The sequence below is a fragment of the Endozoicomonas sp. ALB091 genome (assembly GCF_049310265.1).
In the GTDB taxonomy this organism is placed as follows: domain Bacteria; phylum Pseudomonadota; class Gammaproteobacteria; order Pseudomonadales; family Endozoicomonadaceae; genus Endozoicomonas.
This window is the reverse complement of the sequence record NZ_JBLYNQ010000006.1, coordinates 461,372-519,042: the sequence shown is the minus strand read 5'-3', so window position 1 is coordinate 519,042 and position 57,671 is coordinate 461,372. Positions and strand designations below refer to the sequence as shown.

49 protein-coding genes (2 of these 49 running past the window's edge) are annotated in these 57,671 nt (G+C 50.3%); 16 read left to right on the top strand and 33 right to left on the bottom strand.

Going from position 1 to position 57,671, the window contains the following annotated elements:
- Nucleotides 1-912, bottom strand: partial view of a substrate-binding domain-containing protein gene (locus ACO6UX_RS09295; RefSeq protein WP_422446956.1) — the 5' portion only. The gene continues 90 nt to the left of window position 1, outside the view; only the first 912 of its 1,002 coding nucleotides appear in the window; it begins with the start codon at nt 910-912; the stop codon falls past the left edge of the window.
- A gap of 17 nt (nt 913-929) precedes the next feature.
- Here ACO6UX_RS09295 and ACO6UX_RS09290 point away from each other — a divergent pair, with 17 nt between their 5' ends.
- On the top strand, nt 930-1,082 hold the full coding sequence (locus ACO6UX_RS09290; protein WP_422446954.1) for a hypothetical protein: 153 nt from the start codon (nt 930-932) through the stop codon (nt 1,080-1,082).
- Between the two features lie 357 nt (nt 1,083-1,439).
- On the top strand, nt 1,440-2,720 hold the full coding sequence (locus tag ACO6UX_RS09285; RefSeq protein WP_422446952.1) for an NAD(P)/FAD-dependent oxidoreductase: 1,281 nt from the start codon (nt 1,440-1,442) through the stop codon (nt 2,718-2,720).
- Nucleotides 2,721-3,005: 285 nt separating this feature from the next.
- On the opposite strand, the gene ACO6UX_RS09280 is transcribed toward ACO6UX_RS09285, so the two are convergent.
- Nucleotides 3,006-4,124: a polyamine ABC transporter substrate-binding protein gene (locus ACO6UX_RS09280; RefSeq protein ID WP_422446950.1), complete on the bottom strand. Its 1,119-nt coding sequence runs from the start codon at nt 4,122-4,124 to the stop codon at nt 3,006-3,008.
- Nucleotides 4,125-4,450: 326 nt separating this feature from the next.
- Between ACO6UX_RS09280 and ACO6UX_RS09275 the strand changes: the two genes are divergently transcribed.
- A complete protein-coding gene (locus ACO6UX_RS09275) occupies nt 4,451-5,230 on the top strand; it encodes a class I SAM-dependent methyltransferase (protein ID WP_422446948.1) in 780 nt (259 codons plus the stop codon).
- 62 nt (nt 5,231-5,292) lie between these two features.
- Here the strand turns inward: ACO6UX_RS09275 and plsB are convergent, their stop codons facing one another.
- The 6 genes from plsB to ACO6UX_RS09245 form a co-directional block, all read right to left on the bottom strand.
- Nucleotides 5,293-7,791, bottom strand: coding sequence for a glycerol-3-phosphate 1-O-acyltransferase PlsB (gene plsB, locus ACO6UX_RS09270; protein ID WP_422446946.1), 2,499 nt, complete (start codon nt 7,789-7,791; stop codon nt 5,293-5,295).
- A 434-nt stretch (nt 7,792-8,225) separates the two neighbouring features.
- Entirely contained in the window at nt 8,226-8,642 is a 417-nt protein-coding gene (locus ACO6UX_RS09265; protein WP_422446944.1) for a hypothetical protein, read from the bottom strand.
- A 10-nt stretch (nt 8,643-8,652) separates the two neighbouring features.
- Entirely contained in the window at nt 8,653-9,807 is a 1,155-nt protein-coding gene (dapE, locus tag ACO6UX_RS09260; protein ID WP_422446942.1) for a succinyl-diaminopimelate desuccinylase, read from the bottom strand.
- Between the two features lie 49 nt (nt 9,808-9,856).
- The gene (locus tag ACO6UX_RS09255; RefSeq protein WP_422446940.1) at nt 9,857-10,915 is read right to left on the bottom strand and encodes a beta-N-acetylglucosaminidase domain-containing protein; all 1,059 of its coding nucleotides are present in this window, start codon (nt 10,913-10,915) and stop codon (nt 9,857-9,859) included.
- Nucleotides 10,916-10,948: 33 nt separating this feature from the next.
- Complete coding sequence (gene nth, locus ACO6UX_RS09250; RefSeq protein WP_422446938.1) at nt 10,949-11,581, bottom strand: endonuclease III; 633 nt, start codon at nt 11,579-11,581, stop codon at nt 10,949-10,951.
- 89 nt (nt 11,582-11,670) lie between these two features.
- Nucleotides 11,671-12,483 (bottom strand): DUF3943 domain-containing protein, encoded by an 813-nt coding sequence (locus ACO6UX_RS09245; protein WP_422446936.1) that lies wholly within the window; start codon nt 12,481-12,483, stop codon nt 11,671-11,673.
- Nucleotides 12,484-12,819: 336 nt separating this feature from the next.
- On the opposite strand from ACO6UX_RS09245, the gene ACO6UX_RS09240 reads away from it, so the two are divergent.
- Nucleotides 12,820-13,548 (top strand): hypothetical protein, encoded by a 729-nt coding sequence (locus ACO6UX_RS09240; protein ID WP_422446934.1) that lies wholly within the window; start codon nt 12,820-12,822, stop codon nt 13,546-13,548.
- A 362-nt stretch (nt 13,549-13,910) separates the two neighbouring features.
- Here the strand turns inward: ACO6UX_RS09240 and ACO6UX_RS09235 are convergent, their stop codons facing one another.
- From ACO6UX_RS09235 to rsxA, 7 genes are all read right to left on the bottom strand, one after another.
- Nucleotides 13,911-15,260 (bottom strand): hypothetical protein, encoded by a 1,350-nt coding sequence (locus tag ACO6UX_RS09235; protein WP_422446932.1) that lies wholly within the window; start codon nt 15,258-15,260, stop codon nt 13,911-13,913.
- Between the two features lie 117 nt (nt 15,261-15,377).
- Nucleotides 15,378-16,118, bottom strand: coding sequence for an electron transport complex subunit E (locus tag ACO6UX_RS09230; RefSeq protein WP_422446930.1), 741 nt, complete (start codon nt 16,116-16,118; stop codon nt 15,378-15,380).
- Nucleotides 16,108-16,818 carry an electron transport complex subunit RsxG gene (gene rsxG, locus ACO6UX_RS09225; RefSeq protein ID WP_422446928.1) on the bottom strand — a complete coding sequence of 237 codons (711 nt, stop codon included), beginning with the start codon at nt 16,816-16,818 and terminating at the stop codon, nt 16,108-16,110. Before rsxG ends, ACO6UX_RS09230 begins: the two co-directional genes overlap by 11 nt.
- 3 nt (nt 16,819-16,821) lie before the next feature.
- Complete coding sequence (gene rsxD, locus ACO6UX_RS09220; protein ID WP_422446926.1) at nt 16,822-17,898, bottom strand: electron transport complex subunit RsxD; 1,077 nt, start codon at nt 17,896-17,898, stop codon at nt 16,822-16,824.
- A gap of 88 nt (nt 17,899-17,986) precedes the next feature.
- Complete coding sequence (rsxC, locus tag ACO6UX_RS09215) at nt 17,987-20,335, bottom strand: electron transport complex subunit RsxC (protein WP_422446924.1); 2,349 nt, start codon at nt 20,333-20,335, stop codon at nt 17,987-17,989.
- Nucleotides 20,332-20,922: an electron transport complex subunit RsxB gene (gene rsxB / locus ACO6UX_RS09210; protein WP_163372540.1), complete on the bottom strand. Its 591-nt coding sequence runs from the start codon at nt 20,920-20,922 to the stop codon at nt 20,332-20,334. Before rsxB ends, rsxC begins: the two co-directional genes overlap by 4 nt.
- A 71-nt stretch (nt 20,923-20,993) precedes the next feature.
- Complete coding sequence (gene rsxA, locus ACO6UX_RS09205; RefSeq protein ID WP_020581588.1) at nt 20,994-21,578, bottom strand: electron transport complex subunit RsxA; 585 nt, start codon at nt 21,576-21,578, stop codon at nt 20,994-20,996.
- A gap of 429 nt (nt 21,579-22,007) precedes the next feature.
- Here rsxA and ACO6UX_RS09200 point away from each other — a divergent pair, with 429 nt between their 5' ends.
- Entirely contained in the window at nt 22,008-22,730 is a 723-nt protein-coding gene (locus ACO6UX_RS09200) for an SDR family oxidoreductase (protein ID WP_422446921.1), read from the top strand.
- 172 nt (nt 22,731-22,902) lie between these two features.
- Here the strand turns inward: ACO6UX_RS09200 and ACO6UX_RS09195 are convergent, their stop codons facing one another.
- Together ACO6UX_RS09195 and ACO6UX_RS09190 are read right to left on the bottom strand one after the other, a co-directional pair.
- Nucleotides 22,903-23,670 carry a baculoviral IAP repeat-containing protein gene (locus ACO6UX_RS09195; RefSeq protein WP_422446919.1) on the bottom strand — a complete coding sequence of 256 codons (768 nt, stop codon included), beginning with the start codon at nt 23,668-23,670 and terminating at the stop codon, nt 22,903-22,905.
- A 387-nt stretch (nt 23,671-24,057) separates the two neighbouring features.
- Nucleotides 24,058-24,423, bottom strand: coding sequence for a nitrous oxide-stimulated promoter family protein (locus ACO6UX_RS09190; RefSeq protein WP_422446917.1), 366 nt, complete (start codon nt 24,421-24,423; stop codon nt 24,058-24,060).
- A gap of 836 nt (nt 24,424-25,259) precedes the next feature.
- On the opposite strand from ACO6UX_RS09190, the gene ACO6UX_RS09185 reads away from it, so the two are divergent.
- From ACO6UX_RS09185 to ACO6UX_RS09165, 5 genes are all read left to right on the top strand, one after another.
- Entirely contained in the window at nt 25,260-26,123 is an 864-nt protein-coding gene (locus ACO6UX_RS09185) for a hypothetical protein (protein WP_422446915.1), read from the top strand.
- Between the two features lie 208 nt (nt 26,124-26,331).
- Nucleotides 26,332-26,652, top strand: coding sequence for a DUF2288 domain-containing protein (locus ACO6UX_RS09180; protein WP_422446913.1), 321 nt, complete (start codon nt 26,332-26,334; stop codon nt 26,650-26,652).
- A gap of 89 nt (nt 26,653-26,741) precedes the next feature.
- Entirely contained in the window at nt 26,742-27,113 is a 372-nt protein-coding gene (locus ACO6UX_RS09175) for a hypothetical protein (RefSeq protein ID WP_422446911.1), read from the top strand.
- Nucleotides 27,114-27,199: 86 nt separating this feature from the next.
- Nucleotides 27,200-28,162 carry a hypothetical protein gene (locus ACO6UX_RS09170; RefSeq protein WP_422446909.1) on the top strand — a complete coding sequence of 321 codons (963 nt, stop codon included), beginning with the start codon at nt 27,200-27,202 and terminating at the stop codon, nt 28,160-28,162.
- A gap of 155 nt (nt 28,163-28,317) precedes the next feature.
- Complete coding sequence (locus tag ACO6UX_RS09165; RefSeq protein ID WP_422446907.1) at nt 28,318-29,298, top strand: hypothetical protein; 981 nt, start codon at nt 28,318-28,320, stop codon at nt 29,296-29,298.
- On the opposite strand, the gene ACO6UX_RS09160 is transcribed toward ACO6UX_RS09165, so the two are convergent.
- Nucleotides 29,265-29,846 carry a DNA-3-methyladenine glycosylase I gene (locus tag ACO6UX_RS09160; protein ID WP_422446905.1) on the bottom strand — a complete coding sequence of 194 codons (582 nt, stop codon included), beginning with the start codon at nt 29,844-29,846 and terminating at the stop codon, nt 29,265-29,267. The genes ACO6UX_RS09165 and ACO6UX_RS09160 overlap by 34 nt on opposite strands.
- Nucleotides 29,847-29,988: 142 nt before the next feature.
- On the opposite strand from ACO6UX_RS09160, the gene ACO6UX_RS09155 reads away from it, so the two are divergent.
- Nucleotides 29,989-30,474: an FKBP-type peptidyl-prolyl cis-trans isomerase gene (locus ACO6UX_RS09155; protein ID WP_422446903.1), complete on the top strand. Its 486-nt coding sequence runs from the start codon at nt 29,989-29,991 to the stop codon at nt 30,472-30,474.
- Nucleotides 30,475-30,554: 80 nt separating this feature from the next.
- Here the strand turns inward: ACO6UX_RS09155 and ACO6UX_RS09150 are convergent, their stop codons facing one another.
- From ACO6UX_RS09150 to ACO6UX_RS09115, 8 genes are all read right to left on the bottom strand, one after another.
- On the bottom strand, nt 30,555-30,791 hold the full coding sequence (locus ACO6UX_RS09150; protein ID WP_101748311.1) for a hypothetical protein: 237 nt from the start codon (nt 30,789-30,791) through the stop codon (nt 30,555-30,557).
- A gap of 254 nt (nt 30,792-31,045) precedes the next feature.
- Nucleotides 31,046-32,227 (bottom strand): CD0519/CD1768 family membrane protein, encoded by a 1,182-nt coding sequence (locus ACO6UX_RS09145; RefSeq protein ID WP_422446900.1) that lies wholly within the window; start codon nt 32,225-32,227, stop codon nt 31,046-31,048.
- 188 nt (nt 32,228-32,415) lie between these two features.
- On the bottom strand, nt 32,416-34,008 hold the full coding sequence (locus ACO6UX_RS09140; protein ID WP_422446898.1) for a peptide chain release factor 3: 1,593 nt from the start codon (nt 34,006-34,008) through the stop codon (nt 32,416-32,418).
- Nucleotides 34,009-34,231: 223 nt separating this feature from the next.
- A complete protein-coding gene (locus tag ACO6UX_RS09135) occupies nt 34,232-35,140 on the bottom strand; it encodes a hypothetical protein (protein ID WP_422446896.1) in 909 nt (302 codons plus the stop codon).
- A gap of 243 nt (nt 35,141-35,383) precedes the next feature.
- Nucleotides 35,384-36,541 carry an ABC transporter permease gene (locus ACO6UX_RS09130; RefSeq protein WP_422446894.1) on the bottom strand — a complete coding sequence of 386 codons (1,158 nt, stop codon included), beginning with the start codon at nt 36,539-36,541 and terminating at the stop codon, nt 35,384-35,386.
- On the bottom strand, nt 36,535-37,236 hold the full coding sequence (locus tag ACO6UX_RS09125; RefSeq protein ID WP_422446892.1) for an ATP-binding cassette domain-containing protein: 702 nt from the start codon (nt 37,234-37,236) through the stop codon (nt 36,535-36,537). Before ACO6UX_RS09125 ends, ACO6UX_RS09130 begins: the two co-directional genes overlap by 7 nt.
- Nucleotides 37,237-37,266: 30 nt before the next feature.
- Nucleotides 37,267-37,848, bottom strand: coding sequence for a ZrgA family zinc uptake protein (locus tag ACO6UX_RS09120; RefSeq protein ID WP_422446890.1), 582 nt, complete (start codon nt 37,846-37,848; stop codon nt 37,267-37,269).
- Nucleotides 37,845-38,396 (bottom strand): RimK/LysX family protein, encoded by a 552-nt coding sequence (locus ACO6UX_RS09115; protein ID WP_422446888.1) that lies wholly within the window; start codon nt 38,394-38,396, stop codon nt 37,845-37,847. The genes ACO6UX_RS09120 and ACO6UX_RS09115 overlap by 4 nt, the downstream gene beginning before the upstream one ends.
- 213 nt (nt 38,397-38,609) lie before the next feature.
- Between ACO6UX_RS09115 and ACO6UX_RS09110 the strand changes: the two genes are divergently transcribed.
- Together ACO6UX_RS09110 and galU are read left to right on the top strand one after the other, a co-directional pair.
- Nucleotides 38,610-39,977, top strand: coding sequence for a phosphomannomutase CpsG (locus ACO6UX_RS09110; RefSeq protein ID WP_422446886.1), 1,368 nt, complete (start codon nt 38,610-38,612; stop codon nt 39,975-39,977).
- Nucleotides 39,978-40,044: 67 nt separating this feature from the next.
- Nucleotides 40,045-40,869 carry a UTP--glucose-1-phosphate uridylyltransferase GalU gene (gene galU / locus ACO6UX_RS09105; RefSeq protein WP_422446884.1) on the top strand — a complete coding sequence of 275 codons (825 nt, stop codon included), beginning with the start codon at nt 40,045-40,047 and terminating at the stop codon, nt 40,867-40,869.
- On the opposite strand, the gene ACO6UX_RS09100 is transcribed toward galU, so the two are convergent.
- The 7 genes from ACO6UX_RS09100 to ispB all read right to left on the bottom strand — a co-directional run bounded on the left by ACO6UX_RS09100 (nt 40,866) and on the right by ispB (nt 55,551).
- The gene (locus ACO6UX_RS09100) at nt 40,866-41,024 is read right to left on the bottom strand and encodes a phage minor head protein (protein ID WP_422446882.1); all 159 of its coding nucleotides are present in this window, start codon (nt 41,022-41,024) and stop codon (nt 40,866-40,868) included. The genes galU and ACO6UX_RS09100 overlap by 4 nt on opposite strands.
- 149 nt (nt 41,025-41,173) lie before the next feature.
- Nucleotides 41,174-42,058 (bottom strand): hypothetical protein, encoded by an 885-nt coding sequence (locus tag ACO6UX_RS09095; RefSeq protein ID WP_422446880.1) that lies wholly within the window; start codon nt 42,056-42,058, stop codon nt 41,174-41,176.
- A gap of 82 nt (nt 42,059-42,140) precedes the next feature.
- Nucleotides 42,141-45,245, bottom strand: a complete 3,105-nt coding sequence (locus ACO6UX_RS09090; RefSeq protein ID WP_422446878.1) for an ankyrin repeat domain-containing protein — start codon at nt 45,243-45,245, stop codon at nt 42,141-42,143.
- 228 nt (nt 45,246-45,473) lie between these two features.
- A complete protein-coding gene (locus tag ACO6UX_RS09085) occupies nt 45,474-48,284 on the bottom strand; it encodes an ankyrin repeat domain-containing protein (RefSeq protein ID WP_422446876.1) in 2,811 nt (936 codons plus the stop codon).
- Nucleotides 48,285-48,322: 38 nt separating this feature from the next.
- Nucleotides 48,323-51,220 carry an ankyrin repeat domain-containing protein gene (locus ACO6UX_RS09080; protein ID WP_422446874.1) on the bottom strand — a complete coding sequence of 966 codons (2,898 nt, stop codon included), beginning with the start codon at nt 51,218-51,220 and terminating at the stop codon, nt 48,323-48,325.
- Between the two features lie 257 nt (nt 51,221-51,477).
- Complete coding sequence (locus ACO6UX_RS09075; RefSeq protein ID WP_422446872.1) at nt 51,478-54,288, bottom strand: ankyrin repeat domain-containing protein; 2,811 nt, start codon at nt 54,286-54,288, stop codon at nt 51,478-51,480.
- Nucleotides 54,289-54,573: 285 nt separating this feature from the next.
- Nucleotides 54,574-55,551, bottom strand: coding sequence for an octaprenyl diphosphate synthase (gene ispB, locus ACO6UX_RS09070; RefSeq protein ID WP_422446870.1), 978 nt, complete (start codon nt 55,549-55,551; stop codon nt 54,574-54,576).
- A 504-nt stretch (nt 55,552-56,055) separates the two neighbouring features.
- Between ispB and rplU the strand changes: the two genes are divergently transcribed.
- The 3 genes from rplU to cgtA all read left to right on the top strand — a co-directional run.
- A complete protein-coding gene (gene rplU, locus ACO6UX_RS09065) occupies nt 56,056-56,367 on the top strand; it encodes a 50S ribosomal protein L21 (RefSeq protein WP_101748326.1) in 312 nt (103 codons plus the stop codon).
- Between the two features lie 95 nt (nt 56,368-56,462).
- Nucleotides 56,463-56,720, top strand: a complete 258-nt coding sequence (rpmA, locus tag ACO6UX_RS09060) for a 50S ribosomal protein L27 (protein ID WP_020581555.1) — start codon at nt 56,463-56,465, stop codon at nt 56,718-56,720.
- Nucleotides 56,721-56,914: 194 nt separating this feature from the next.
- On the top strand, nt 56,915-57,671 hold the 5' portion of the coding sequence (gene cgtA / locus ACO6UX_RS09055; protein ID WP_269672981.1) for an Obg family GTPase CgtA. It continues 443 nt past the right edge of the window; 757 of the gene's 1,200 nt are visible here — the first part of the coding sequence; the start codon lies at nt 56,915-56,917; its stop codon lies beyond the right edge, outside the window.

The window sequence follows — 57,671 nt, the reverse complement described above, 5'->3', positions numbered from 1 at the left end:
GTTCTTATCGCTCAGGCTGATGGCCAGTCGTGCCGCCTGTTCAGCCATAACGGCAATGGGGTAACGGACAGTGGACAGTTTCGGGTGCAGATAACGGGCAATGACCAGATCATCATAGCCAACGACAGAGATGTCCTGCGGACAGTGCAGGCCGTTTTCCTGCAGGCCAAACAGCGCGCCAGCGGCCATGATATCGTTGTAGGTGATAATGGCTGTCAGTGGTAAGTCTTTTGCCAGTAAGTCATAAACCCCCAGTCGCCCGCCATTTTCGGTGGGTGGGCAGGCGGCAATATAACGTTCATCAACAGGAATGTCCGCTTCTGCCATGGCTTTGTGGTGACCTTTAAGACGATCTTGCGCGTCATCGATAAATTGGTCTGAACATAAATAGCCAATCTGTTGATGACCTTTATTCAGAAGATGTCGGGTAGCAATGTAGCCTCCCTGAACATTGTCCAGAGCGATGCAGCGCTCAGCAATGGGCTCAATGTAACGATTAATCAGCACTAAACCGGGGATTTGGCTGGCAAAGTCTATCAGTGTTTCATCGGACAACCATTTGCTGTGTACAATGGCCGACTCGCAGTGACCGATCAGTCGCTCAATAGCCTGATGCTCGGTTGGTTCGCTGTAGTGGCCATTGTGGATCAACAGCTGTTTGTTGTGGTTTCTGGCAACCTGATCAATGCCTTTCAACATCTGGCCAAAGAAGGGTTCTGAAACATCAGACACCACCGCACCGATAGTGGTTGCCGACTGTCGTCCAATCACCGGACGATAACCCAGCTTCCGAATGGTTTGCCAGACCCGTTGCACCACTTCGTTACTGGTGTTGGGGGAGCGATTGACTACCCGTGAAACGGTTGCCGTAGAAACATTAGCTTCCCTGGCAACATCTTTTATTGAAACCATAAATAATTCATGTGTTTATGACCTTGGCTGGCGATATCGTAGCGGCAGAGGCCGGGGGGGGGGAAGTGGAAATTAAGGTCACGTATATTCGGGTTCGGTTATGGGCGGGACAAGCGCAGTTTCCGGGCGTTATTGCCAGTCAGATCGAGAGTGTCTCGTTCCATGCGTAGGATAATTACCGTTTTATGCAGTCGGGTACTTATTGCCAGCATCGTATATCCGCCTGATAATCCACGCCGCTTATGGTGATCAAGCCATACTGCCATAATCAGAGACTGACGATGAGTGTGTAATGGTTGGTTTGCATCGCTCAGGGCTCTGCGTTAAGTAGTTGGCCAAATGGAATCGTATATTTCTGGCTAAGTGGGCAGTTACTATGCAAGGCGCAACGTAGGGAGCATAGCAGTAGCTATGTGACCGGAGTTGCAACGCCGCAGAGTGATTGACAACTTAGTCAGAAATATATGATTTCATTTGGTTAACTACTTATTGACGTTCAGTTTTTTGACAATGAGTGGGCAACTGGAATGAGCCAAGCTGGCGAATATATCGATTCCTATTATCAGGTCACCGGGCATTCACTGGAACTTCAGCCGGTGCTGAGTGGAGACATCACCGCGGATGTGTGCATCATCGGTGGAGGCATGACCGGATTTAATGCGGCCATTGAACTGCGCAAGCGGGGCTTTGATGTGGTGCTGCTGGAATCTGGTCGTATTTCCTGGGCCGCTTCCGGGCGCAATGGCGGACAGTGTCTGGCGGGCTACTGTCTGGGGCTGCGTGAGGTGGATGAAACCTTTGGTCCGCAGTGGGGAAAGCAGTTGTGGGATCTCTCCTGTGAGTCGCTGGATATCGTTCGTGATCGTATCCGTGAGTTCAATATCGACTGTGATTTCCAGCAGAACTATATCGAATTGGCCATCAAGCCAAGTCAGGTAAAAGAGCTGAAGTCCTGGCTGGAGCTGAAGCAGACCCGTTATAACTACCCCAGCGTTACCTGGTGGGATCGGGACAAAATCCGGAAAGTGACCTCAACCGAGAAGTACCTCGGTGGACTGTTCGATACCAACAGTGGCCACATGCACCCCCTCAACTACACCCTGGGCCTGGCCCGCGCAGCGATCGAGCTGGGCACTCGCGTATTCGAGCAGAGCAAGGCGATCAAACTGGTCAAAGGCAGTCCAAACCGGATACTGACGGAGCAGGGCAGTGTCAAGGCGAAGCAGGTTCTGCTGGCCTGTAACGCTTACATCGACGGTCTTAACCGGAAAGCGGAAAGCAAAGTATTGCCGGTGGCCTCGTATATTGCCGTTACCGAACCGTTGGGTAAACGACAGCCTATTAGCAACAAAATGGCCATGTCTGACTTAAACAACAGTCTTGACTATTTCCGTCCTACTGCCGATGGCCGAATTCTGTTTGGTGGCGTTAATCATCCGTTCAATGGCGAATACAGTGACTCCAAAGAGCGCCTGCGTCAGCGGATGCTGAAGGTCTTTCCACAGCTTGATGATGTGAAAATGGAGTATCACTGGGGTGGTTTGTTTGCGGTTACCCGGGAATATATGCCGCATATTGAGCATCTTGGAAATGATATTTACACGGCACATGGCTATACGGGGCATGGTGTAGCACTGACCAATATTGCCGGGCGTGTGGTTGCGGAAGCAATGGCGGGGATGTCTGAGCGATTTGATGTGTTTTCCCGCATTCGCCACAAGTGGATACCAACGCCAAAAGTCCTTCGTGTACCGGCATTGGCCATGGCCATCTGGAAAGCAGAGCTTGAAGATTCTCTGGGAGGCTGATGGATTTACGTCAGTCAGCGTTTTTTGGTTGGCTGATGTGAAATAATTTTGATGATGAAGTGAACAAAATGGATGTTCCTTTGTCTATTAGCGGGCGACACCATGTTTTCATGTTTTTGTTTTCATAAACAGGAGGTCTTCCGTGACTGCAATTATTAACTGGGGCTTTGGCTTCTTTCTAACGGACTATGCTGGCCTCTCCGGGTCCGTGTTCCGATCCATCATATCGATGCTGTGATATGTCAAGGGCAAGGAAGAGTACACTCTTTCTTGCCCTTGCCGCTTTTATTGACCGGATGTCAGTTTGGTAAACAGGCGGTTGACCTGACGGTTAATTCTGGAAGGCAGAACCTTAAAGACAAATAACCGTTTTTTTGCCTCAGCGGTTGGATAGATGCCAGGGTTCTCACGAATATCGTCGTCCACTAATGTTGTGGCGGATTTATTCGGGTTGGCATAAGCCACATAGTCAGTGATGTTGGCGATCACATCCGGACGCAGCAGGTAGTTCAGAAAGATATGGGCCTCTTCAGGGTTTCTGGCATCCTGTGGAATGGCTACGGTGTCAAACCACAGGCCAGCACCTTCATCAGGGATCATATACTTTACGGTTACACCATTGTCCGCTTCATCAGCACGGTCTGCTGCCTGCAGAATATCCCCGGACCAGCCCATGGCGACACAGATATCACCATTGGCCAGGTCGGAAATTGAGCGGGAAGAGTGAAAGTAAGTGACGTAGGGACGAACTTTCATCAGCAGTGCTTCGGCTTTGGCGTAATCCGCTCTGTTGGTCGAGTTCGGGTCAAGCCCCAGATAACTCAGTGCCGCTGGAATCACATCGGTTGGTGCATTCAGGAACGCAACACCACACTGACTGAGCTTGCTGATATACTTTTCATCAAAGATCAGGCTCCAGCTGTTGATGGGAGCATCTTTCCCCAACTGCGCTTTCACCCGCTCCGGGTTATAACCGATGCCCGTGGTGCCCCACAGATAGGGAAACGAGTACCGGTTATCCGGGTCGTAGGTTTCCATCAAGGCCATCAACTCAGCATCCAGGTGCTTCCAGTTGGGCAGCTTCTCTTTATCCAGCGGTTGGTATACCCCGGCTTTGATCTGGTGAAGCAGAAAGTCTGCTGTTGGTGCGACAATGTCATAGCCGGTTTTTCCTGAAAGCAATTTGGCTTCCAGGACTTCATTGCTGTCAAAGACATCATATTGAACCTTAATGCCAGTCTCTTTCTCAAAGTTGGCTATGGTGTCTTCGGCGATATAATCCGACCAGTTGTAGATATTAAGCGTTCTCTGTCCTTCATTGGCCGTTGTGGCAAATGCAGGCGCTATGGTGAGAGAAGCAGCGATTACAAGAGTGGATACAGATTTCCCCAGATGTCTGATCATGGTGAATCCTTACAGCAAGCCATGGGTGAGCCTCCTGGTACTCCGGTCAGTTGGAGCCAGTTACTCTTTGATGGCATTTTTTTAATAATCAGTAGTGACTCAACGGAGTCGCTACACCCCCAGTCATCAGGTTGATGAAAATGAAGCTGCGGAAGATAGCAACAAGGTTATGGGAAATCCATCGTTGCTGTATGAAATAGCGGTAAAAACCTATGACTGAGTGAACCTGAACAGGCTCCCGGAACCTATCGCTGATGTGCGTAGATTGCAACGGCTGCTCTGGAGGTGTTAGATTCTGCCACCCATGGCTTATTTCTTTTGCACAGATGTCTACCCCGCTATTTCTTCTTGCTTCTGATCACCCTGCCATTCAGGCTTTGCTTGAAAGCCTTGCCGCACAGCTGAATACAGCCTTTAGTCACCGTCTTAAAGACGTTGATGAAGGCGCTTTGGTGGCTTTTGATGCATCCGGAGAGCTGGCGGTTCAGCGTGCCGGATCGAAAGAGAAGCCGATTGTCGTTGATTTTGTCGGTGGCAAGGCAGGGCATCGACGCAAGTTTGGTGGTGGCAAAGGGCAGGATATCGCCAAGGCCGTGGGTTTGAATAAAGGCGTCAAACCATCGGTGCTCGATGCAACCGGGGGATTGGGGCGGGATGCGTTTGTGCTGGCCAGCCTGGGGTGCAATGTCACCCTGATTGAACGGTCGCCGGTGGTGGCAGCCCTTTTGGCAGATGGGTTGCGCCGGGCACTTGGCGATAGTGATGTTGCGCCCATTGCACAACAAATGTCGCTTTTGCCTGGTAATGCCATTGAGCTGATGAGGGCTTCAGATAATAAATACGATGTTGTTTATCTGGATCCGATGTTTCCTCACCGGGAAAAGTCGGCCTTGGTCAAAAAAGAGATGCGGCTGTTTCAGGATCTGCTGGGGGATGATCCGGATGCGGATCAGTTGCTGCAACCGGCACTGGATCTTGCACGGTATCGCGTTGTTGTGAAAAGGCCAAGGCTGGCACCGGATCTTAATGGCCAGGCTCCCACCTACCGGCTGGAAGGGAAAGCCTGCCGCTATGATATCTATGCCCTGAAGGCATTTTCCGGGTAATCAGATCTAATGATAACCGTGGTCATGGTGTGACCACGGTTATCGTGCGTTTTACCCGCTGTTCAGGGTGTGGATTTTTCCCCCGGACCGTTACTGACTCCGTATCGACTGGTCTGGTTGATACTGTGTCGTATTTCAGTGGTTAACAAGGTGTGCGCCTGATCAGCCACTTTCTGAATATCATCGCCAAACACCAGTTTATTGGTTTGCGTGATCTCCAATACACCGTGATAGCGCATCTGGGCAATAAAGCCACGGAACAGTGATTTATCAAAAAACTCCGGCGCATTAAGACCATGAATGATCGACAGGCGCTGTGCCAGCACCCCACTCTGATGTTCCAGGGCTTCTGCTTCAATATTGCCACTGCCATTGCGCAGGAGCAGGCTGATCACCATATAGAAGCGTTCCAGTGTCTGGACAATGGAGCGTGAGAAAACATTCAACATGATGTATTCGGCGGTGGCAGGGTCCGGCTGGAAATAACACGCTTCGCCATCATCATCCTGACCATGGGTAATCAGTCCTTCTGCAACCAGACAATCCAGCCATTTTTGCACCACGGCCAGCGCTTCGTGTTGCGTCCATTGCAGGAACAGTTCTGCCTGCAGGTAAGGGTAGAGAACCGCACTGATGCGCAGAATCTCTTTTCTGGTGATGCTGGCACAGTTCACAAAGAAACAGCTGATCAGGGACGGGATGGCAAAAATATGCAGCACATTGTTGCGATAATAGGTCATGGCAATGGCTGTTTTCTCATCCATGCTGATGATATCGCCCAGCGCATCGGTCTTTCTCTGGATCAGCTGCAGGTTTTCCACATAGTGAATCATGCTGCGGGCATCCAGATCGGTCATTGCTGTCCGGTCACTGTAGGGAACCATGGACAGTAGACGTGTATAGCCATCCAGCTGGCGAATCAGCTCCTCTTCACCCAGTGCATGCCTGGGTGAGGAAAGCAGGGCAATGGCGACCAGGTTGACCGGATTGATGACCGCTGCCGCATTGATTCTGCCAGCCAGCGTATCGCCCAGGTTTGAGGTGGTTTTTTCCAGCCATGCCGGTTTGTCATTGGCACCTGAGCTTTCTTTCCAGTTGGGTACCTGTGAATTCAGGAAGGAGCCCAGGTCCAGTGGTTCCCCAAAAGTGATCCACGCCTTGCCAAACTCATTTCTCAGGGCCGCCAGTGTGCGAACTATATCCAGAGGTGACTCACTTTTCTTGGCTTTACCCCGGAGTTCGCCCAGGTAGCTGGCCATTTCCAACAGTTTTTCATAACCGATATAGACCGGAACAAACGCCAGCGGCTTGCGATGGTCACGCAGGAAACTGCGGACGGTAATGGAGAGCATGCCGGTTTTTGGTGTCAGGGTGCGGCCGGTTCTTGAGCGGCCGCCTTCAATGAAATACTCGGTAGCAAAGCCTTTACTGGTCAGTGTGTACATGTATTCATGGAAGACCATGCTGTAAAGCGGGTTGCCACGGAACGTTCTGCGCATGAAAAAGGCACCGCCCTTGCGCAGAATGGTGCCAACCAACGGCATATTCAGGTTAATGCCCGCAGCAATATGGGGCGGTGGCAGACCTTCATAGTACAGAACGTACGACAGTAGCAGGTAATCGATATGGCTTCGATGGCAGGGCACATAAACAATCGTATGGCTATGTGCCAGCGCCTTCAGGGGCTCGACATGATTGATTTTTACGCCGCTGTATAGCTTGTTCCAGAACCAGGTCAGGATAATATCCAGGAAGCGGATCACGGGCATGGAGAAGTCAGAAGCGATTTCATTGGCATACTTCCGGGCTTTTGCTTCGGCTTCTACCAGAGTGATTTCCTGAGCCGCAGCTTCTGCTGCAATGGCTTTCTGAATCCTGGGCGTATGAATCAGGCTGTTGACCAGCATACGACGGTGGGAGAGATCCGGCCCCAGAACCGATGCTTTTTTCTGGCGGAAATGCACCCGGAGAATCCGGTTGACCTTGCGCACACTGCGGGCATGGTTGTTACTGTCACCCATGATTTCCTGCAGTGATAAGGCAGGGCTGAAAGACACCATGGTCTGTCGGCCGTGCAGCAGGGTTGCCAGAAACTTCCGGAAACGTCCGCCAAGGCTGAAGTTCCAGTCAAACAGCAGTTTAAAGGCGGACTGTTCTTTTTCCGGTGAGCGTCCCCAGATAATGGTAACGGGAACGAGCTGGACATCCTGATGCTTTGCTTCAACCTGCCTGACCAGCGCTTCCAGCAGTTCCGGGGGCTCTGGCCGTTCTCTCTGGAGAATCAGGCCTTCGTGCTGGCTAAGAAAAAAATGCGCTTTGCTCTGTGGCTGGTCAGCGACAATGGGGTTGTAAGGGCGGGGCAGACCTGCTTTTATGCACTCACCTTCCAGCACCATCAGGTCCGTCAGGGAGCGCTGGTGCATAACATAGACCACCGGTTTTCCGGTCTGCAGGTGCAAAGCTTCAGGGTTGTTGTTTTCAACCGTGGTACGCACCCACGTGGAGAGGAGTTTTCTCAGGCTATGAAAAACATAGCGATTCAGGGTAATGGGCTTCAGCATGGAACTGGCTCTTGGCCTGCATCCGTCAGTAAAGGAGATAAGAAACGTCAGAAGACTGGTACCGGTAAACCGGTACAGGCCTCATGGCTTGAGATTCAATGGTAGCTCTCAAGTCGCTGATGAGTTAATCGGGCATTCTAGCCTGATTACGTGGTGTTGCGCAAAAGTTACGGAGCTTCGGTGTCAGGAACCACTCTCCGTTTGATAGTATGGCTCAGTAGACGGTTATCCTGTTTTCTCCCCTGAAAAAGCAGCTAGGAGCCTGTCCGAGAATAGCGCCCGTAGCGAGGATAGCAGTAAATTGAGGATAAAAATTTCGTTTTGTGAGGTGAATAGCGGGGCTATTTGCCGAACAAAACGGAATTTTTAGACCAATTTGCTGCCACCGCAGTAGGGCAGCCTATTCTCGGACAGGCTCCCAGGCTGCTTTCCGGTTATGAAGCGTTAGGCCACTTGATCAGCTTTTCCTGGCCGTGTTCATCCAGTTGCCACCATTCATCCATATCAGCTCCTTCCTGCCAGGGGCCGGAGTTACAGCGAACCCGGCATTGACCATAGGCCTGAAGGCTTCTTGCGCATTGGGTGTCATCCTGCCAGGGGGTGCCCGTGGTTTTAAACCAGATGCTGGTCCAGGCTTTGCCAACAGCGTTTTCAACAATCATCACCGGAATGGTGTTGTCCAGGCGGGTGACTTCCATATCATGCACCACTTTGCCGCTGTTCACTGTCACAACGGTATCAAAGGTATCGTTCAGCCAGTCGGTAATAGCCTCCAGGGAGAGACCGCTGGCATACACTTCAATGTCGTCGACTTCGGTTGCGTCAGCTTTTGATGGATCAAGACTGCTCATTGGAGAAACGTCACTTTTCAGCTAGCAAATGCTTAAGTATACCCGTATAGATTTCCTGCAGGGTATCAAGATCTTCCGCGTTAACGCACTCATTCACTTTATGGATGGTGGCATTAACCGGGCCAAGCTCTACCACCTGGGCACCAGTAGGCGCGATGAAACGACCATCGGAGGTACCGCCGGAGGTTGATAGCTCCACCTCCATGCCGGTAACGTCCCGTATCGCTTGCTGAACGGCATTGACCAGGGCCCCAGGGTGGGTTAAAAACGGCTGACCGCTCAGGTACCAGTCAATATCGTACTCCAGCTGATGATGGTCCAGAATCGCGGTGACTCTTTCCTGAAGCTGCTCAGCCGTGACCTCTGAAGAAAACCGGAAGTTGAAATTCACCTGGCACTCGCCGGGAATGATATTGCTGGCACCGGTACCGGCCTGAATTTGCCAGATCTGGAGGCTGGTGGGCGGAAAGAATTCATTGCCTTCATCCCAGACTTCGCCGGTCAGATCGGCAATGGCCGGGGCTACTTGATGTACCGGGTTTCTGGCCAGGTGAGGATAGGCGACATGTCCTTGAATACCTTTGACCGTAAGGTGGCCATGGAGTGAGCCACGGCGGCCATTTTTCACCACATCTCCCACCTGGTTGGTGCTGGATGGCTCGCCAATCAGGCACCAGTCGATTTTCTCGTTTCGAGCCTCAAGGTGCTCAACCACTTTTACCGTACCGTTTTTGGCGGGGCCTTCTTCATCGCTGGTAATCAGAAAGGCAATGGACCCTTTATGGTCAGCGTGTTCTGCCAGAAAGTCTTCGCAGGCGGTGACCATGGCGGCAAGGCTGCCTTTCATGTCGGCGGCTCCACGGCCGTGCAGCATGCCGTCGATGATGTCTGGCTGAAACGGAGGGTTGTCCCACTTCCCTTTCGGGCCGGTGGGCACCACATCGGTATGTCCGGCAAAGGCGAGCACCGGGCTCTGGTCGCCTCTGCGCAGCCAGATATTATCGACCTCACCGAAGCGGAGTCGCTCAACCTTGAAGCCCAGTGGCTCAAGTCGGCTGATCATCAGTTCCTGGCAGCCCGCATCTTCAGGAGTGACGGAAGCGCGGCTGATCAGGTCCATGGCCAGTTGCAGGGTTTTGGAGGTCATAGTCAGGGAATCGGTCATTTATTGTTCTGGAAAGAAATCGGATAGTTGGCAGCAATTGCAATGCAGTCTAGCATTTTTCACCGGACTGCAACCATGTGAGAATTTCCCGGACGTAAGGCTGCTCTGTGTCGGACTGAAACGCCGAAAAGGTGTTTTCCAGGCGTTTGCGGGTGAAATCGGAAAAGTTCAACGTGCCTTCTTCGGTAAAATAGAGCAGGTTGTCTTCAATGGCCGATGCCAGCGCTTGACCGCAAAGATCAACCACTGCCTTCCTGAAGCTGGCATGGCCATCAAACCGGTCTTGCTGCTGGTATAGGTCAGCCAGAGTGGCCAGCGATATCATCGATAGCCAGGGCTGGATCATCGGGTTGACGGCATGGCCACGACACCAGTCGCTGATTTGCCATGGGCGGCCGGTGAAGGTATAGAGTCTGAGCCGGTGTTTCAGCCATTCGGTATCATTGACCGGGTAGTTGTCCCAGAGGAACGGTTTGCGTTGGAAGTGGTCCGTCATTTCCTGCAAGCCTGACTGGTCGTAGCCAAGGGAAATAACGTGGTCGCCTGTCCAGAAAATATCAAACTGTGGGTCCAGGCATTGGCCCAGATCAGACCAGTAGCCTTTGGGCATTGTGCCGTAGACTCTCTGCAATAACGGGTCTTTTGAGTAGTAGGTGCCTGCGACAATAAATTGGGTCGCGGTGCTTTCTGCGGCGATAAATTCGGCAATGTCAGCCTGGGTTTTTGCCAGGTCATCAATGTTGTTACTGAAATCATCAAAGAGAATGCAGAGAATCTGTGGATTCAGTTGATTGATGCTGGCGATTTTCTGTTTCAGCTGTTGGCGACTTTTCTGGTTCAGTTCCCGTACATTAAACGGCGTGAGTCCGATACCAAAACGCACATTGTTTTGTTTGAGCGACAAACCCAGTGTGTTCAGGTGGTGGAAATCCTGCTCTGGCCAGGGCTGATCCCATTGTTCGCGCAGATAAGGATCATTCTTTGGTGCGTAGATATAGAAATTGAAACCTTTCCTTGCACAGAAACTGGCATAGGCATTCCTGGACTCCCAGGACCACTGGTTTTCCTGATCATACAGCCCTTCTATTACGCCATAGTGGAATGCCATGAGCGGATATTTCCCTGTTTAAAGTGAGTCAGACTAAGACGTTTTCTGCTTGAATTCACAAAGGTCTTCAATAATGCAGCTACCACATTGTGGCTTTCTTGCTTTACACACATAACGGCCATGGAGGATCAGCCAGTGGTGGGCATCCATCAGAAACTCTTTGGGAACCAGCCTGACCAGCCGTTTTTCCACTTCCAGAACATCCTTGCCGGGGGCAATGCCTGTTCGGTTGGATACCCGGAAAATATGGGTGTCCACCGCCATGGTGGGCTGATGAAAGGCGGTATTTAAAACGACGTTAGCCGTTTTTCTTCCAACGCCGGGAAGTGCTTCAAGATCTTTCCGGTTATCGGGTACCACGCTATTGTGTTTATCCATCAGCATCTGACAGGTTTTGATAACGTTTTCTGCCTTGGCATTGAATAACCCGATGGTTTTGATGTACTCCTTCAGGCCATCAACACCCAGGGCAAGTATTGCCTCAGGGGTATTGGCAACCGGGTAAAGTTTATCGGTGGCTTTGTTGACCCCTACATCGGTGGCCTGGGCAGACAGTATCACCGCGACAAGCAGTTCAAAAGGTGTACTGTAGTTTAGCTCGGTCGTTGGGTTGGGGTTAGCGTCCCGAAACCGGGTAAAAATCTGTGTGCGCTTTTCCTTGTTCATCCTTTGACCAGTAAAAAGTATAAAAATCAGTTTGTGCTTATTTTAATGCAAAACAGGGCTGGAATGCCCTGTTTCTGATCATGAAAGGGTTAGATCCGGAATGTCATAACCAGACCGAAATAGTTCCGGTTTTCATCCTGATTCTCTACCTGATAAAAGGTTGGAGCAAATGTCAGACGGATATCAAAGTCTTCCATAACGGGCTGTTCACGGTCACCATTGATCCACTGGTCAATACTGTCGACCGGATCCAGGAAAAACAGTGCCGTGGAGCCCAGGCCGGCAGAGCCCCATACCAGGCCATCATTGTCGACAATCGAGCGCTTCTTCTGGTAAGCCCATTCGCCGTATAGCCAGCCACCAATGGGCGTTACGATAATATCCTGAATGGAAGGCACTTCAGCGATGGCTTCGATACCGTACTCCCAGTAGAAGGTGGACATCAGGAAGGAGTAGACAAAGGAGTTCCACTGGTTGTAACCAGACTCCCGTGCAACGATGTAGTAAACACCACCGAAGTAAGGGTGTGTTACGTAGTTAAGGAAAAAGTCATCTTCATCCATCACCGGGCCTGAACTGACATTATCCCACCACTTTTTGTGGAACTGTTTCATGTCAGACTTATCCCAGTTGGTAAAGGACTCCGGCATAACGGCCAGGGCTCCAATCACACCAACGCCCAGACCGAACATGAGTTTTGTCTGGGACCAGAGACGTGCCTGATTCTCCTGAGGATTGTCATCGAACAGGGTTATTGCCCATGGGGAGCGCTCTTCAGATAGGGTGAACTCAGCGTCTGGCTCCGCCACTGATGGGACAGCAGGAGCTGTGGCGTTGGCCTGGACAAAGCCGGAAAGCATGATCAGGCCAGATAAAAAAACTGGCAATATCTGGTTAAGCATCGTCTTTTATTCATGAGATGGCTGGGGGGTGGCGCAGAAACCACCCAAAAACGGGTTATCCATTCAGGTCATTACCCCTGTTCTGGACAAAAGAGGGGGATTCTATAGCGAATTCTGTCAATAATCGATTGAGGTTTATCATTATTTCCAGTTTTATCGGGCTGATAAATCAGGCTCTTATTTTGTCATGCCGGATTTCTGACTTTGTTCAGAGCAGTGGTTCAGGCAACCTGAACACGAATAAGGTTGCACATGCTACATTGAAATAAAAAAGCAGTATAGGGATGTATCGTGTTTAATAAGCAGTTATACCTGTCAGTGGTTACAGGTTTATTAATGATCGGTGGACTATTTCCTTCAACCAGGTTGCTGGCAGTATCCTCACCGGAATATGAGCCTGTTCCATTTACTCAATATTGGAATGTTATTGCCAACCAGCTTGCCGAAAGCCTCATCGCCAGAGGACGTCTTGGATCAGATTCCGTTTATGTTGATAAAAAACATGCCGCTTCAGGTGTTGCCCGATATCTGGAAAAACAGCTGTCAGTTTCATTGAAAAAATCCGGTGCAAACGTGAGGGCGCCAACCAATGCCTTCAACATGATTGAGCTTGATGTTGATGTTCGAACCCGGTCGAATGGCAGGGGGACCGTGTACTCTGAGGGAGGGGATATCGACCAGTTGTGGGAGATAAAGGAATTTGGTTCTGTCTATTCAGATCAGCTTGCTCATTTAAAAATGGAACCCCTGACAATGATTCGACCAAGAACCATAAACCCGATTTCAGATACCGATACAGAAGTTGTTATCACCGCCCGGGTTATGGATAGAGGCTCGATTCTGGTATCGCAAACCTATGCGTTCTATTTTTCTGCTGAACGGGCAAGTCGTGAATATCATCCTCTGTATAACGGATTAACCAGGGCAGAAGCCTTTTATGCTGATAGTGATGGCCTGTTAACAGAGCATCAGAATAGGCAGGGTGCCTTTATAAATCATCAGAAAAAACTGGATAATCAAATTCAGCAATTGATTGACAGCTATCATCTTGATGTGGATTTTTAGGAGCCTGTCGGACTTAAGACTGTCCTACTGTGGTTGCGATAAATTGGTCTAAAAATTCCTGCTTTTTCGTCAAATAGCCCCGCTATTCTCCTCAGAAGCAGAAATTTTTATCCTCAATTTCTGACGCTTAAGTCCGACAGGCTCCTAGGAGGCTGTCCGAGAATAGACTGCCCTACTGCGGTGGCAGCAAATTGGTCTAAAAAGTCGGAAATTTTTAGCAAATAGAACCACTATTCACTAAAAATTTCCGACTTTTTATCCTCAATTTTCTGCCATCCTCGCTACGGGCGCTATTCTCGGACAGCCTCCTAGGGACGTTCGCAGGTTGGCATAACATCAGCAAGCCACCCTGCGAAGAAAGCCTAAACCAACAGTTCCAGTGGCGGTAGCTCAGGCTTATAGAGCTGCCATTCACCGGCTTTCCTGGATTCAAACAGCTTCCATTCCGGGGCTTTAACCCAATTAGTTGTCACATGATATTCCGGATTTAACAACTGGATTGCCTTTCTGGTTGAGTCGATGGCAAGGAACAAATCTTTAGAGCTTGTCAGCGAACACTCGTCACCACAGGCACGGATGGTTATTGGAGAGTAGTCATTGTTGTACCCTCTATTGGCAACCACGCGTTCTGTGGCAATTTGCTGGGCACGTATATGGGGCTGGTTGCTGACCAGAACGATGTCTCCGGGAGTGGCTCCAGGCAGTAGTTCCAGGGCATTTAAGGCAGACACTATCGTTCCTTCGGTGTTTGCTCTGCCAGTGATGATATTTTTCTCATTGAGGTTGAGCGTGTATTTGCCATCTTCCTGGAGAGATTGCTGAAAGAATTGAACTTTTCCGGTATAAGTTACATAGATGGTTTGTTTGTTCAGAAAGCATGTCTGCTGACTTTTCTGGTCGCTTTTCTCCTCACTTATCTCCTCGCTTATCTCCTCACTTTTCTGATCGCTTTTCTGGTCAGCCATACGGAGCATGTCCATAAGAGCCATTTGGGCGTGAGTTTCTGTGGCAGTGGATCCCAGGGTAGTTTTAAACTCTTTAACCAGCTCACCCATGCGCTTATACAGACGATCATTGCTAGCAACATCCTGAAGCTCGTCGACGTCGCCCAAAGTCCTTGAAGAACCGTTACAGAGCAGCAGTCCGGGCAGTTTATTGTCGCTGTTTTGTGCAATAGCGAAATTAGGACGAAGGTGCATTCTAGGGATAGCCGCTCCCGGAAAAAGAAGAACTGATTGATCAGTAAACTCAAGGGGCTCTGAGTCAGCAGTCCTTAAGGGCTTAAGTGCTGACCGTAGCTCATTTTTGGCAGCGTCACTCAGGTTTTCAATGACTTCAGTTTGCTCTATGGCATTCCAGCGCTCCACTATTTTTCCCTGCTCTTCCCTGAGAATAGGGCTTTGGTGGAAATAGACGTCAAGTTGCCTGACAAGCTTAATCAGACTTTCGTACTTTTTTGGCTCCGGCAGTGCATCGAAATTGTCTGGCATTCGTAGCGAGGCGTCTGGTTCCTTTTTTCCAAAGACTTTGTTCATAACTTTAACCAGATTTACTGTATCGAGGATAAAGCGCTGGTTGTCCAGGATGCATTTCTGGAGTTGTGTCAGTTCAACAGGCTGAGTTGATCTGCTCACCTCCACGTCTTTAACCGCTTTTTCATTGCCTGTTGGTGTTGATTGCAAGGGCGGGGGAGTCGATTGAACAGATAACATTACAGAATTTCCTCTGGTTTAATGGGGGCCTGTCTGGCAAATCAAAAAAGGTTTACCAATTCTGATTCAATAGACAGGAAATCAGAGAATAAGTTCCTGTGTCGGCGTTAAGAATATTCAAACATTACCGGTAACCCTGACCCGTTTGCTTACTTTTGCAGTTACTGGTTGCAGGCTTTTCCTTCTTTCTTCCAGGCGACGATCAATAATATTTTTAATGGCAATCAAAAAGCCCATAAAGACAAAGGCACCCGGGGGAAGAATGGCAAACAGGAACTGTTTATAGTTGGCAATCACCGTAATGGTCCAGTCAGCGGCAATGGAGCCCAGCAGCAGGTCCATGCCGGAGAACAGCGTGCCCTGGCCAATCAGCTCCCGCAGTGCCCCCAGCAATACCAGAATCACAGCAAAGCCCGTACCCATCATCAAGCCATCAAAAGCGGCAGGCAGCACCGGGTTTCGGGAGGCAAAGGCATCGGCCCGGCCCAGGATGATGCAGTTGGTGACAATCAACGGAATAAAAATACCCAGTATCCGATAGAGTTCGTAGGTATAAGCCTGCATCAGCAGTTCGATACAGGTGGTGAAAGAAGCAATAATCATCACAAATACGGGCAGGCGAATGGCATCGGTTACCTGGTGTCGTATCAGGGAGACGGCAACGTTGGAGCCCATCACCACCAGCATGGTGGCTATGCCCAGACCAAGCGCATTGACGACACTGCTGGAAACCCCCAGCAGAGGGCACAGGCCCAACAGCTGGACCAGTGCCGGATTGTTTTTCCAGAGACCGTCCAGGGCAATCTTTGCGGCCTGGCTGCCAGCAGTGCTCTTGTTCGCCACAGTGTCATTTGTCATATTGAATCTCCTCGCGGACACCGGCGAGTGGGTCCAGCAATCGCTTGCGGTTTGCCTCAAAGTATTGCAGTGCGCGGTACACCGCGGCAACAACCGCTCTTGGCGTTATTGTGGCACCGGTAAACTGGTCAAACTCACCACCGTCTTTTTTCACTCCCCAGCCTTCGCTAAAGGGGTTGCCCAGGGATTTGCCGGCAAACCCGAGAATCCAATCGGTGACATTGCTGTTGATCTTGTCGCCAAGCCCGGGTGTCTCTTTGTGGGTGATGGCCCTGACGCCTGCCAGCGTACCATTGCGGTTGATGCCCACCAAAAGCTCAATTCGCCCGCTATACCCGTCAGGTGCGGTGACCGGCAAAATAACGGCAGAGACCGCCCCATCACTCAGGGCAACATAGGCGTCACGTTGATCCTGGCTGGAAAGCAGGGGGGATGGTTCCAGAACAATTTTGGAATCTACCAGCACATTGTCGTGAGTATCGGCCGGTAGAATCTCCATCAATGCTTTGGCTTCATAGGCTCGAACCTGTGTCTCTATTTGTTCCTGAGTCATGATCCAGGTCACGGAAATCAGGCCTACGGTAAATACGGCAAACAGGCCAAGGCCCAGGCTATTGCGAAAAATGCTTTGCAGCAGACCGTTCCCGCCGGGAGCCTTGCTGCCGGTGGTGTCTTTTAAAGGAATCTGGCCGTCACTCATGATTCAGTCCTTCTTTGGCAGGCCTTTATTGGCCTTGTGGTGGCCATAAGTGCGTGGCTGAGTGTAATAGTCGATGGTGGGGGCCGCCATATTCATCAGCAGCGTGGCAAAGGCGACACCATCCGGGTATCCACCCCAGGCACGGATGACGTAGACCATAACGCCAACACCCGCACCAAAAATCAGACGTCCACGGTTGCTGGTTGCACCACTGACCGGATCCGTAATGATAAAAAAAGCACCCAGCATGGTGGCACCACTGAACAGGTGAAACAGCGGGGAACCATGACTGTCTGACCCGTTACCACTCCAGAACAGGGTCGCCATAATGGCAATGGCGGCGAGCATCCCCACAGGGCCGTGCCAGGTAAATACTTTGCGCCAGATCAGAAAGACGCCGCTGGCCAGATAAGCCAGGTTAACCCACATCCAGCCACGACCAGCCATGCCATCAAATACCGGGTTGGCTTCCCAAAGTTCATTGATGGTCTGGCTTTTGTTTTCGCGCAACACATCCAGTGGGGTGGCCATACTGATGGCATCAACACTCTGGCCCAGGGGGAAAATAGTGAACAGGGCATCGGTCAGGCTGTTGTTATGACCTTCCAGCCCCAGTGGTGGCAGCCAGGTGGTCATTTCCTGGGGAAACGAAATCAGTACCACAACATAGCCCAGCATGGCCGGGTTAAAGGGGTTCTGACCCAGGCCACCATAGAGATGTTTGCCAATGACCATACCGAAGGAGACAGCGACCAGTGATAGCCACCAGGGGGCAAAGGGCGGCAATGCCAGCCCCAGCAGTACACCGGTCAACAGGGCGCTGCAATCACTCAGGTAGAAGCTCACGGACCGTTGGCGCATTGATACCACGGCCGCTTCGCAGCCCATCGCAACCAGGGAACACCAGATAACATTGATCAGTGTGCCCCAGCCAAAAAAGACCGTTTGTGCCATCAGACCGGGGATGGTAGCCATGATCACCAGACTCATGACCCGCTGAGTGCTGTTTTGTCCCAGCGCATGGGGTGAGGTCTCTCTTCCCCGCTGGCTGATGGACGATCTGCTATTAATCAAGGCCATTCAACGATTCCGCTCTGTTGTGTCTTTATCATGCTTCCCGGGCTTCCTCCCACGCAGAGCGTGGGAACAAGGTGGCTGTAGCTGTAAGTCACGAGAGACTCTCCAGAGCCTGTTTCAGCTCAGCCGCCTTTTGTTCCGCTGCCACCAGCTGGTGTTTCAGCGTATCCTGCTCATCTTCACCGGCACTGGCGATCGCTCGCTGAAGTTTTTTCACCGCAGCGTTGGCCATGGCCGACTCGATTTTCAGCTTTTTTGCTTCATCAGTTAACGGCGCTTTGGCCTTTGTTGCTGTTGGTTTGGCATCCGCAGAAGGGGTTATTGCCGTTTCTGTCGGAGGCTCTGAAGCTTCAGCTTCGAGGCGCTTGATGTTGGCCTGGCACGCTTCGACGGCCTGCTTGAACGACTCGGTGTTCTCGTTGTTGCTCTCAACCGCGGCTGCCAGTGCGCGCTCTGCTTTTTTCAAGGCCGCTTTGGCCATGGCCAGTTCAACCTTGCGTTTCTTCTCATTGTCTGAGAGTGCCGGTTTGGCTGCTTTAGCGGGCTTCTCTGGACTGTCTTTGCTGGCAGAATCCTGACTGTTTTCATCAAACGCCTGCTGAAGTTTACTCACCTGCTCATTCAGCATCGCCAGATTAGACTTCAGTTGTTCAATATCTCCCCTGTCGCCTTTAAGCTCAGCAGAAGCTTCTGCGGTAGCCAGCGCTCTCTCTGTCTTTTTGGCCTGAGCTTTGGCCATGGACAGCTGAACTTTCAGCTCTTTCTGTTTGGCAGAGAGCGGTCTGTCAGGCGCTTGCCTGGCTGACGTGGGCTCGGAGTTCCCGGTAGCCGCCGCTGCTTTTCGTGCCTTGGCCCGGGCGATAGCGGCCTGGATCGGGTCTTCTTCGGCTTTGGCGTCACTTCCGGTTTGTTCCGCTGTTTTGGCCGCCTTCAGTTTTGCTGCCCGTTCGGCATTGGCTTTTCGTTTGGCCTCTTTCTCGGCTTTTTCCTGCTCCAGTCTGGCCAGGCGATCTTCATAGCGCTGTTTCGAGCGCTCCGACTTGGTGTGTTTGGCTTCCTGGGTGCGAATAGCGCCTTTGGATGCCCGGTAATACTGAACCAGCGGAATAGACGACGGGCAGACAAAGGAGCAGGCACCGCACTCGATACAGTCAAAGAGATTGTGGTGCATAAGCTGCTCATGGTTCTCAGCCCTGGCGTGCCAGTAAAGCTGCTGGGGCAGCAATGACGACGGACACGCTTCGGCACAGTGCCCGCAACGGATACAGGCCTGGGCATCCGGTGCTGCCGGAAATTCATCCTCCGTCGCGGCAATCAGGCAGTTTGAGGTTTTGATTACCGGGATATCCATGCGATCAACAGTGAAGCCCATCATGGGGCCGCCAAACACCAGCGTTGATAATTCGGACGTTTTGAGCGCCGCATATTGCAGCAGGTCCTGAGCCAGTGTACCGATCAATACGTCGACATTTTGTGGCGCTGCCAGGGCATCCCCGGTGAGGGTAGTGATGCGTGAGATCAGCGGCTTGCCGTCCACAATGGCGTCTTTGACGGCAACGGCTGTTCCCACGTTCTGAACCACCATGCCCAGATCCGCAGGCAGTTTTCCGGAAGGCACCTCCTGACCGGTAAGAATCTGGATCAGCTGTTTTTCACCACCGGAAGGGTAGATGGTGGGGAAAACGACAATGTCTATATTTTTGCCGGTCGCCGCCCTGCGCATCGCGGCGATGGCTTCCGGCTTGTTGTCTTCAATACCGATCAGGCACTCCCGGGCACCGAGCATGTATTGGAGGATTTCTGCGCCCTGAATCACCGCATCGGCCTTTTCCCGCATCAGCATATCGTCGGCGGTAATATAGGGCTCACACTCCGTACCATTGATAATCAGGGTATTGATTGCTGTGCCGGGTGCCAGTTTGATGGCTGTAGGGAAGCCAGCGCCACCCATACCGCTGATGCCGGCATCACGCACTTTTTCTACCAGTTCAGCAGACGACAGTTGACGATAATCCACTACGGGTGCCAGTTGACACCATTGCTCCTGACCATCGGTTTCGAGAATGATGCACAGGTCATAAAAGCCGGAGGCATGGGGAATCGGACGGTTCTCAATGGCGGTAACAGTGCCCGAAGTGGGCGCATGCAACGCGGCACTGACAAAGCCGGACGCTTTGGCAATCATCTGGCCTTTGAGTACTTTGTCTCCCACGCGGATCAGCGGATCAGCAGGCAAACCGGCGTGTTGCGACAATGGCAGCACCAGTGTTTCAGGCAGAGGCGCAGCACTGACAGGGCGGCTGGTGGACTGATGCTTGTTTTCTTCCGGGTGAACCCCACCGGTCAGTGGCCAGATTTTGCGTTCAGAACTGGCTATCACCTGGCTCCCGGCCACAGGGCTCTGTATGTCCTGGTGTGGACTTTTGACAATTGCATTCATACGGTCTGCCCCCTGAGGTCAGTGGCAATCAAGCCAGCCTTGCCATGATTCGGCTGGGGCAGCGCCCAGCTCCAGGTCCTGACTGTGATATCCACAGGACGCATTTCGATACAGTCAACAGGGCAGGGCTCAACACAGAGATCGCAGCCGGTACACTCATCGGAAATCACCGTATGCATCTGTTTGGCGGCACCCAGGATGGCATCCACCGGGCAGGCCTGAATGCACTTGGTACAACCGATGCACTCCGCTTCCCGGATAAAGGCAACTTTGGTGACCGACTCCTGCCCATGTTCCGCATCCAGCGGCTCAGGCTCCACATCCAGCAGGTCCGCCAGTGTGTTGATGGTTGCCTGACCACCGGGCGGGCACTTATTGATGGCATCACCATTGGCAATGGCTTCTGCATAAGGGCGACACCCCGGATAACCGCACTGGCCACATTGGGTCTGGGGCAGAATTTCATTAATCTGGTCAACAATCGGGTTGCCTTCCACCTTAAAGCGGATAGCAGCAAAACCGAGAATCGCCCCGAAAATCAGGGCAAGAGCCAGCAGGGCTCCAATGGCGTAAAGAACAATGTCCATGGACTAACGCAACCGCTCCTTCAGCTTTTTATCACGTCTGGCATTTCTCATCATGGTTTGAAATCCTGCACTCACAGTTTGATCAGTCCGGTAAAACCCATAAAGGCCAACGACATCAGACCGGCGCTGATCATACCGATGGCGGCCCCTCTGAATGGTGTTGGTACATCCGCCGCGGCGATGCGCTCACGCATGGCGGAAAACAGCACCAGTACCAGGGAAAAACCGGCCGCTGCACCAAAGCCGTAGGTGGCTGAATCCACCAGTGAGCTGTCCATTCGGTTGGTGTTCAGCAGGGCAACCCCGAGTACCGCACAGTTTGTGGTGATCAGTGGCAGGAACACGCCCAGCACCTTATGCAGCAGCGGGCTGGTTTTGCGCACCACCATCTCGGTGAATTGCACCACCACGGCAATCACCAGAATAAATGAGATGGTTTTCAGAAACTCCAGATTCAGTGGCAATAGGATGTACTTATACGTTAAATAGCTGCAGATAGAGGCCAGTGTCAGCACAAAGGTGGTAGCCATCGACATACCCATGGCCGACTCCAGCTTGTTGGACACGCCCATAAAAGGACACAACCCAAGGAATTGGACCAGTACAAAGTTGTTAACCAGTATGGCGCTGACCAGAATCAGTATCAGTTCGCTCATTGGGGTTTCCTGCCGCAATGCTCGGCTCTTCGAGCCGGTCGATCAAAAATGCTGTTGAATGCCTGATGGAGGGCGTCAAGTATATATTTCCGAAATAAGCTGATAAATCATCTTTAAAGACGCAAATCGAATAACGATAATCCGGTAACCGGTTTGTGTGCTTTTTTCGGAAGACTCATTGAGTCTTAATTGAACAGCCTCCTGGCTCAGGAGGCGGGGATTATAACGCCACAACAGGGAGGATGCATGTAGTGATGCCTCTAATGGGGCTGAAGAAAACCGAATAACAGTCAACGAATGCTGTTTTCTCATCAATAAGCCTTTTCAGATCAGCTATCATAATTATCTGCATGTAAATGCATCCGCACCCGGGTTCACCACACGCCGGTGGACTGAAATCCCTTCATATACTCCAGCAGGAGTCCTGCCATGAATAAACCATTGGTTGTTATTACCGGAGCCAGCTCTGGTATTGGTGAAGCCGTTGCCAGGGCCATGAGTCAGCTTGGACATCCATTGTTATTACTGGCCAGAAGGGTCGAGCGCCTGGAGGCCCTGGATCTGACTGACGCACTTTGCCGACGAGTGGATGTGACGGATCGTGATGCCCTGAAACTGGTTATCGAAGAGGCCGAGTCCCGCTATGGACCTACAGACTGTCTTATCAACAATGCCGGGCTAATGCAGCTGGGGCGTGTCGATGAACAGGATCCTGCCGAGTGGGACAACATGGTTGATGTGAATATCAAAGGTGTTTTGAATGGCATCCATGCTGTTGCCCATCAGATGAAAGCCAGAAAAGGGGGAACCATCTTCAATATCAGCTCAGTGGCTGGTATCAAAAGTTTTCCAAATCATATGGCCTATTGTGGCACCAAGTTTGCCGTGCATGGTTTGTCTGAAACCCTGAGAGAAGAGCTGGCTGACGACAGTGTACGGGTGGTAACCATCGCACCGGGAGCGGTAGAAACTGAGCTGCTGAGCCATACCACATCCAGTGACATCAAGGAGGGCTATGAGCAGTGGAAGCACGGCATGGGCGGCGTTATTACGGCAGAGGATATTGCCCGTTGTATTACCTTTGTGTATCAGCAGCCGCAAAATGTCTGTATCCGTGAACTGGTAGTGACGGCTACCCGACAAACGGCGTAGAGAATTTCCGCTCTGACAGGCACCTGATTCCGACGACCCCGGGGTTGTCGCGAACATGTTGCAAATGGTCTCGATGAAAGTCGGCTTGCATGTGAATTCATAGTGCATGCAAGCCAACTCGAGTCCTCAAATGAAACTACGTAGTTAACCAAATGAAATCATATTTTCTGACTTAGTGGGCAGGTAATTGAAACTGTCCATTGTTGTACTGTTCTTGAAGTCTACGGGCGATCTTTGCATCTTCACCCTCTTGTTCAGCCTTGGTTCTTATTTGCCTTTGCTGATTTACTTGTTCAAAGAGTGCAATGCGCTCATTTTTCAACTGAACAATTAGCTTTTGCACTTCTTTTAATTCTTTTAATTGATCCAGGTATTCATTGTATTCCTGCTCGTATCTTCTACAGGATTCAGCTATGGCCGGCTTGTTATGGTTCCGGGGATCAAGCAGGCTTAGAATACAGGAAGCGTGCAAGGTGCTATTTCCAGAGAGGTTTTCAGTATAATGCCAATGAATAAAGGCTTGTTCGACCTTGCGCATTTGTTCTGGAAGATCTTTAAGGTTTTTATTGTAAATCTGTTCAAGTTGTTGGTAAGGCCAGCTCAGTCTGAATTTTACAAGCGTATTGTAAGGATTCTCTTTTACAGGAGTGTGTTGATCGCAGTGCTGTTTTAATTGTTTTTCCACATCAAATGACTCTTTAATCGTTTTGATAAATGATTGACCCATTTCCCACTTCACGATCGCGCAGTCTGGCGACAGGCGAGTATGTTCAATCCATGGGATATCATCAGGTTTCCAGTTGCCAACATGCATATCACATTTATCACAATAAACTGAGTCACTATATTCACTGCAGGAAAATCCCGCTTCAGCCAATTCCCTCGGAGTATGATAGGGGAAGTTCTTCTCAAAGCCCTTGAATGTGGCTGCTTTGGCCATCAGCATATCATTTCGTTGAGAAGGGCTTGGGGGGTTCTCGTGGGGAAGCCGGGTATAAACATGCCCGGAAGGTGCATGATGTGATTTACGGGTATGCAGATCCCTTGGCTCGAACGGCGTGTGGGGAGGCGCGTGAGTTACTAGTAATCCTGGAACCGGTGCAAAACGAAGACCAGTAAATGAGTTGCCCGTCAGGGGGTTACGAAAGTGAACCGGTGTATGTCTCTCTTCCCCGGGCTCTCTAGGTAGAAGAAGAAGGTATCCACGCTGTGGGGCTCGAAAAACATTCGGGTTAAGCCAATGACATTCCATATTTAGATCCGTCCAGAGGTATATTTGTTTATAGCTCTCTGACCAGTTTCTTACAGGAAAGTTCCCTCAGCTCATTCAATTGCTCCCGGCGTTGGGGGGCACCGGCGCAGCCCTGCGTTGATCAAAAAGGTGTTGAATGGTCAGAACGGGATGTTTAAGTAGCAGGCGAGGGCCAGCCCATGTCATCACTTCACGAATTTGTCGGCGTTGTTCTGGTTTATAGCAGTGGATTTGGCAGTTAGCGCAGGTGGGTTTTTCGACGCCATAAATACAGCGTTCAAGCCGTCGCTTGCTGAAAGCCAGCAGAGACAGGCATTCATTGCACAGGGTGGGGTGCTGGTGGTGGTGGTGGCAGTAAAGCTCAATCATGCGGGTAACGGTAAAATATTCACGGGCCAGCCTGGGGTGATCTTTCAGGCGGCCTTTGAGAGCGAGGGGCATAAACAACGTAACCTTCTCTGTTTCGAGGAAGCCATCCTCCCATAATCCGCCTTGATTGCCAAATCAGGCCATTCGAAAATGGCACTGACGAAGTCTGATAGCCATTGAGAACCAGCCTATTCGTGTCGTTTATACCAGTTGACCAGTGACAAAACTGAACTTTTCTCAAGAAGTTATTTCTACTACTCAAGTACTGAACAAATTTGCTCAGCCCATTAAAATAATCACTTGAGTCAGTAATTATGCAAACCACTATCAGCAGCTGCCACAGTACCCCTTCTACACCAGAGCCTCAGGCTGCTGGTCAGTCATTACCAGAGAACATTACTGTTAACCCCAGTGCTGTAAAGGAGACTGTTTCACGATATATCATCGAACATCAAAAAATACCCTTGTCCTTGAGAACTGTATTAAAACTGACAAACGAAGCCTGCCTCTCGCTGCTCAAAAAAATTCCTTCAGGTGGAACAGAGTCAGAAAAAAAAGAAGCAATTCATCGTATGGTTGAAGAAATGATCTATCACGACCTGCCCAGTGTTAAGCTTCAGGAAATTGATGATTTATTCAAGCGCCTCCCCCTGGTAGCAAAGAAGCTTGAGTATAAAGATATCCATACCAGTGAGTTTATCCATCGACGGGAAGTATCGGAGGCAAGCAATGAATCACTAACCTGTGTTAAATTGGGGTACCTGAGTTTTAATGTTTATGACGAAATTGACAGCATAAAATCCCGTATAAAGGTGATCAACAAGGTGACTCAATGGGTGTGCGACTATCTGCAAAAACTGCCGGACAGTCGGGTAACTTTTATATCCATGGGGGCTGGAGCATTGTTGATGGAGCAGCTGATTCACCAGCAAATCACCAAGAGCGGGGTATCAGATAAAAAAATTGCCTGGCGCTGTATAGATATTGATTATGTCGAGGATTCCTCTCGTTCCCCGGGGTCTTCACCGACCCTTAAAAATGTCAGAAAGCAGTTTATAGAGGGAAAAAATGTCCGGTTTTTTACTACAGCAACCACCTACCTGAACAAAAAGTTAAATGGTCAGCAACTCCGGACCACAGATAAAGAAAATAGTGCGATTGTCATTTTAGAATTTAACCCGCCCACACCCACGCATGGCAACAGTCAAGAGACAGCACCTTGTAATACTGGTGGATATATAGTGTCAGGCGCACCCTGTGAGATTGCCAGGGCAAATTCTGTTTTCTTATTAATTGGAGCAGAAGATCAACATTCAGATCTTGAAAAGTTCGTTGGTGAACTTGATTCTTCAATATCATGGATGAGTTCATCAATGCAGTTTATTAAAGTTTCAATAAATGTCTCAGGTGAGCCGGAGGTTTACCTTTCAGAATTCTATAAAAAGAATTGTGAAGCACTCGGCCTGAAGTTCAAAAGCATTGTGTTATCTCATTTGAATCAACAAAAGGCTATCGGTTCCCCTATCATCAGGGCTGAAAAGGCACTCAATGAACTAAAAGAATTCATTCTCCAGGCTGGCTGGTCTGCACAGGTGTTTGCATATTCAGAATACAGTGACAGCATTGATCAACTCACCAGGCACTTTTACAGCGGGCAACAAGCCAGTATTGATCGGTCTCCCGGGGCGTTGTTCAAATTGCAAAACAAACAGATAACCATCACCGATAGTGCAGATTTTGCAGCTTTGAGCATCAGTCAAGGTGCCGTATAGAAGAGAACCGGGGCTTCTCTCCATTAAAGACAAAGTCAGCTCAACTCTTATCAGGGCTTGTTGACGCGTTGCGAGTAAGCAACGAAACGTCAACAGGGCCCTTTTGAGCGTTTTCACTTTAGTGTTATGTGCTGTTATGCTCCCGCCCACCGTTATAAAAAAATTGTCGGTTTGTACAATCTCTGTGCAATTAAATGGGAAGCAAAAGATGTCTGAGACGGTTAGCCGTGAATTGCTTGAAAAGGCCAAATTAAATCAGGAAACCTCATTAATAGCCTGGTCCGAACTGCTGCGTTACTTTGCCCAGGGGGTTGTGCTGCTGGTAGATGATTCGCTGGACCTGATTGATGTTGGCTATCAGATCTCGGTAGACAATAAATCAGCGGTAGAAGCCTGGGTTGAACAGGGTGTCCTGGGGGCAGTCAGCGATGAGCAGGCCCGGTCCTGGGTTACCGATAATCGTGATCTGTGGGCGGTTGTGGTTCGCCCCTGGGTACTGGTGCAGGAAAGAGAGCAGGAAAGACGTTAGGGGCTGTTTCGGAATAAGGGATAATGAACCTTTCACTATTTTCAAATGTCTGAGCAGGGAGGATAACTGAAGCAGAGATTGGAGACACCATGAATATTGGCAATTTAGCAACTGGTTTGGCGGGGCTTGGCCTGACAGCTGCCGTAAATCTCAATTATGGTCTGGCTAACTGTTCACCCCTGGTTCAGTGGCAAGGTCATTGTGTCATGTGTCTTTCCGCTACCATGGGAACCAGTTTAAGTCTGCTGCAATGCCTTCAGGAAGGCAGAAACCTGTCGGCCAGAACAGTGGCTACACTGGCAACCAACGCTTGTGTTCTTACTTACAGTTGCCTGAAATCCCTGGTTGATCTCAAAAATAGCTGTCTTGAGGATATCATTATTTCTCGAAACCTGATCTCTCTGCGTTGTCCACCCTCTTTTGAAATGTCTTTAGCGATAGACTGGGGGGAGGAGAAATAACAAGAGTCATCTGTTGCCATTGATTGAACTTACATTGCCGACTGATGGTCTGTAATAACAGATTTCTTGGAAAGGGGAATACTAAAATGCATGCTTCTCTTGATCCGCCATCAGGCCTGCGCTATTCGCAGCTGGTTGGTAAAAAAGATGCAGCTTCCCAAACCGAAGGTTGTTGCCAGGTGACAATGCCCAGCGGCAGGGCTGTCAGCTGCGCACAACCCAGCCCGCCGGACTGCCCGGATACGGATAACAGTATTACTACGGCAGACAAATCCTTGTCTGATTACGGTGTAAAGTTTGCCAGAGAGGTCTTACAGATTGGTCTGCAGGGCAGCAATAAGTTGATACGCAGTGTCGCCGGTTTCACCTCTCAGCATGTGATTAAATCGGGGCAATTCCCTGTCGTATTTCCAGACATAAAACAGATCTTGATGTTTTTGGCGGCAATGCCTGCTCTGGCGGGTGCCCACCCGATGAGTACCAGACCGGCATGCCCTGATGGTGTGCCTGGCTGCAGCATGACCTCCGATAACAGTAATGGGGTAAACGATTCAGCTACCTCATACACCCCAGCCTCCATCTACCCAACGACAAACCTGACCACGACTTCTGAACCCACCTCTTTTTACGAGAGCGAAAGGTTTGTTGGTTTGTGTGTCATCGGTGGAATTGCCGCTCTTGTGGGCTTGTGTTGCTCTTATGCATACTGCTCTCACGTCCATATCGAGTATCAGCGATTCAAGTACCAAAACCCTAATGCATCACACCGTGAACTCATTAAAGCAGCTTTCAATAACCCAAATGATCTCGAAAGAACCCGGTATAACTGGCGGGCAAGGTATCAACTGCCAGTTCGCCCTGCTCAAAGCCCCCCTGCGTCGGTGCCAGTTCCCCATACTCAAAGAGCCCCGGTGCCGACAGCGCCAACCACTTGTGAACAGGGAACACAAACAACTTGCGAGCAGGGAACACAAACGTATCCAGTGATTAATGACTCACCACTACAAGAGCAACAACCACCAACCTATGATGAAGCAACACGTACTTAGCCTGAAAATCCTCAGGCATCAGGTACATGACCATTTGCTTTTCAGGTAACCCTCAAGCCTTTCGATTCATCCTCCTGCGTCTGATTTTTTGGAGCATTCTTATCCATTTCCACTGTAATGATGCCAACCACATCAATCTTCTTGATTGAACTTGATTGCCGATTGATGGTCAAAATCAGCAGATTGTTTCGCAAGGAATTTCAAACATGCACGCTATCCCTGAATCGCCATCCAGCTCGCCTCATGCGCAAATGGTTGCTATCAAAAAGGACGCAGATTCCCAAACCGAATGTTCTCCTCAGGTGTCAATGACTAATGGCAGGGTTGTCAACTGCGCACACCCCAGCCAGTTGGTGTGCCCGGATAAAATCATTAGTAAAACAGACAAATCCCTTTCTGATTACGGAGTACAGCTTGTCAATGAGACCCTACAGGCCGGTCTGCAGGGCGGCAATAAGCTGATACGCAATGTCGCCGGTTTCGCCCTTCAGCATTTGATGAAATCAGGGCAGTTCCCTGGCGTATTTCCGGACATAAAACAGAGTCTGATGTTTTTGGCGGCAATGCCTGCTCTGGCGGGTGCCCACCCGGTGAGTACCAGACCGGTATGCCCTGATGGCGCGCCTGGCTGCAGCATGACCTACGCTTACAGTAATGGGGTAAATGTGGCAGATACCCCATACACCCCACCCTTTGCCTATTCAACGACAAACCTGAACACGACTTCTGAGCCCACCTCTTTTTACGAGAGCGAAGGGTTCGAGGCCTTGTGTATCTTCGGTGGAATGGCGGTCCTTGCGGGGGTGTTTTTCGGTATTGGTTGCTGCGCCAACGTCCATGCCAAGTATCAGCAATTCAAGTACTACAACCCTGATGCATCAAGCTATCAATTAATTAAAGCAGCATTCCATAACCCAAATGATATGGAAAGAACCCGGTATAATCCGGAGGAAATGTACCGACTGCCAGCTCCCTCTGCTCAAAGAGCCCCTGCGCCGACAGCGCCAGCCACTTGTGGGCAGGGAACACAAACAATCTGCGAGCATGGAACACAAGCAGTTCCCTTGATTAATAAACCAGCACCACAAGAGCAACCACCGACCTATGAAGAAGCAATAGCGTTTTCGGTTAGATAAGATGGGCAACTGACCAAGTGGTCGTTCACCAGCCCCATCGCCTGCATATAGGCATAACAGATCGTGCTGCCAACAAAACTGAAGCCACGTTTTTTCAGATCTTTACTCATCCGGTCTGAAGTATCGGTGGTGGCCGGTACGTCACGCATGGATTGTTGCTGGTTGATGATGGGCTGATGATTTACAAACGACCACAGATACTGGCTGAAACTGCCAAATTCCTCCTGCACCCGGATGAACGCCTTGGCATTGTTAATGGCGCTCCGGATTTTCAGCCGGTTGCGGATAATGCCAGCGTCCTGCATCAGCTTTTCAATATCCGGGTCTGTCATTCTGGCCACTTGTTGAACGTCAAATTGATGAAATGCTGCCCGGTAGCCTTCCCGGCGCTTCAGGATGGTGATCCAGCTCAGACCTGCCTGGGCACCTTCAAGAATCAGGAATTCAAAGAGTTTCTGGTCGTTATGACAGGGAACCCCCCACTCTGTGTCATGGTATTGGGTATAGAGTTCATCGCCATGGCACCAGCTGCATCGAGAATCGTTCAAGATAAAAAACTCCTTTTATCAGGCGCTTGCCAACAGGGGTAGTTTGCCAATTAGATCAGATAACGCATTTATTTGCAGTTTTCTGGCTACCAGTAACAATGGCAGTTAAGATAGTTGTTTACTTTATTAAGGGCATAAACAGATGAAGATAGCCAAAGAAAAAGTGGCTCTGTTCCATTACACTCTGAAAAATGATGCGGGAGAAGTGCTCGACAGTTCGGAAGGCGAGTCGCCCATGGCTTATCTTCACGGTGAGCACAATATTGTCGAAGGGCTTGAAAATGCCCTGGAAGGCAAGCAGGCTGGGGACAAGTTTGACGTGGTGGTTGAGCCTGCTGAAGGCTACGGCGAGTACGACGAAAGTCTGGTGCAGCCGGTACCGAAAGAGCAGTTTGGTGACCATCCTGTAGAGGTGGGTAACCAGTTCCATGCCGATACCGCCATTGGCCCACGTATTGTCACCGTGGTAGCTATTGATGATGAAGAAGACCAGGTGGTGATCGACGCTAACCATTCTCTGGCGGGTGAGAATCTGCACTTTAACGTTGAAGTGGTTGAGGTTCGTGAAGCCACCAAGGAAGAGCTGGACCACGGTCATGTGCATGGGCCTGGCGGACATGTTCACTGAGTCTATCAAAACCCACAGTGTGAAGCGTTGAGCAGAACGTTGATCTCATAAGCCGGATATCTCCGGCTTCTTTATGGCAATTATATCGTGATATAAACCGCATGGCGGGTTTTATGGTGAGTGAGAAGCTGAATATTGCTAAGCACGCCACTTTCCACCATGGAGCGAAAAGCCAGGGCTGTTCTCATTTTTTGCAGATCATCCTGATGTTCCCACAGGCCAAGCTCCTCCATCAGCACCCGGATCTTGAAGGTTTTTCCCTTATGCATGGTATCAATTACCTGTTGTAACGGTGCTAAAAGAAGGTTCAGGCGCATACATCTCTCCTTACCAATTCAGTATTCCGGGCTGCTCAGCCCAGTTTTTTAAAAGCTGTGGGTCTTATAAACTTTCTGTTTATATCTGTAGAGTCTTAAATATGGCTCCGGAAATGATTTTTGACCGTTAGACCTTGGTTTGAGTCACTTGATCACGATTTGGAGGGGGATGTTATTGCGGATACTGTTTTTGCCAGTCCCAAGCGAAAAAACAAACAATCAACTCATCCGATGAGTTGATTGTTTGTCGGCTGTTAGCCAATAAAAGGACTGAGCAGCAGGTAAAGATAACGGGCAGCGATACCGGCACAGATACCACCAATCGTATGAGCCAGAATGGCTTTTGAGGTGAGCTGGCGAAAGCCAAGAGAATCGAGCATGGCCGTATGGGTACTCAGGTAACCACTCCAGCACATCCCCATCGCTGTAAACACAGCAATATCGCTGCCGCCAATAATGCCCTGGCTGATAAAGTTTGGTACCAGCGACATGGCGGCACCAACCGCACCCAGCGAGGTAATGGGGAAGGCAACCAGTTCGGCATGATCAAAACCAAACAGCAGCTCAAACAGCCAGGTAACGTGGCTGGCCAGTTTGGGCAGCAGGGCCACTCCCTCAAACGCTCCACCGGTATAGCCGGTTACTGGTGCGCCAAAGGTCAGGACCATAACAAACGTACTGATGATTAAGACTCCGGGAATAATCGCTACCCCCATTTTGACGCCGCCTTTACCGCCATCCAGCAGAGCGTTGAGGAATCTCAACCAGACCGGATCTGTAGAGCTGTGGTCATCCAGAAGTTCACTGTGAGTATCTTTAACGCTTAGCTCATGCAGCCGGGAATCATTTCGGATAAGGCGCTGCATCAGCCGTGTGGATATGATGGCTCCAATAAGGGCACCGCCCAGACCAATCATGGCCGGCAGGAAATAGGTAGCGCCCGTCTCATTATTCTGCAGGGTGGCCATAAAGGTGATGACAATAAGTCCCATACCAAAAGAGGTACCGAAATTGGTCAGTGAGATGATTTCGGGAACCTTAAAGGAGTGGTTGAAACGCCTGTCTTTTGCCAGGCCAATGATGGCCGGGTTATCTGAGAAAAAGGTCATCATGGCCGCCATGGCAGCACGGCCGGGGAGATTGAACACAGGTCTCATTAATGGCACCAGCAGCCGTTCAATCAGGGAAATGACATGGAACTCCATCAGCAGACGGCCTGCGGCACCGGTCAATACGGTGATCCCCATCAGGAACAGCACGGTGTTTAACAACAGCTGGTGCGCGGTGTTGAAGAGGGTGTTGAACATGTGGGTAACACCCATGGTCTGGCCAAGATAGCCAAACAAAAGCCCTGCCAGAAGAAGGAGGACTAACGGTTCTACGATTTGACGTACACCCGTTGAGGTTTCCGATTTGGTCGAGACTGCATCACTCATAGAAATACCAGAAAGAAAGGAACCTTCAGATTAGACAATATTTTTTGGTCCCGCAGTATCGGTATTAGTCAGAAAAGGAATAAGTGCAGGCGAGATAGATTATTGATTTGAACGATGGAACTAATCACAGTGACAGGCAGTCAAAGCCTGTTTGCCTGTCACTTTATATCCGGGGTTATCGGTTGCGATCAATGCTCCCGGGTCGCGCGGAAAGTCACATCCGGGTAGCGCTCTTCTGCCAGGGAAAGGTTGACCCGGGTGGGTGCCAGATAGGTCAGATGGCCACCGCCATCCATAGCCAGGTTATCAGCGCACTTGCGCTTGAACTCTTCCAGCTTTTTCTGGTCACTGCAGTCAATCCAGCGCGCGGTGTTGACGTTAACCGGCTCATAGATCGCTTCAACTTTGTATTCATCTTTCAGTCGGCGCATGACCACATCAAACTGCAGTACACCCACTGCCCCCAGGATCAGGTCATTATTGTTCACTGGCATGAATAGCTGGGTGGCACCTTCTTCTGAGAGCTGTTGCAGCCCTTTTTGCAATTGCTTGAGCTTTAATGGGTCTTTCAGGCGGACACGGCGGAACAGCTCGGGCGCAAAGTGAGGGATGCCCATAAACTTGAGCATTTCACCCTGGGTAAAGGTGTCACCAATCTGTATAGTCCCGTGGTTGTGCAGACCGATGATATCACCGGAGGTCGCTTCATCCACATGGGAACGGTCACCCGCCAGGAACGTCACGGCATCGGCAATTTTTACATCCTTGCCGATACGAACATGTTTCATTTTCATATTCCGGGTGTATTTGCCGGAACAGATTCTCAGAAAGGCAATGCGGTCACGGTGTTTGGGGTCCATATTGGCCTGGATTTTAAAGACGAACCCAGAGAAATTCTCTTCATTGGCGACCACCGTGCGTTCATTGGTTTCCCGGGGCATGGGGGAGGGAGCCCACTTGACAAAATCATCCAGCATTTCCCGAACGCCGAAGTTGGCCAGTGCGGTACCAAAGAAGACCGGTGTCATCCGACCGGCAAGGTACTCTTCCAGGTCAAACTCATGGCTGGCACCTTTCACCAGCTCAATTTCCTCCATCAACTCTTCATGGATATCACCCAGCAGGGTTCTGGCTTCTGCTGACTCAAGACCTTTGATCCGGATATCTTCCGGAACCACACTGGCCTGACCGGGTTTGAACACATGAATGGTATCGGTATAGAGGTTATAAACCCCTTTGAACTGTTTACCCATGCCGATAGGCCAGGTGATAGGTGCACACTGGATTTTCAGAATATCTTCAATTTCATCCAGCACTTCAATCTGGTCACGGACTTCACGGTCCATTTTATTGACGAAGGTAAATATCGGTGTGTCCCGCAGGCGGCAGACTTCCATCAGTTTGATGGTGCGATCTTCGACACCTTTGGCACCATCGATGACCATAAGGCAGCTGTCAACAGCGGTCAGTGTCCGGTAGGTGTCTTCGGAGAAGTCTTCGTGTCCGGGTGTATCCAGAAGGTTTACGGTACGGCCGTCATAGGGAAACTGCATCACCGAGGTGGTGATGGAGATACCACGCTCCTGTTCCATCTTCATCCAGTCAGAGGTGGCCATACGCCCGCTCTTGCGGCCTTTTACCGTACCGGCAAGCTGAATGGCACCACCGAGCAGCAGGAGTTTTTCGGTAATCGTGGTTTTACCGGCATCGGGGTGGGAGATGATAGCAAAAGTGCGTCTGGCTTCAACTTTCCGGAGAAGTGGTGACGTTGTAGGAGGCATGAGCGGGTTCCAAATTGTGTACGTATCTCTGTACACAGGTGCCTACCGCAAAGAAGGGATGTGTACAAAACAAGAAAATAATCAAAATTTGGGTGAATTATCCAAATCGGGGGGATGACTGCAAGTAGGCTGGCGGTCAGTCCGGTGATTCTGTGGTTTAAAAAACGAAGACCGGACTTTCAACTCGCTGAATTGGCAAGAGATGGTAATTAATCGTGAGGTGTCACCGGGCGGAGGGCTTGAAATCAATCATTATCCGGGCTGGCTGATGATACCAGTTGGAAAAATTGAACCATGCCGGATAATCCGTTCTGGTGGCCAGTTGATACTTCTGCTGGTTTTGAGTCCTGTGGACAACCCGTGGCAAAATGGTTCCGGCTTTCATGCCGTTGGTGACTTCACGTTGCACATTCACCGTTACCTGTTCAGTGGCTTCGCCTGAAACGTCATCAAAGTGGGTGAAGGTTACGTCAACGTCTACAGGGTAATCGACAATACCCCACCAGTTCTCCTGGTCAACGAGAAGAAAGCGGCCTTGCTTCATTTGCTGCCGGTCGAACATTTCCTGTTCTCTGGCGTTGATCATGGCGTCTTCGTTGAAGGCAAAATCTGAGTATCGTATCGCTCCACCATGTGCAACTTTATAACCCGTAATTTTCCAGGGTGAGTTTTCCGGGAGTTCAATCGATGTCAGGCCGACAGCGCCCAGATAGGGCGAGGTTGCATGGACCACTGAGTAGATGGCTGCTGCGGTAACAGCAATGACTGTCAGCACCACTGCAACCGCAATCAGCCCGTCCGACACCCGTTCACTGAAGGAAGAATCGTCGTCAATGGTATGGCCTCCCCAGAAAATCGGGCCATCCCACCAACCCAAGTGTGAATGATGATGGGTGTGTTCAATATGAATATAGTCGGGGTTACCTGAACGGGAAGGGTAGTAATAACGATTGAGCTTAAGCTGAAACAGCGCCATATGTCGGTAGTCAACAGGCAGAGAGTAGCTGCTATAGCTTTGCCCGGGAAATCCGGCATGGCTACTGGCATAATCAAGCTGTGGATAAGTGATAAAAATGGTCAGAAACAGAAGTAAGGCTACGTTGGGTAGCCTGTTGACAACTTGCGCGGGCATTCTTGCACTCCGAGTGGAAGTTTCTCCGCGAATCAATTCGGAATGAAATCTTCCAACGTGTTTTGGTAAATACTGTGATTGACTCCATTGGATCCGGGGTGTATGAAAAAGTTCCCTTCATTGCCTTCCCAGCTTAGCGTTATTAACCGGGTTATGAGCTTGATTTGTTGTATTGCCCGGTGATTTTACGTATTCAGGCCGGGTTAATAATTAAGGATCAAAAAAATACTTTTTTAAATTACCTTAATTTATTAACCATTTTATCAGGAAAAAATTGGCGGTATGGGCTGACAGCATTTCACTGGCAATGAAACCCAGAACAAGAGCACCGGAGATAATTAACAGAGGCTCAAGCAGGGCCATAACACTGATGCAGGTCTGGCTCATTCCCAGCGTCTGATAAAGCTGTATTTCCTGCCTTCGTTCCTGAAGGTTGCGGGTCAATGCATAAAAAAGGGTCAGCAGGCACAGCCCGAGCGTGACAAACGATATGAATATCAGGCTGACCGTTGCCCTGTTCAGATAGTTATAAAGTAGCTCCAGTTCTCTGGCTGGTATCGCGGCGGTTATCGCCAGGCCTTGTTCTGTGGCCGATTGAGTCAGGCTTTTTTCCAGCGCCAGAAGGGCCATACGGTCCTGCAGTTTGATATCGATAAAAGAGATATCATCAGGGCTTGACCAGCTCGGCGTATTGCCTTTTACGTAGGATTTTCTTGCGGTTATCAAACCTTCAATCGGGATGTAAATACTGTCATCCTGATGGGTATTCTGCCGTGGCAAAACACCGGCGATGGTAAATAGCTCGTTGTATTCTTGTTCTGGCCCTGGTTCGCTGCCATCGGCAATGGTGATCTGATCGTTGATTTGGTAACCAAGCGTATTGGCGATGTTTATCCCGATATAAGCGACCATCGGGTGAGTTGCTGGCGGTAATGTTTCTGGGCTGATCGGCCGTTGATGTTTTCTCTGCGGGTGTTTTGCAGGGTTGGCTGAATGTCGAGTCAATCGCGCTATCCCTTCAGCGCTGGTACCAATAACGGTGATTCCCCGGTGAGTTTCGCCATAGGCATAAGGAATGGCGTATTCAATCTCCGGGTGGCTTATCAGCTTATTCAGCAGGCTCAGGCGCATTTGTGGTGGTGGTGAGCCCACATGGAATAGCGAGAACAGAACCAGGGGCATGGCCGGTGTTTCTTTACTGATGATCAGGTCGCTTTCCAGTGAATAGCGATCAATACTTTCAATCATTTGTTGCTTGATACCTTGAAACAGAAACACAAGGTAAAAACCAAAGGCCAGAACCAGCAGCATGGTCAGCGTGTTCTTTTTCCGATAGTTCATGCTCTTCATGGCGTGCTGAAAGGTCAGTAGTGCAGTACTGAGCCAGTGGATGTTTACCATAGCCTGGCCACCAGTTGTGAATGGTTGATGTCTGACATATCAATACAGCGGTCAAATCCCGGGTAAGGGGTATGGTCAACACAGATCAATGTCTGTGCATGTTCTCTGGTGCTTTTCAGCAGCATGTCATACAGGGTTGTTCGCGCCTGCGGGTCCAGTGCTGATGCGGCTTCATCGGCCAGAATCAGCGGGGGGGAGCCGATCAGTGCCCGGGCAATAGCCACCCGTTGTTGCTGACCAATGCTCAGCATGCCGGTGCTTTGGCGCAAGAGCTCGGGGTTCTCCATGTTGAGTGCGGCCATCAGCTGGTAGGCCTCATAATTCGCCGTGGTTTTCCGGTCTGCCAGCCGCTGCAGGCGCCACCTGGATAAACGACAGGGTAGTAAAATATTTTCCAGTGGATTCAGATAGGGAACCAATGTTGGCTGTTGGAAAATGTAGCCTACCTGTCCGGCACGGAAGGTTTCCCGTTCGGATCTGGACAGGCTGTCAATTTGCTGACCAAGTATGTCAATTCGGCCACTGTCGGGCAGGAGTAATCCTGTTAGCAGTTGCAGTAGCGTGGTCTTGCCAGAGCCGTTTAACCCGGTAATCTGCAGGCGTTCGCCGTTCTCTACCGTAAACAGTGGTATCGACAGGCAGTTTTGCTTTCCTCTGCTTAATTCAAGCTTTTCTACGGTAACTGCCTGACTCATACATGGCCCTCTTGCAACGCACAGCTTTTTTTAATCGTTAAAAAAGTCCGGAAGGAAATGATTCTTTGCTGGTTGCAACTGCACCTCCTGCTGTTTCTGACTCAGCCGCTGTTTACTTTGCCAGTTGTCACTGACCAGCCAGACGCTGGTGTGCTTTAAGTCAGGTATTGCTGCAAAAGCCAGGAATGTGAAATGAGATAGGTTTTCCGGGTGCTGACATTCGTATTCGAGATAGCCGTTGATTTCACTGAGCTGTGCTGCCAGCGATTCCGCCTTGAGATCAGGGCTGTCTAACGGTTCAACAAGAAACTGCTTTTGCGTTTGCCGACACTGTGCATCGTCCGGGAGGTTAACCAGGGGGTTGAATTCTTGCAGAGACCGGGCCAGAGCACCGGGCGGTAGTGTTGTGATCGTGTTCGCCGCCTCCGGGGAGATGGATAGGAACAGGTTAAGGGTATCCTGTTGCAGGTTAACATCCAGCAGCATGGATGCCGGTTCATAAGCCCGATGGATATTTTGCCCAATGGAGCGGTCTTTCCCATGGCTTGACGTTATCGCGACGGTCAGGCCCAGTATAAGGCAGGCAGTCACTGCTTTGTGGTGAATGTTCATGGGCAGCGTTCCTGAAGGTATCGCTTTCCAGCATCAATCAGTCCGGTATCTTTGAGAAAGTTGCGACCAATCAATAACTGTTGAGGAAAATTGCTGCGACTGATTAAAGACATTTCTACAATCCGCGTAAGCCGACCCACTTTTACGGTGTTTCGGACAACCGCTCGCTCACTGGGCGCACCTTTATGGGTGATTATTCTGGCTACCCGGCTGACCGGTTGATGCATGGGGGTTTTCTGGCGGCTTTCCCGGTGAACGAAATCGTAGTAAACCCAGCGATAGCCATTTCTCTTAATATGCATGCGGATATTACGGGCATCCAGGGCCGTGGTTGTCGCACCACTGTCAACCAGTGATGCGACCTTATGTTGATTTATATTGACCAGTGTGGCGTTTTCCAGATAGCCAAACAGCGGACGCCCGTTAGCGGTACAGGGTTGGCTGGCTACCGGGGTCGACAGCGACAAACCTGAAAAGAAGACCACGGTAATGAACCATAACAGCCGTCCTGATGGCTGCGTGGATGGGGATTTGATGGTCCTGTGCATAGCTCTGATAACCGCTTCACTCTGTTCAGCATTTATCTGAAAGCTATCGGCTATTCAGGTGACGGTTTGATAGGTGGCTTTCTCCCCAAAGGCTTTGCGATTGATGTATTGCCTTGTCGTTTAACATGCCGGTATTTTTTATCCGACACAGTTTGTCTATTTGAGGGAATTCGTAGTTAAATACAGACTTTTAATTTCCGTTGCGACCGAGAAATGACCAAGCTTCCCTGCTTCAAGGCATACGATATCCGTGGCCGCCTGCCGGATGAACTTAATGAAGATATTGCTTACCGCATAGGGCGGGCCTATGGCGAGCACCTTAAACCGAAGGATGTCGTTGTTGGTGGCGATAGCCGCCTGACCAGTGAAGCCCTGAAACACTCATTGTCTGAAGGCCTGCGTGATGCCGGGGTCAATGTGCTGGATATTGGCCTGTCCGGTACCGAAGAGATCTATTTTGCCACATTCCACCTGGGGGTTGATGGCGGTGTTCAGGTGACGGCCAGTCACAACCCCATTGACTACAACGGTATGAAACTGGTGCAGGCCGGTGCGCAACCCATCAGTGGCGATAACGGCTTGCGGGAGATTCAGCAGCTGGCAGAGGAGAGCCGGTTTGGGGAGCCTGCGGCACAACGGGGCGGCTACAAGAAGATCTCTGTTCTGGATGATTATATCAGCCACGTTCTGGGGTATATCCAGGCTGACAGTCTCAAGCCGATGAAGCTGGTGGTCAATGCCGGTAACGGTGCAGCAGGGCATGTGGTGGATGCTATCGAGGAGCGATTCCGGGTGGCCGGTGTGCCGGTAGAGTTTATCAAAGTCCTGCACGAGCCGGATGGTCACTTCCCCCTGGGTATTCCTAATCCATTATTGCCTGAGTGTCGTCAGACAACGGTAGACGCCGTTCTGGAACATCAGGCCGATATGGGCATTGCCTGGGATGGCGACTTTGATCGTTGCTTCCTGTTTGATGAGCAGGGGCAGTTTATCGAGGGATATTATATTGTCGGGTTATTGGGGGAGGCTTTCCTGGCCCACAACCCCGCGGCAAAAATCATCCATGACCCCAGGCTGACCTGGAACACCATCGATCAGGTAAAAGCGGCGGGTGGTGAACCGGTGCTGTGTAAAACCGGTCACGCCTTTATCAAGCAGCGGATGCGCCGGGAAGATGCGGTTTATGGTGGCGAGATGAGTGCCCATCATTATTTCCGCGACTTTGCCTATTGTGACTCCGGCATGATTCCCTGGCTGCTGGTCGCTGAGTTGATTTCCAGAAAGGGTCACCCCTTGTCAGCGCTGGTCAGTGAGCGGATTGCTATGTTCCCGTCGTCCGGTGAAATTAACAGCCAATTGACCGATCCCCAGGCCGCTATAAAGCGTGTGCTGGCACACTATCAGCAAGATGCGCTGGAAATTGATAACACCGATGGCATCTCCCTGAATATGGGTCAATGGCGCTTTAACCTGCGACTGTCCAATACCGAGCCAGTGATTCGTCTGAATGTAGAAAGTCGTGGCGATGATGTGTTGATGCAGAAAAAAACTGCCGAGCTGCTGAAGCTGATTCGTGACTGATATTTTCAAGAGATTGCTCATTAAGGAGCAGTCTCTTCATTTGAGTTGGATAAATAAGGAGCCTTAAATGATCAAGAAATGCCTTTTTCCGGCAGCAGGCTATGGTACCCGGTTCCTGCCAGCCACCAAGTCCATGCCCAAAGAGATGATGCCCATCGTCAGCAAACCGCTGATTGAGTATGGTGTTGAAGAGGCACTGCAGGCCGGTATGTCGGATATCTGCATTGTCACCGGCCGGGGCAAACGCTCGCTGGAAGATCACTTTGATGTGAACTACGAACTGGAACATCAGATTTCCGGTACGGACAAGGAAAGCCTGCTGTCCGATATTCGCAGTGTGATTGATCAGTGTACCTTCTCCTACACCCGCCAGCGTGAGATGAAGGGACTTGGCCATGCGGTATTAACCGGGCAGACGCTGATTGGTGACCAGCCATTCGGCATGGTGCTGGCGGATGATCTCTGCATCAATCTCGGAGGGCCCGGCGTTCTCGCCCAGATGGCGCAACTCTATAAGCAGTTCCGTTGCAGTATCGTTGCAGTGCAGGAAGTACCCGAAGATGAAGTGCATAAATATGGGGTGATCGCTGGCCAGCACATTTCAGAAGATCTGCTACGGGTTGAGAATATGGTGGAAAAGCCCGCCAGAGAAGATGCGCCCAGTAATCTTGCTATCATTGGCCGCTATATTCTGACACCGGACATCTTTGACCTGATTCATGATACCCAGCCGGGTAAAGGTGGTGAAATTCAGATTACCGATGCTTTGATGGCTCAGGCGCAGCGAGGCTGTGTCATGGCTTATAAGTTCAAGGGTGAGCGTTTTGACTGTGGCAGTATTGAGGGCTTTATTGAGGCTACCAACTACTGTTACGACCATTTGTACCGTTAAAAAAAGGTCTGCTCCATCTCCTCTTTGGTCAGCTGAATCACACCACACCGGCAATTCCAGCCATTGGGTGGATAGTGTGTCTGCCAGAATGGGTCGTCTACCGGGCGGGCGGTGCTGCTGATGCTCTGCCCGGGGGTGCTCTTCCACGGCGTCATACATCAAATAGCGGGCAGTTTTGCTGTTGGCCTTGATGCACTGCCACTGGCCGACGGCATAGGTGCTCTGCAGGTGGGGTCTGAATGTCTTTTCTAATTTTTCGCTGCCCAGCTGCATATTCTTTAACTGGTATGGAAGAGTGGCAGTGTTATGACAACTTTGCCAGCTGGCTCTCAAGGTTTTTGATGTGTTTGTATGTTTGCCAGTTTTCAGTGATGCTATAGTGACAATGATAATTTTTGCAGATCGACACACATCCGGCTTTTAATAGACCATAATGGCAAGGTTTAATAAACTCAGGTTTAAAATCCATATACTGATCCAGTCCATGATTCAGCACACCCTGAACTAAATCGATTTCTGTGCTGGTCCAGCCATCACGGAGGGGTAAGCACTCATTTATGAAAAAATCTGCAAATTCATCATCCATCCAGTCTTGTGAATATTTTAAGCCCCAAACATCATCATACATAGTCATTGCACAGTGGAATCTCGCCAGGACCTGGTACTCTTCGGGAGCAAACAGGGTTTTACCTGACCAGTCTTTGTTAAGGAATTCTGTTAGCTCTGGAGGAAACTTTGAAAATATGAAATCAGCCAGCCACTCTTCCGTAAGCCCCTTGGAAGGCAAATCCTGACTGCTGATTGCCAGATCTTTCGGATCTATCTCAGCCAACTCCTCACATAATTGCGAAGCTAACCTTTCTTTAAGTCTTTCGAGTCTTACCTCCAAATCAAAACGGGAATTTCCATCAAAATCACGATAAGGGTAAACGAGCACTATATCATTTTCCTGAAACCTGGCCGGTGATTTGACAGACTCTGTTTTTGCACCACCAGACTTTAGAGCAGTAATTTGGTGTTCATCCAGCGAGTGCCCGGGACGCTCGCCGGAATCAGGAAGTCGGCTTGAACAAGGGGCTGATATTTGAACACTGGCATTGAATGAAGCTGCGAAAACAACCTCACTGACGTCTGGATTAGACGGTGGTAAAGGCAGTGAATGTGCATTGGAGCTTGCTAACGGGGGCATAGTCATTTGTATCCTTAATTAGATTTGGGGACACCACTTTCAGGCTGGCAGGATCGATGAATACTGTCGTCCATTGGTTATTTTAATCGTTGAAATCCAGTGGGTTTGACTCCCACCCGGTTCCTGATGCGCTTTCCTCTGACACCGCCAGGAATCCAGCATCAGTACTATCACGGTTATCAGTTAATGAACCAGTAACTGTTAAAAGTGGAATCAGCAGTCTTTCGCACTCTGCATGGCCATTTTGGCGAGCGACGTCCAGGGGCGTCAAGCCATCGCTATTTTTTATACTGATATCAATGCCGGGAGCTGTAAGTAACGCTTTGATGCACCCTGCCCGGCCAAATTGGGCAGCGCAGTGCTGGGGCGTGAAACCCTCGGTTGTTTTCAGATTGACGTTAATGCCCCTGGCGTTCAATAACAGCACGACGCACTCTACGTTGTCGCCTATGGCGGCCCAGTGCAGAGGCGTAAGGCCCCCGGGTAGTGTCATATTGACGTCAATGCCTTTGGCATTCAATAACACCATGACGCAGTCTGTATAGCCATAATGGACAGCGCAGCACAGGGGCGTCCAGCCTTCGTTAGTCGTCACATTGACGTCAATCCGGTCGTCGGTCAATAACGCCAGAATGCACTCTGCCTGACCTTTCGTGGCAGCCCAGTGCAGGGGCGTAAAGTCTGAAGACGATTTCGCATTGACGTCAATGCTGCCGGAGGACAGTAATACCCTGATGCACTCTGTGAGGTCTTCTGCGACAGCACGGTACAGGGGCGTAAAGCCATCGTTAGTCTCCACATTGACGTCAATGCCGTCGGTGGACAGTAATGCCCTGATGCACTCTGTGTGGCCTTCTGCGACAGCAAAGTACAGGGGCGTAAAGCCATCTTCATTCTGCACATTGACGTCAATGCCATCGGCGGTCAATAACGCCCTGACACACACTACATGGCCTTCTGAGGCAGCACAGTGCAGGGGCGTCGAGCCATCTTCATCCTGTACATTGACGTCAATGCCATCGGCGGTTAATAACGCCCTGACACACGCTACGTGGCCTTCTGAGGCAGCACAGTGCAGGGGCGTCGAGCCATCTTCATCCTGTACATTGACGTCAATGCCATCGGCGGTCAATAACGCCCTGACACACACTACGTGGCCTTCTAAGGCAGCACAGTGCAGGGGCGTCGAGCCATCGTTACTCTTCACATTGACGTCAATGCCATCGATGGTCAGTAACGCCCTGACGAACGCTACATGCCCGTTTTCGGCAGCGATGTGCAGGGGCGTCGAGCCATGGATATTTTTCTGGTGAACCTGAGGGTTGCCCGGTTTCAACAGGTATTCCAATCCAGGCAAATTACCGGAACTTGCAAAGCACGCCAGGGGGGTGTCCAGATCATTGTTCACGATACTGGTCAATTGATCACAATGACCGGTTAACAGAAGATTGGACAGGGTTTCGACCTGCCTCAGAATAAGAGCCTGTTTGAACAGTCGCTGGCAATCATGGGGTGTCAGTAACTTTTTCATATCCTCGTGGGAAAAATCAGAGACCTGCCAGCTGGCCAGGCATGATGTGATTGACAATACATCTATTCCCTTTTGTTGAAGTTTCAATAAGACCGGCTTCAGCAGCGGTGTATCGATCAGCCAGTCCAGTACGCGCGGAGCAATGCCTGGAGTAATGCCTGGTGGAATGAACGTTGTAATAGGGGCAAAATGATCAACTACACATTGGTATAACGTTTCTTTAAAAGTGTTATCGTGTTTAATCAGCTTGTCACTGAGTTGGTTGGCAAGTGCCCTGGTCACCATTGCTGGTATTTTACCAAGCTGTTCGATGGTGGTGTGTTGCAGGAAAAACGAGGCAATATGCCGGGCCTTATCGGTTTGCTCCATTGCCTGGGTGAGCAGGGCATAAATGGTGGTTTCAGGCCAGGTTGAGAAGTCAATGGAGATTAAATGAGGCAATGTCAGCGAGGTGTGATTATTCGCATTAAAAGTACACGCCAGCCCCGTCGGCAAGTACTGGTCATGATTAAATACCCAGAAGAAAAGCTGGTTGATGGTGCCGATATGCCAGGCCGAATCGACACCTGCAGGAATAGTGGCGAACACCTGGGCCGATGATTCACAGAAATGGCTGGCCACCCAGGCCAGTAACTTTTCCCGATACCGCCCAAGGTAATAGTTGCCATCGCCAGTTTCTTCGATGACGGCCCTGAGATCAAGGGACTGTTCTCCGCTTGTTTGCAGTAGATGATTGACCGGTTTAAAGAGTGCGCTTTCAAGCGTCCCCGTTCTCTCTGAAGTCAGTTCAAAGGGGGCAATAACGTCGGTTTCCCATGTCTGTACGCCCAGTTTTTGCAGGGTTGCACTGAGCTGGTCAGACCACCCGGACGAGAGTTTACGCAGGATGGTACAGGCATTGACTGACAGTGGTGCAGCCGCAAGAAATCGCCGGGTAAGGTCATCACCCAGATGGGTCGGTGCCAGTGGGTCAACGAAATAGGGAAGCCCCAGAGGCTCACAGAAAAGATTGTGTAAGCTGTGCTTCCAGTGAACCTCCACGCCTGATGGTATATCAACCAACCTCTCCCGTTGCAGCTCAAGCAGGAAAGACTGGACAAATTGATCAAACAGCTCACTCCTGACATTGAAGAGCTTCCCGCCCAGCCCTCCCCGGGAGGCTTCCAAATTAAGAAAACTCTGGGTAAAGCGGCCGTGAATACCGGGAGCGCACTCCTGAATGTCGCTCAGGCAGTCATGAAGTATCCCTGCGATGTAATTTTGGTTGTCAACATTTGGATCGTGTTGTTGATCCCTGAGTTGCATGACTAACTGTCGAATCTGGAAGCGTGTCTCACGATACAGGGCGAGCAGGCTGTTTTTAAGATGTTCAGGCGGTGATTCCAGTGTCTCATGAAAAATATCTATTGATGTATCGTATTGATCATTAACGTAGGGGTGTACCAGTTGTTTCATCTCCTCAATATCATTCAGGAAACGGGTTTTTATCTCAGGAAAGGCGGCATGGGTTTCCAGTTCCTCGTAACAATGAACCCCGGGCAATTCAATATATTCCGGCTGATCGGCAACCGTTGGTATTGGTGGCTTTTCAGAAGCAGTATCTGGTTGCCAGGGTTGGAAAAGTATTGAGTTGATTTCTGTATTTAATGAAAGCATGAATTTGTCCAATGTCATATTTGTTTTGGACATATTCGATTGCAAAATAGTGGAAAAGTTGCATGTTAATGGCTTGCATTGACCTGATTTCAGCGAAGGCATTCGAGCCTGCCAGGGGATTGAGGTTGGCACCCCATCCATTGAGCGATGCTGAACCATGGTCAAATTGATAGCCCGAAAAATGATACATTTTTGCAATACTTCAAGATTGAAATAAAAGCACCGTTATCAATTACCTGAGCTGAGTCCTGGATCTGGAAAAGGGTTAATCAGCAGTCTTTCGCACTCTGCATGGCCATTTTTGCGAGCGGTGTCCAGAGGCGTTAAGCCATCGCTACTTTTTAAACTGATGTCAATGTCGGGAGCTGTAAGTAACGCTTTGATGGACCCTGCCTGGCCAAATTGGGCAGCGCTGTGCAGGGGCGTGATACCCTTGAGTGTTTTCACATTGACGTCAATGCGGTCGTCGGTCAATAACGCCAGAATGCACTCTGCCTGACCTTTCATGGCAGCCCAGTGCAGGGGCGTAAAGCCTGAAGACGGTTTCGCATTCACATCAATGCTGCCGGAGGACAGTAATACCCTGATGCACTCTGTGTGGCCTTCTCCGACAGCACAGTACAGGGGCGTAGAGCCATCTTCATTCTGCACATTGACGTCAATGCCATCGGCGGACAGTAATGCCTTGATGCACTCTGTGTGGCCTTCTCCGGCAGCACAGTACAGGGGCGTAGAGCCATCTTCATTCTGCACATTGACGTCAATGCCATCGGCGGTCAATAACGCCCTGACACACACTACATGGCCTTCTGAGGCAGCACAGTGCAGGGGCGTCGAGCCATCTTCATCCTGTACATTGACGTCAATGCCATCGGCGGTTAATAACGCCCTGACACACGCTACGTGGCCTTCTGAGGCAGCACAGTGCAGGGGCGTCGAGCCATCTTCATCCTGTACATTGACGTCAATGCCATCGGCGGTCAATAACGCCCTGACACACACTACGTGGCCTTCTAAGGCAGCACAGTGCAGGGGCGTCGAGCCATCGTTACTCTTCACATTGACGTCAATGCCATCGATGGTCAGTAACGCCCTGACGAACGCTACATGCCCGTTTTCGGCAGCGATGTGCAGGGGCGTCGAGCCATGGATATTTTTCTGGTGAACCTGAGGGTTGCCCGGTTTCAACAGGTATTCCAATCCAGGCAAATTACCGGAACTTGCAAAGCACGCCAGGGGGGTGTCCAGATCATTGTTCACGATACTGGTCAATTGATCACAATGACCGGTTAACAGAAGATTGGACAGGGTTTCGACCTGCCTCAGAATAAGAGCCTGTTTGAACAGTCGCTGGCAATCATGGGGTGTCAGTAACTTTTTCATATCCTCGTGGGAAAAATCAGAGACCTGCCAGCTGGCCAGGCATGATGTGATTGACAATACATCTATTCCCTTTTGTTGAAGTTTCAATAAGACCGGCTTCAGCAGCGGTGTATCGATCAGCCAGTCCAGTACGCGCGGAGCAATGCATGGAGTAATGCCTGGTGGAATGAACGTTGTAATAGGGGCAAAATGATCAACTACACATTGGTATAACGTTTCTTTAAAAGTGTTATCGTGCTTAATCAGCTTGTCACTGAGTTGGTTGGCAAGTGCCCTGGTCACCATCGCTGGTATTTTACCAAGTTGTTCGATGGTGGTGTGTTGCAGGAAAAACGAGGCAATATGACAGGCCTTATCGGTTTGCTCCATTGCCTGGGTGAGCAGGGCATAAATGGTGGTTTCAGGCCAGGTTGAGAAGTCAATGGAGATTAAATGAGGCAATGTCAGCGAGGTGTGATTATTCGCATTAAAAGTACACGCCAGCCCCGTCGGCAAGTACTGGTCATGATTAAATACCCAGAAGAAAAGCTGGTTGATGGTGCCGATATGCCAGGCCGAATCGACACCTGCAGGAATAGTGGCGAACACCTGGGCCGATGATTCACAGAAATGGCTGGCCACCCAGGCCAGTAACTTTTCCCGATACCGCCCAAGGTAATAGTTGCCATCGCCAGTTTCTTCGATGACGGCCCTGAGATCAAGGGACTGTTCTCCGCTTGTTTGCAGTAGATGATTGACCGGTTTAAAGAGTGCGCTTTCAAGCGTCCCCGTTCTCTCTGAAGTCAGTTCAAAGGGGGCAATAACGTCGGTTTCCCATGTCTGTACGCCCAGTTTTTGCAGGGTTGCACTGAGCTGGTCAGACCACCCGGACGAGAGTTTACGCAGGATGGTACAGGCATTGACTGACAGTGGTGCAGCCGCAAGAAATCGCCGGGTAAGGTCATCACCCAGATGGGTCGGTGCCAGTGGGTCAACGAAATAGGGAAGCCCCAGAGGCTCACAGAAAAGATTGTGTAAGCTGTGCTTCCAGTGAACCTCCACGCCTGATGGTATATCAACCAACCTCTCCCGTTGCAGCTCAAGCAGGAAAGACTGGACAAATTGATCAAACAGCTCACTCCTGACATTGAAGAGCTTCCCGCCCAGCCCTCCCCGGGAGGCTTCCAAATTAAGAAAACTCTGGGTAAAGCGGCCGTGAATACCGGGAGCGCACTCCTGAATGTCGCTCAGGCAGTCATGAAGTATCCCTGCGATGTAATTCTGGTTGTCAACATTTGCATCGTGTTGTTGATCCCTGAGTTGCATGACTAACTGTCGAATCTGGAAGCGTGTCTCACGATACAGGGCGAGCAGGCTGTTTTTAAGATATTGAGGCGGTGATTCCAGTTTCTCGTGAAAAATATCTATTGATGAATCGTATTGATGATTAACGTAGGGCTGTACCAGTTGTTTCATCTCCTTAATATCATTCAGGAAACGGGTTTTTATCTCAGGAAAGGCGGCATGGTTTTCCAGTTCCTCGTAACAGTGAACCCCGGGCAATTCAATATATTCTGGCTGCTGGGCAACCGTTGGTATTGGTGGCTTTTCAGAAGCGGTATCTGGTTGCCAGGGTTGGAAAAGTACTGAGTTAACTTCTGTATTTAACGAAAGCATGAATTTATCCAATGTCAGAATTTATTTTGGTTAACTACTTAATTACCTGAGCTGAGTCCTGGATCTGGAAAAGGGTTAATCAGCAGTCTTTCGCACTCTGCATGGCCTTCTTTGCGGGCGGCGTCCCGGGGCGTCAAGCCACGGTTACTTTTTATACTGATGTTAATGCCGGGAGCTTTAAGTAGCGCTTTGATGGACTCTGCATGGCCAAATTTGGCAGCGCAGTACAGGGGCGTGAAACCCTTGAGTGTTTTCACATTGACGTCAATGCCTGTGGCGTTCAATAAAAGCGCGATGCACTCTACGTTGTCTTCTATGGCGGCCCAGTGCAGGGCCGTAAAGCCCCCAGGTCGTGCCATATTGACGTCAATGCCTTTGGCGTTCAATAACAGCATGACGCAGTCTGTATGGCCAGATTGGGCAGCGGAACTCAGGGGCGTGAAGCCTTCGTCAGATATCACATTGACGTCAATGCGGTCATCGGTCAATAACGCCGAGATGCACTCTGCCTTACCTGCCGCGGCAGCCGAGTTCAGGGGTATGCCTGCGTCAGACCTCACATTGACGTCAATGTCGGCGGCGGTCAGTAATGCCATGATGCACTCTGGGAAGTCTTTTATAACAGCACAGAACAGGGGCGTATAGCCATCGTCATTCTGCACATTGACGTCAATGCCGTCGGCGGCCAATAACGCCCTGACACACACTACGTAGCCTGAGGCAGCATAGTGCAGGGGTGTCAAGCCATCGTTATTTTTTACATTGATGTCAATGCCTGTGGTGTTCAACAACTCCGTGACACACACTACGTGGCCTTCTGAGGCAGCATAGTGCAGGGGTGTCAAGCCATCGTTATTTTTTACATTGATGTCAATGCCTGTGGTGTTCAACAACTCCGTGACACACACTACGTGGCCTTCTGAGGCAGCACAGTGCAGGGGCGTAAAGCCATCGTTACTCTTCACATTGACGTCAATGCCGTCGATGGTCAGTAACGCCCTGACGAACGCCACGTGCCCTTTTTCGGCAGCGATGTGCAGGGGCGTCGAGCCATGGATATTTTTCTGGTTAACCTGCGGCTTGCCTGATTTCAACAGGTATTCCAATGCAGGCAAATTACCGGAACTTGCAAAGCACGCCAGGGGGGTGTCCAGATCATCGTTCAAGAAGCTGGTCAATGGATCACAATGACCGGTTAACAGAAGATTGGACAGGGCTTCGGTCTGGCTCAGAATAAGGGCCTGTTTAAACAGTCGCTGGCAATCATGGGGTGTCAGTAACTTTTTCATATCCTCGTGGGAAAAATCAGAGACCTGCCAGCTGGCCAGGCGTGATGTGATTGACAACACATTTATTCCCTGTTGTTGAAGTCCCAATAAGACCGGCTTCAGCAGCGGTGTATCGATCAGCCAGTCCAGTACGCGTGGAGCAATGCCTGGAGTAATGCCGGGAGTAATGAACGTTGTAACAGAGGCAAAGTGACCAACTACACATTGGTATAACGTTTCTTTAAAAGTGTCATCGTGTTTAATCAGCTTCTCACTGAGTTGGTTGGCAAGTGCCCTGGTCACCATCGCTGGTATTTTACCAAGCTGTTCGATGGTGGTGTGTTGCAGGAAAAACGAGGCAATATGCCGGGCCTTATCGGTTTGCTCCATTGCCTGGGTGAGCAGGGCATAAATGGTGGTTTCAGGCCAGGTTGAGAAGTCAATGGACATTAAATGCAGCAATGTCAGCGAGGTGTGATTATTCGCATTAAAAGTACACGCCAGCCCCGTCGGCAAGTACTGGTCATGATTAAATACCCAGAAGAAAAGCTGGTTGATGGTGCCGATATGCCAGGCCGAATCGACACCTGCAGGAATAGTGGCGAACACCTGGGCCGATGATTCACAGAAATGGCTGGCCACCCAGGCCAGTAACTTTTCCCGATACCGGCCAAGGTAATAGTTGCCATCGCCAGTTTCTTCGATGACGGTCCTGAGATCAAGGGACTGTTCTCCGCCTGTTTGCAGTAAATGATTGACCGGTTTAAAGAGTGCGCTTTCAAGCGTCCCCATTCTCTCTGAAGTCAGTTCAAAGGGGGCAATAACGTCGGTTTCCCATGCCTGTACGCCCAGTTTTTGTAGGGTTGCACTGAGCTGCTCAGACCACCCGGACGAGAGTTGATGCAGGATAGTACAGGCGTTGACTGACAGTGGTGCAGCCGCAAGAAATCGCCGGGTAAGATCATCACCCAGATGGGTCGGTGCCGAAGTGTCAACGATATGGGGAAGCCCCAGAGGCTCACAGAAAAGATTGTGCAAGCTGTGCTTCCAGTGAACCTCCATGCCTGGTGGTATATCAACCAACCTCTCCCGTTGCAGCTCAAGCAGGAAAGACTGGATAAATTGATCAAACAACTCACTCCTGACATTGAAGATCTTCCCGCCCAGCCCTCCCCGTAAGGCTTCCAAATTAAGAAAACTCAGGGTAAAGCGGTCGTGAATAACGGGAGCGCACTCCTGAATGTCGCTCAGGCAGTCATGAAGTATCCCAGCGATGTAATTTTGGTTGTCAGCATTTGGATCGTGTTGTTGATCCCTGAGTTGCATGACTAACTGTCGAATCTGGAAGCGTGTCTCACGATACTGGGTGAGCAGGATGTTTTTAAGATGTTCAGGTGGTGATTCCAGTTTCTCGTGAAAAATATCTAATGATGTATCGTATTGATCATTAACGTAGGGTTGTACCAGTTGTTTCATCTCCTCAATATCATTCAGGAAACGGGTTTTTATCTCAGGAAAGGCGGCATGGGTTTCCAGTTCCTCGTAACAATGAACCCCGGGCAATTCAATATATTCTGGCTGCTGGGCAACCGTTGGCTTTTCAGAAGCAGTATCTGGTTGCCAGGGTTGGAAAAGTATTGAGTTGATTTCTGTATTTAACGAAAGCATGAATTTATCCAATGTCATATTTGTTTTGGACATATTCGATTTCAAAATAGTGGAAAAGTTGCATATTAATGGCTTGCATTAATTATTGAATTTTTAGCTATTAAAATGAATATGGTGATATTGGCGTGGGAAAAACAGGTAACGAATAAACCGGGAACTGCCGACCCTGACCCGAATATTTCATAAATGTGCTCCCTCACCCCCCCCCTTTGAATTTGTCCCGGAATAACTTCATCATTTTACTCAGTCCGGGCTAATCAATTACCAGAGCCAAGTCCCGGGTCAGGAAAAAGTGGAATCAGCAGTTTTTCGCACTCTGCATGGCCTTTTTTGCGAGCGGTGTCCCGGGGCGTCAAGCCGTCGCTGCTTTTTACACTAATGTCAATGCCGGGAGCTGTAAGTAACGCTTTGATAGACCCTGCCCGGCCAAATTCGGCAGCGCAGTGCAGAGGTGTGAGACCCTTGATTGTTTTCACATTGACGTCAATGCCCTTGGCGTTCAATAACAGCAGGACGCACTCTACGTTGTCGCCTATGGCAGCCCACTGCAGGGGCGTAAGGTGCCCAGGTAGTGCCATATTGACGTCAATGCCTTTGGCGTTCAATAACACCATGATGCAGTCTGTATAGCCAGATTGGGCAGCGCAGCTCAGGGGCGTCATGCCTGAAGACGAAGTCAAATTGACGTCAATGTCGTCAGCAGTCAGTAATACCTTGATGCACTCTGCGAAGTCTTCTACAACAGCGCAGTACAGGGGCGTATAGCCATAGAAGCACTTAACATTGACGTCAATGCCGTCGGCGGACAGTAATTCCTTGATGCACTCTGCGTGGCCTTCTGCGACAGCACAGTACAGGGGCGTATAGCCATCGTCATTCTGCACATTGACGTCAATGCCATCGGCGGTCAATAACGCCCTGACACACACTACGTGGCCTTCTGAGGCAGCACCGTGCAAGGGCGTCAAGCTATCGTTATGTGTCACATTGACGTCAATGCCTGTGGTGTTCAACAACTCCGTGACGCACTCTGCGTGACCTCTCAAGGCAGCATAGTACAGGGGGGTCACGCCATTGTTATTCTTCACATTGACGTCAATGCCGTGAATGGTCAGTAACGCCCTGACGAACGCTACGTGCCCGTTTTCGGCAGCGATGTGCAGGGGCGTCGAGCCATGGATATTTTTCTGGCTAACCTGCGGGTTGCCCGGTTTCAACAGGTATTCCAATCCAGGCAAATTACCGGAGCTTGCAAAGCACGCCAGGGGGGTGTCCAGATCATTGTTCACGATACTGGTCAATTGATCACAATGACCGGTTAACAGAAGATTGGACAGGGTTTCGGCCTGCCTCAGAATAAGAGCCTGTTTGAACAGTCGCTGGCAATCATGGGGTGTCAGTAACTTTTTCATATCCTCGTGGGAAAAATCAGAGACCTGCCAGCTGGCCAGGCATGATGTGATTGACAATACATCTATTCCCTTTTGTTGAAGTTTCAATAAGACCGGCTTCAGCAGCGGTGTATCGATCAGCCAGTCCAGTACGCGCGGAGCAATGCCTGGAGTAATGCCTGGTGGAATGAACGTTGTAATAGGGGCAAAATGATCAACTACACATTGGTATAACGTTTCTTTAAAAGTGTTATCGTGTTTAATCAGCTTGTCACTGAGTTGGTTGGCAAGTGCCCTGGTCACCATTGCTGGTATTTTACCAAGCTGTTCGATGGTGGTGTGTTGCAGGAAAAACGAGGCAATATGCCGGGCCTTATCGGTTTGCTCCATTGCCTGGGTGAGCAGGGCATAAATGGTGGTTTCAGGCCAGGTTGAGAAGTCAATGGAGATTAAATGAGGCAATGTCAGCGAGGTGTGATTATTCGCATTAAAAGTACACGCCAGCCCCGTCGGCAAGTACTGGTCATGATTAAATACCCAGAAGAAAAGCTGGTTGATGGTGCCGATATGCCAGGCCGAATCGACACCTGCAGGAATAGTGGCGAACACCCGGGCCGATGATTCACAGAAATGGCTGGCCACCCAGGCCAGTAACTTTTCCCGATACCGCCCAAGGTAATAGTTGCCATCGCCAGTTTCTTCGATGACGGCCCTGAGATCAAGGGACTGTTCTCCGCTTGTTTGCAGTAGATGATTGACCGGTTTAAAGAGTGCGCTTTCAAGCGTCCCCGTTCTCTCTGAAGTCAGTTCAAAGGGGGCAATAACGTCGGTTTCCCATGTCTGTACGCCCAGTTTTTGCAGGGTTGCACTGAGCTGGTCAGACCACCCGGACGAGAGTTTACGCAGGATGGTACAGGCATTGACTGACAGTGGTGCAGCCGCAAGAAATCGCCGGGTAAGGTCATCACCCAGATGGGTCGGTGCCAGTGGGTCAACGAAATAGGGAAGCCCCAGAGGCTCACAGAAAAGATTGTGCAAGCTGTGAACCCAGTGAATCTCTATGTCTGGTGATATATCAACCAACCTCTCCCGTTGCAGCTCAAGCAGGAAAGACTGGATAAATTGATCAAACAGCTCACTCCTGACATTGAAGAGCTTCCCGCCCAGCCCTCCCCGGGAGGCTTCCAAATTAAGAAAACTCTTGGTAAAGCGGCCGTGAATACCGGGAGGGCACTCCTGAATGTCGTTCAGGCACTCATGAAGTACCCCGGCAATGTAATTTTGGTTGTCAATATTTGGATCGTGCTGTTGATCCCTGAGTTGCATGACTAACTGTCGAATCTGGAAGCGTGTCTCACGATACAGGGTGAGCAGGCTGTTTTTAAGATATTCAGGCGTTGATTCCAGTTTCTCATAAAAAATATCTATTGATATATCGTATTCATGATTAACGTAGGGGTGTACCAGTTGTTTCATCTCCTCAATATCATTCAGGAAACGGGTTTTTATCTCAGGAAAGGCGGCATGGGTTTCCAGTTCCTCGTAACAATGAACCCCAGGCAATTCAATATATTCCGGCTGATCGGCAACCGTTGGTATTGGTGGCTTTTCAGAAGCAGTATCTGGTTGCCAGGGTTGGAAAAGTATTGAGTTGATTTCTGTATTTAACGAAAGCATGAATTTGTCCAATGTCATATTTGTTTTGGACATATTCGATTGCAAAATAGTGGAAAAGTTGCATGTTAATGGCTTGCATTGACCTGACTTCAGCAGTTGATCACCCCTGAGCCATGGCTGCTGGGATTGCTTTCGTTGGAATGCGACACCAATCCTGAAAACCGCGGTTAGATATTTCTGGAGACTGCGGTGAACCTGCCTTTGGTCCAGCCCTAAAAAAAGGGCCGGTATTCACAAAATACCGGCCCCTTCGCTTGCAAGGGTTCGCCTTAAAACAAATGCTGATTAACAGCTTCTGACAACCGCGAAGTCCGCAAGGTCCGCCATAGCACTGCGATACTTGCCTTCTGGCAATAAGTTCAGGCAACGTTTTGCTTTGGCTGTGTATTCCCGGGCTTTAGCCGCAGTGTACTGAAGTGCTCCACAGCTGCGAACCGCTTCCACAACGGCTGCAATATTGTCCCGGCCGCCTTGCTCAATCGCTTCCCTTACCAGCGCCTTTTGTTCACTGGTGCCATGTTTCAGGGTGTAAATCAGCGGTAATGTCGGTTTGCCTTCTGCCAGATCATCCCCGAGGTTTTTACCCATGGTTTCCGTATCGCCCTCATAGTCCAGCAGATCATCCACCAGCTGGAAGGCAATGCCGAGGTAATTACCGTAGTTAGCCATATCTTTTTCCAGTTCCGGGCTGGCTTTGCTCAGCACAGCGGCCGTCTGGCTGGAGGCCTGGAACAGCATGGCGGTTTTGCAGCGGATGACTTCCATGTAGTCATCTTCGGTAACATCAGCATCATTGATGTTCATCAGCTGCATAACCTCACCCTCGGCAATGACATTGGTGGCGTCCGCCAGAATATGCAGCAGCTTGAAGCTCTCCAGCCCTACCATCATCTGGAATGCGCGGGAATAGAGAAAATCACCCACCAGAACGCTGGGCGCGTTGCCCCACAGGGCATTCGCCGTGTCTCTGCCGCGGCGCATGTCTGACTGATCCACCACGTCGTCATGCAGCAGGGTGGCAGTGTGCAGGAATTCAATAATGGCGGCCAGTGGTACGTGGTTGCAGTCATTGTAACCACAGGCCCGGGCAGTCAGCAGTACCAGCAATGGGCGTAGCCGCTTGCCACCGGACTTAATGATGTATTCACTGATTTTGCTGACCAGGGCGACGTCAGAGTGCAATTGATCGTGAATGCACTCGTTCACCCTGCGGAAATCGTCGTGGACTGCGATCTGAAAAGAGGCTTGTTGTTTGTCCGGCATCTGGCTTATTTGGTGGGGCGAAATTGGGCATCGTATTTAGTGCTACTGCAACTGTCAATAGCAGCCGGTGATGAAGGCATTAATACAGGGTCTTTGCGGGGTGCCTACTTATTTCAGTGAAACAGGCAGCAGACCTGCTGACCCCTTTCACCGGGCAGGGCAGGATAAAATGCCAACAGGTCTTGCCAGTGAGGCTTGACTCCCTTAAAATTTGCGCCCCTATCTGAGAATCCGGTGCGGTGTGCCGCTTTGTCATGGATTGCTGATTAATAGCTGGTTTCAGCTGCCCTTCAGCTCATGAGGTGCCGCCCATCCCTGATGGTAACTGAAAGGCCGTACTGGTCTTGTTGGAGCCATCAGCTTCTTTAATAGCCATCAGCTTCTTTAATAGCTGTCAGCTGCAAAAGAAGTGGTTTTTAGATAGCTAAAAATTCCACCATGCCTTTCCAGGGCCGGTGGATGCCTTTGACAAAGAGGCTCTTAAGGATTTTCGGAGATCAAATCATGTACGCAGTTATCAGAACTGGTGGTAAGCAGTACCGCGTTACCGAAGGAGAAATCCTGAAGGTAGAAAAACTGAGCAACGCCGCTGGCGAAAGTCTGGAAATCAACGACGTTCTGCTGATCGCCAATGGCGAAGAACTGAAAGTTGGTGCTCCAGTGGTTGAAGGTGCCAAGGTTACTGCTGAAGTTATCAGCCACGGCCGTGGTCCAAAAATCAAGATCATCAAGTTCAAGCGTCGTAAGCATCACCGCAAGCAGATGGGCCATCGTCAGTGGTTCACTGAGCTGAAGATCACCGGAATTGCCGGTTAATTATTGCTGACAGGTTTTTTTAACCTGTTGATTACTTCTAAGGACGGTCTCTGGTGTGGTAGCTGGCGGCAGGTCCGGGATAAAAGGAGAGCAAGATGGCTCACAAAAAAGCTGGCGGTAGTACCCGCAACGGTCGCGATTCAGAAAGTAAACGCCTTGGTGTCAAAATCTTTGGTGGTCAGGCTATCCAGGCGGGTGCCATCATCGTTCGTCAGCGTGGTACCAAGTTCCACGCTGGTGCTAACGTAGGCATCGGTAAGGACCACACCCTGTTCGCCAAGGCCGACGGTAAAGTCGTGTTTGAAGTGAAGGGTCCTAAAAAGCGCAAGTATGTCAGCGTAGCTGCTGCATAATGGCGTTCGGGCTGTCAGTGATTATCTGATGATTGCTGACGGCTCACCCTGAAAGCCCCGCTATCGCGGGGCTTTTGTTTATCTATTGACCGGACAGTGCCTACAGGTAAGCCCTGACATCTATTAAGGGTTTACCTGCAGGCATTGGCAGATGACTGGTTACGCTGCAATTATGGTTGCAGGAGAGTGGCGCAATGAAGTTTGTAGATGAAGCGACAATCACGGTTCAGGCGGGTAAAGGTGGTAATGGCTGCCTGAGCTTTCGCCGTGAAAAATTTATTGAAAAAGGTGGCCCCGATGGTGGCGACGGTGGTGATGGTGGCAGCATCTATGTGATTGCTGACAACGACCTGAATACCCTGGTGGATTACCGCTACCAGAAGCACTACCAGGCACAGAACGGTGAGCCGGGTCGTGGCCGTAACTGTACCGGTGCCAAAGGTACGGATATCGAGCTGAAAGTGCCGGTGGGCACCACGGTTGTGGATAACGAGACGGAAGAGGTTATCTGCGATCTGACCCATGTTGGTGAGCGCGTCAAGGTCGCCCAGGGTGGCTTTCACGGGTTGGGGAATACCCGTTACAAATCCAGTGTTAACCGTGCGCCGAGACAGACCAGCCCGGGTTCTGAAGGCGAGCGCCGGGATCTGCGCCTTGAGCTTAAGGTGATTGCCGATGTAGGCCTGCTCGGTATGCCCAATGCGGGCAAGTCTACGTTTATTCGTGCCGTATCCCAGGCTCGGCCAAAGGTGGCTGATTATCCATTTACTACCTTGGTTCCAAATTTGGGCGTGGTGGCGGTGGATCGTCATCGTGGCTTTGTTATTGCCGATATTCCCGGTCTGATTGAGGGCGCTGCTGAGGGTGCTGGCCTCGGTATTCGTTTCCTCAAGCATTTGGCCCGATGCCGTATTCTGCTGCACCTTGTTGATGTGGCACCTTATGATGACA

What these genes read in the sequence shown, in the direction of transcription:
- ACO6UX_RS09135 (WP_422446896.1), bottom strand. Translation starts at nt 35,140, where the DNA reads ATGCCCGCGCAAGTTGTCAACAGGCTACCCAACGTAGCCTTACTTCTG.
- ACO6UX_RS09075 (WP_422446872.1), bottom strand. Translation starts at nt 54,288, where the DNA reads ATGCTTTCGTTAAATACAGAAATCAACTCAATACTTTTCCAACCCTGG.
- ACO6UX_RS09100 (WP_422446882.1), bottom strand. Translation starts at nt 41,024, where the DNA reads ATGACGCCGTGGAAGAGCACCCCCGGGCAGAGCATCAGCAGCACCGCC.
- ACO6UX_RS09230 (WP_422446930.1), bottom strand. Translation starts at nt 16,118, where the DNA reads ATGACAAATGACACTGTGGCGAACAAGAGCACTGCTGGCAGCCAGGCC.
- dapE (WP_422446942.1), bottom strand. Translation starts at nt 9,807, where the DNA reads ATGACCGATTCCCTGACTATGACCTCCAAAACCCTGCAACTGGCCATG.
- ACO6UX_RS09110 (WP_422446886.1), top strand. Translation starts at nt 38,610, where the DNA reads ATGACCAAGCTTCCCTGCTTCAAGGCATACGATATCCGTGGCCGCCTG.
- ACO6UX_RS09170 (WP_422446909.1), top strand. Translation starts at nt 27,200, where the DNA reads ATGCATGCTTCTCTTGATCCGCCATCAGGCCTGCGCTATTCGCAGCTG.
- rsxC (WP_422446924.1), bottom strand. Translation starts at nt 20,335, where the DNA reads ATGAATGCAATTGTCAAAAGTCCACACCAGGACATACAGAGCCCTGTG.
- ACO6UX_RS09080 (WP_422446874.1), bottom strand. Translation starts at nt 51,220, where the DNA reads ATGCTTTCGTTAAATACAGAAATCAACTCAATACTTTTCCAACCCTGG.
- galU (WP_422446884.1), top strand. Translation starts at nt 40,045, where the DNA reads ATGATCAAGAAATGCCTTTTTCCGGCAGCAGGCTATGGTACCCGGTTC.
- ACO6UX_RS09285 (WP_422446952.1), top strand. Translation starts at nt 1,440, where the DNA reads ATGAGCCAAGCTGGCGAATATATCGATTCCTATTATCAGGTCACCGGG.
- ACO6UX_RS09115 (WP_422446888.1), bottom strand. Translation starts at nt 38,396, where the DNA reads ATGCACAGGACCATCAAATCCCCATCCACGCAGCCATCAGGACGGCTG.
- ACO6UX_RS09245 (WP_422446936.1), bottom strand. Translation starts at nt 12,483, where the DNA reads ATGCTTAACCAGATATTGCCAGTTTTTTTATCTGGCCTGATCATGCTT.
- ACO6UX_RS09275 (WP_422446948.1), top strand. Translation starts at nt 4,451, where the DNA reads ATGTCTACCCCGCTATTTCTTCTTGCTTCTGATCACCCTGCCATTCAG.
- ACO6UX_RS09130 (WP_422446894.1), bottom strand. Translation starts at nt 36,541, where the DNA reads ATGGTAAACATCCACTGGCTCAGTACTGCACTACTGACCTTTCAGCAC.
- ACO6UX_RS09150 (WP_101748311.1), bottom strand. Translation starts at nt 30,791, where the DNA reads ATGCGCCTGAACCTTCTTTTAGCACCGTTACAACAGGTAATTGATACC.
- ACO6UX_RS09200 (WP_422446921.1), top strand. Translation starts at nt 22,008, where the DNA reads ATGAATAAACCATTGGTTGTTATTACCGGAGCCAGCTCTGGTATTGGT.
- rsxG (WP_422446928.1), bottom strand. Translation starts at nt 16,818, where the DNA reads ATGAGTGACGGCCAGATTCCTTTAAAAGACACCACCGGCAGCAAGGCT.
- ACO6UX_RS09085 (WP_422446876.1), bottom strand. Translation starts at nt 48,284, where the DNA reads ATGCTTTCGTTAAATACAGAAGTTAACTCAGTACTTTTCCAACCCTGG.
- rplU (WP_101748326.1), top strand. Translation starts at nt 56,056, where the DNA reads ATGTACGCAGTTATCAGAACTGGTGGTAAGCAGTACCGCGTTACCGAA.
- ACO6UX_RS09280 (WP_422446950.1), bottom strand. Translation starts at nt 4,124, where the DNA reads ATGATCAGACATCTGGGGAAATCTGTATCCACTCTTGTAATCGCTGCT.
- ACO6UX_RS09125 (WP_422446892.1), bottom strand. Translation starts at nt 37,236, where the DNA reads ATGAGTCAGGCAGTTACCGTAGAAAAGCTTGAATTAAGCAGAGGAAAG.
- ACO6UX_RS09265 (WP_422446944.1), bottom strand. Translation starts at nt 8,642, where the DNA reads ATGAGCAGTCTTGATCCATCAAAAGCTGACGCAACCGAAGTCGACGAC.
- ACO6UX_RS09120 (WP_422446890.1), bottom strand. Translation starts at nt 37,848, where the DNA reads ATGAACATTCACCACAAAGCAGTGACTGCCTGCCTTATACTGGGCCTG.
- ACO6UX_RS09140 (WP_422446898.1), bottom strand. Translation starts at nt 34,008, where the DNA reads ATGCCTCCTACAACGTCACCACTTCTCCGGAAAGTTGAAGCCAGACGC.
- ACO6UX_RS09175 (WP_422446911.1), top strand. Translation starts at nt 26,742, where the DNA reads ATGAATATTGGCAATTTAGCAACTGGTTTGGCGGGGCTTGGCCTGACA.
- ACO6UX_RS09240 (WP_422446934.1), top strand. Translation starts at nt 12,820, where the DNA reads ATGATCGGTGGACTATTTCCTTCAACCAGGTTGCTGGCAGTATCCTCA.
- ACO6UX_RS09090 (WP_422446878.1), bottom strand. Translation starts at nt 45,245, where the DNA reads ATGCTTTCATTAAATACAGAAATCAACTCAATACTTTTCCAACCCTGG.
- nth (WP_422446938.1), bottom strand. Translation starts at nt 11,581, where the DNA reads ATGAACAAGGAAAAGCGCACACAGATTTTTACCCGGTTTCGGGACGCT.
- ACO6UX_RS09155 (WP_422446903.1), top strand. Translation starts at nt 29,989, where the DNA reads ATGAAGATAGCCAAAGAAAAAGTGGCTCTGTTCCATTACACTCTGAAA.
- ACO6UX_RS09095 (WP_422446880.1), bottom strand. Translation starts at nt 42,058, where the DNA reads ATGCCCCCGTTAGCAAGCTCCAATGCACATTCACTGCCTTTACCACCG.
- rsxB (WP_163372540.1), bottom strand. Translation starts at nt 20,922, where the DNA reads ATGGACATTGTTCTTTACGCCATTGGAGCCCTGCTGGCTCTTGCCCTG.
- ispB (WP_422446870.1), bottom strand. Translation starts at nt 55,551, where the DNA reads ATGCCGGACAAACAACAAGCCTCTTTTCAGATCGCAGTCCACGACGAT.
- plsB (WP_422446946.1), bottom strand. Translation starts at nt 7,791, where the DNA reads ATGCTGAAGCCCATTACCCTGAATCGCTATGTTTTTCATAGCCTGAGA.
- ACO6UX_RS09145 (WP_422446900.1), bottom strand. Translation starts at nt 32,227, where the DNA reads ATGAGTGATGCAGTCTCGACCAAATCGGAAACCTCAACGGGTGTACGT.
- ACO6UX_RS09290 (WP_422446954.1), top strand. Translation starts at nt 930, where the DNA reads ATGACCTTGGCTGGCGATATCGTAGCGGCAGAGGCCGGGGGGGGGGAA.
- rsxA (WP_020581588.1), bottom strand. Translation starts at nt 21,578, where the DNA reads ATGAGCGAACTGATACTGATTCTGGTCAGCGCCATACTGGTTAACAAC.
- ACO6UX_RS09195 (WP_422446919.1), bottom strand. Translation starts at nt 23,670, where the DNA reads ATGGCCAAAGCAGCCACATTCAAGGGCTTTGAGAAGAACTTCCCCTAT.
- ACO6UX_RS09180 (WP_422446913.1), top strand. Translation starts at nt 26,332, where the DNA reads ATGTCTGAGACGGTTAGCCGTGAATTGCTTGAAAAGGCCAAATTAAAT.
- rpmA (WP_020581555.1), top strand. Translation starts at nt 56,463, where the DNA reads ATGGCTCACAAAAAAGCTGGCGGTAGTACCCGCAACGGTCGCGATTCA.
- ACO6UX_RS09185 (WP_422446915.1), top strand. Translation starts at nt 25,260, where the DNA reads ATGGAGCAGCTGATTCACCAGCAAATCACCAAGAGCGGGGTATCAGAT.
- rsxD (WP_422446926.1), bottom strand. Translation starts at nt 17,898, where the DNA reads ATGGCCTTGATTAATAGCAGATCGTCCATCAGCCAGCGGGGAAGAGAG.
- ACO6UX_RS09190 (WP_422446917.1), bottom strand. Translation starts at nt 24,423, where the DNA reads ATGCCCCTCGCTCTCAAAGGCCGCCTGAAAGATCACCCCAGGCTGGCC.
- ACO6UX_RS09235 (WP_422446932.1), bottom strand. Translation starts at nt 15,260, where the DNA reads ATGTTATCTGTTCAATCGACTCCCCCGCCCTTGCAATCAACACCAACA.
- ACO6UX_RS09255 (WP_422446940.1), bottom strand. Translation starts at nt 10,915, where the DNA reads ATGGCATTCCACTATGGCGTAATAGAAGGGCTGTATGATCAGGAAAAC.